Below are 55,514 nucleotides of genomic sequence, written 5' to 3'. Positions count from 1 at the left end.
CTGCACCTCGCGGAGCGTGGAGTGGTCGCTGTCGGCGCCGCCGTAGACGTGGATGCGGTCGCGGGTGCCGGCGACGACGACGGCGGCGAGGTTGGGGATGCGCTCGATGCAGTGCGGGTAACTGGCCACCGACGTCTCCCAGATGAGGTCGCCGCGGTCCAGCCGGTTGCCGTTGCCGGTGACGGCCACGATGCCGGCGCGGCCGTTGCCGGGCTGGCCGGCGGTCATCAGCGCGATCGTGCCGTAGCGGGTGGTCGCGCGGAAGCGGATCTCGAAGGGGTCGTCCCAGCCGTTCGTGGTGCCCGGGGTGAAGCTCCAGTTCGATGCCCCGGACCAGTCGCCGGTGCGGTCGAAGACCTGGAAGCTGTTGGTGGCCTGATCGGTCAGCGCGATGGGGTAGTCGGACACCGCCGCGCTCGCCTTCGACGCACCGAGGGTGACGGCGGCGGGCGCGGCGACCGCGCCGCCGAGGGCTCCGGTGAGCAGGCTGCGACGCTTCATCGTCCGGTCATCCGTTCGTCGGCTTGTCGGTGGGGACTCGGCCGCTTTCCGTTGTAATGCACGGGTAATGCACGCCGGTTGCGCCGCGGTTGCGGGGGTTGGGGGACGTACACCGACTTCATGATTCTGTCAGGGGCATGACTTCCCACGGCCATTCTACGCGCATAGTCTGAGCGCCGGCACGGCCGACTGCCGGCACTCCCGCGGCAGTTGGCGCACCCCCAGGCCGTGCGCCGCGACCCGGCGCACCTACCCGAGGAGTCCCCATGCGCCCCACCGCGAAGAAGGGTCTGGTCGCCGTCGGCGTCACCGCGGCGGCCCTCCTGGCAACCGCCGCCCCCGCCGAGGCCGTCCCCGCCGACAAGGCCCAGGTGCTCGCGAGCTTCACGCAGACCAGCGCGACGAGCTACAACACCTGGGCCTCGGCGGAGGCGAACCGCTCTGCTTGGGCCGCGTACGAGTTCAACTGGTCGACCGACTACTGCAGCAGCTCCCCCGACAACCCCTTCGGCTTCCCCTTCCAGAAGTCCTGTCAGCGCCACGACTTCGGCTACCGCAACTACAAGGAGATGGGCACCTTCGACGCCAACAAGTCCCGCCTCGACAGCGCCTTCTACGAGGACCTCAAGCGCGTCTGCAACCGCTACTCGGGCGCCACCAAGACCTCCTGCGACAGCACCGCCTGGGTCTACTACCAGGCCGTCCGCGCCTTCGGCTGACCCCGTCCCCACCCCATCCGGCCCCGGCGGTGCCCCCATGCCGCCGGGGCCGGAAGCCGTTGCCGGCCGCCCGTGGTCACCGGACGTCGAGGGGAAGCCCGGCGACGACGGCTTTGCCGCAGGTACGGCGGGGGACGACGGCCCAGGCGGCGGAGAGCGCATCGACGAGGAGGAGGCCACGGCCGCCGCAGGCGGCCATGCCGGGTGCGGTGAGGGAGGGGGTGCCGGGGCCGGGGTCGGAGACGGCGAGCCAGTAGTGGCCGTCGGCGGGCCAGAGGAGCAGCTCGATGAGGTGGTCCTCGGCGGGGCGGGCGCCGTGGCGTACGGCGTTGGTGACGAGTTCGGAGGCGAGGAGCTGGAGGTCGTCACCGAGGCGGGGGCGATGGGGGCGGGGCAGGGCGTCGAGGACGGCGCGGCGGGCACGGGGGACGGAGAGGGGGTGGGCGGGGAAGGTGCAGCGGACGGGGAGGGGCGGGATGCGCGGAGCGGGGGTGGAGGGGTGTGGGGGCATGGCGTACTCCTGGGCCGGGGTTGGTCGTTGACGTGCCGGTGGCATGCCTCCCTGGGCGCGAGCACGCCCACCCCAGGGAGAGCGGGCATGCTCGCGCGGTGCGCTTCCGGCGTTGCTGTGAGTACCTGGCGCGCAACTGAGAGTAGACGGAGGTGGGGCAGAATTGCTAGCGTCATGAAAAATTCTGCCCCGCGCATGGAGGAACAGCCATGGCTGCCAGGAACACGCCGACTGAGCGGCAGAAGCGCTTGGGGAGCGAGGTACGGAAGATCCGCACCTCGGCCGGCATGTCTGCCACGTACGCCGCCGGATTGCTGGGGGTCGACAGCGGAAAAATCTCCAACATGGAGTTCGGCCAGCGCACCATCACCCCGGAGCGGCTGCGCACCCTGGCCTGCAACTGCCACTGCACGGACGAGAAGTACGTCGAGGCCCTGGTCGCCATGGCCCAGCCGGGCGAGAAGGGCTGGTGGGAACGGTATCGTGGCAGCCTTCCCCACGGGCTCCTGGACATCGCGGAGTTGGAGGCACACGCCCGCCGGATGCGCATCGGAACGACCGTGCACGTCCCGGGCCTGCTGCAGACCTCGGACCACGCCCTCGCCGTCTTCCGCGAGGTCATGCCGCCCCTGCCCGACGACGAGATCGGCCTCCGGCTCGCCCACCGCGCCAAGCGCCAGCAGGTACTCCTCGGCACCGACCCGCCCGACTACGTCGCGGTGGTACACGAAGCAGCTCTGCGCATGCAGTTCGGCGGTCGGCTGGTCGCTCGCGCGCAGTTGCAGCACCTGCTCGACATGGCCGACCGGGAGAAGGTCACCGTCCGGGTGATCCCGTTCGATCGGGGGTCCTTTCCCGGCGCCGGTCAGAACATCCTCTACGCCGAGGAGGCGGTCCCTCAGCTCGACACCGTGCAGATCGACAACTTGCACGGCCCGGACTTCCTGCACGCGGACGGACAGCTCGCGAAGTACCGAGCACAACTCGACCGGCAGGAGGACGCGGCTCTGCCGCCGGATGAGTCCCGCGACTTCATCCACGAGATCGCACGCCAACTCTGAAACGAGGTAACCATGCCCCACCCCATCGACTGGGAAGACCCGTTCTGCGGCGAAGGAAATGCGTGCTTCCGCATAGGCACGGACGCGGAAGGCAACGCGCACATCGCCGTGGCGGGCAGCGAGGAGCACCGGGTCACCGACTCCGTGGAAGCCCTCCGTACGCTCATCCGCGACATCAAAGCCGGCAAGGCGGACCACCTGCTGTAACGGCGCCGACCCGGCGTCCGAGGGGGCGGCGTCGGGGTTACCGGCGTCGCTCGGGCACCCCCGGGCCACCCATCTCCTGATGATGCGGGCCTGCGCCCGGCGTCAAGGACGCTCCCTCCGCTTCGCTGCGGGAGCGTCGCTACGCGATGGGGCTTCGCCCCACCCTTGACACCGGACTCCGGCCCGAAAGACCGGCGGCTATGAGTGGCCCGGGGGGAGCGGCACCCCGTCGAAGGCCCTACGGATCGGTCCCCGGAGGACGGGGGCCGAGGCCACCGCGGCGAGACCACCCTGCTCGCGGACGAGCCGCGCACCGGCTCGGACCTGAGCCGGGGCGGCGGCAGGACCGAGGGCGGGGGCGGCAGGACCGGGGGCGTCGTCTTCGCCCGGACCCCATTCCCCCTCACACCCGGGACCATTCGCCCAGGGACCCATTTCCCCTCACGCCCACCCAAGGGTATGCGGCTGGTCTGACAGTGCGGTTGCGGCGGGGTTCTGAGCTGGTACGTCGTAGGGGTGGGGCCGGATACGGGGGGTACGGGGGTACGGGGCGGGCCGGGGAAGCCGGGGCCGGAGCCCTGGGGGACGGCAGTGCCTGCCGTGTCGGGGGGGCGAGTCGGGGTGGGCGGTGTCGGAGGGGAGCAGCCCGTACGGGGGTTTTGGAGCATCGGGTCCCACCTCGAACGGCAGCCGGCTCCCCGGAGGGCCCGGCTCGGGCCCCGGCGGCGATGACGCACAACACTCCGCGCCCGCCAGTGCCCAGAACCCGTGCACCCGGGGAAGCAAGGCCCAACACCTGCCGCACGACGTGCATCCGCCCGGTGATTTGCCCGCCGGGGCGTGCCCTCACCGCTGGGGCGGAGAATTCGGGTTGTCACTCGCGGTAACAGCCCTGGATGCGGGCCGAATCGCCCCCCGGGTGCCGACTTTCGCGCACCCAGCCGCACCCACGGGGCCACAGCCCACCCTCCAGCACCCGGCCCGCACGGAACGCACGCGGCCGAGACGAACTCGCGGTAACCCACCCCGAAAACCGCCCCAAATCGCCCACCGGCCCCGACTTTCGCCCACGCAGCCACGCCAACCACCGCCCAGGCCACCCCGATTGAACGCAATCGGGAGGAACTCGCAGTAACTCCTGCGGCAAACCGGTGCAAACCGCCCCCGCGGGCCGACTTTCGCCCATCAACACGCATGCGGCCGATTCCGAGGCCGGCCGCCGCCGTTCAGGGTGCCTAGTGCTGTGACCGGGATGGTTCACCGTGATCGGGAGGCGGCTCGCGGGACGAGCGCAGACGAAACGGCTGGTATTACTGGGGCATGCAGGAAGAGATTGCACGCTCCGCGATCGACACGTTCATCGCCGCGTTCAACGCCTCGGAAGACAGCTTCGTGACTGCCCTGCTCTCCCAGGCTCTCACCTCAGACGTGGTCTTCTGGGGGCCGTTGGGCCGCAGCGAAGGAATCGCGGCGGTCGAACGGTTCGTCCTGGACATCCGGCGCCACCCGGCGGGGACCGGCACGATGGTGCGCAGCTCGGCGGTGGACATGCCTGACGAGTGGGCCCGGTACCAGTGGGTCTTTACCATGCGGGACGGAGGTCCCCGCCTGGCGGGAACGGACGTCGTCCATCTGCGGCGGAGCCTCATCGACCAGGTCATCGTCTTTGCGGGGGAGATCGAACCGTCCGCCTCCTGAGTCATCCTCCGGGGGCTGCGGTTCGCGGTTGGTCAGGCTGGGGTGTTGAGGGGGCGTCCGCCTCGTACACGGACCGGCTCGGCCACCGGGTCTCCAGCGATCAGATCGGACATCGCCGCACATCCAACCGCCACGACCGCCAACCCGGTGAACCTATGCGGGCACAGCACTAGGCGGAGGAATTGGGCCGTAACTCGCGGTAACGCCGCCACCGAACTGGGGCAAATCACCCTCGCGGGCTGACTTTTGCCCGTCGGTGTGCACGCGGCCGTTCCGAGGCCCGGTGGCCGCCGTCCGCGGCTTCGGAGCGGAGGAATTGGGTCGTCACTCGTAGTAACACCCTCGGATACGGGCCGATCGGGCCCCGGAGCCCGAGTTTCGCCCCACGGCGCGCACCCACCGCCCGGTCGACTCCGAGCGGCGCCTACCCCGGCGCTGCAACTGGCCACCCGGCGCGGCTCCTCCGCGACACGGCAAGCCCAGCCTCCGGCTTCCGCCCACGCAGGCCGGGGGCATCGGCGATGAGGGAAGCCCGGATCCGTGGGTTCGCCCCCGTCTACAGGGGATGTCGGCGACCGGAGAAGCCCAGGTCCGTGGTTCGCCTCCGCCCGCCAGTACACATCCGCAGCAGAGCACAATCGTCTCCGGCCTCCGCCTCCGCCGGCCGGGGGCGTCCCCGCGACGGGGGCGCAGCCGTCTCCGGCTACCGCCCCGTCCGGCGGGGCAACGGCGACCGGGCCCGGCCCGCCTCCACCCCCGCCGTCCGCCGGGGCAACGGCGATCGGGGAAGGCCCGACGCCCGGTCGCCCGCCTCCCCGTCCGCAGGGCTCGGCATCCGTAGGCCCAGTCGGAGGGCGCCCGCTCCCTCCGGGCCACCCTTAGCTGCCGGTCCTTTACGGGCCGGAGTCCGGTGTCAAGGGTGGGGCGAAGCCCCATCGCGGAGCGACGTTCCCGGAGCGAAGCGGAGGGAGCGCCCTTGACACCGGACGCAGGCCCGCACGCTCGAAAGCGGGGTGGCCCGGGGGGAGCCTTAACGACGCCCTTTTCCCTTCGCCGCTGGCCCCGTAGACCGGCTCCCTCAACGGAGCGCCGCCCGCCCGGCACCGCCCCCCGGGTGCCGGTCTCCGCGCCCGGAGCGCCGCCCGCCCGGCACCGCCCCCCGGGTGCCGGTCTCCGCGCCCGGAGCGCCGCCCGCCCGGCGCCGCTCCCCCCGAACCGGGCCGCGCCACGCTCCCGTACCGCCCCAGCGCCGCCCCTTCCGTGGCCGCGCCGCAAACGCAGCCACCGCGGTCAGCACAGCACGGCGTTGTCAGAGGAGCGGCCTACCCTTGGGTGGGTGTGCGGGTGAAGCAGGGCTGCGGCAAGCAGGCCGGACGGACCTCCGCGGCCCCGCTGTCTTCGCCGTGCTCGCCGTGCTCGCCGTGCTCGCCGTGCTCGCCGTGCTCGCCGTGCTCGGCCCACTCTCAACCGGCGACCCGACCCGACCGGCCCCCTCCACGCGCCGCAGCACGGCGGAGAGACCGGTGATCCTCCGCCGCCTCGCCTCGCCGCCTCGCCGCGTCGCCGCGTCGCCGCCTTGCCGCCTCACCGCCTCGCCGCGTCCGCCGCCTCGCCGTCCCGGCGACCCGGCGACCCGCGCGCCGCGCTGCTCCCGCCTCGGAGCGGTTCCGGCCGGTAGTCGCGTAGCCGGCCGAAGTCGCCGACCCGCATATTCCGTTGACCCCGGGCCCGCCCCGGCGCAAGAGTGGTGCACCGGTCGGGGTCGGCGGCGTGCCTGGGGCGGTGTGCGGTGGCTGGTTCGGAGATGGCCCGTGGGCTGCGAGCCGAGGATTCCGCTTCCCCTGCGCCGCTGTGGTCGACGGACTTCCGGCTCTTCTTCACCGCCCGCACCACCTCCCTCCTCGGCGACGCCATGCTCCCGGTCGCCATCACCGCCGCCGTGCTCGGCGCGGGTTACGGCGCGAGCGGCGTGGGTTACGCCCTGGCCGCTCTCGTCGCGCCGTTCGCGGCGCTGATCATCTTCGGCGGCGTGCTCTCCGACCGCTTCGGCGCCCGGCGGCTGATGGTCGTCTCGGACGCGGCGCGGCTGGTCTTCCAGATTGCGCTCGCGCTGCTCTTCCTGATGGGTACGCCCCGGCTGTGGCAGATCCTTGTGCTGCTGGCCTTCGTCGGCGCGGGCAGCGCGCTCTTCCAGCCCGGCGTCGCCAGCATCACGCCGCGCGTCGCCCGGGACGTACAGAAGGCCAACGCCACCCTGCGCATCGCCGAGTCCGTCACCCTCGTCCTCGGCCCGTCGCTCGCCGGGCTGCTGCTGGCCGTCTCCTCGCCCGCCGTCGTCGTCGCCCTCGACGCCGTGACGTACGCGGTCAGCGGCGCCTGCCTCTTCGCGCTCCGCGCGGTCCCCATGGGTCCCGGGACCGCACGCGACGGCGCGCCGTCGTTCCGGGCCGACCTGGTCGAGGGCTGGCGGGAGTTCACCGCCCGCACCTGGCTGTGGAGCGTCATCGTCGTCTTCATGCTCTGGCAGCTCGCCGGCGCGGGCCCCACCACGACCCTCGGCAACAGCACGCTCGTCACCGACTACGGCGCCTCGACGTTCGGCCTGGTCATGTCCTCCCTCGGGGCGGGCAGCGTGGTGGGCGGGCTCGTCGCGATCCGGCTGCGCCCGCGGCACCCGCTGCGCGCCGGCGCGCTGTCGATGACGGTGTGGGCGCTGATGCCGCTGGGCGTCGGTCTCGGGCTCTCCGCACCGCTCGTCGCCCTCTGCTACGGGGTGAGCGGTATCGGCGCCGCCTTCTGGATTGTCATGTTCCATACCAGTGTGCAGACGCACGTCCCGCAGGACGTCCTCGGCCGGGTGCACGCGTACGACGCCGCCGGCTCGCTGGTGATGAAGCCCGTCGGCCAGGCGGCGGCCGGACCGCTGGCGGGGGTGGTGGGCACGGTGCCGCTGCTGTTCGTGTCCGCGACGATGGCGGTACTCACCTGCCTCCTGCTCCTGGCCATCCCGGCGGTACGGGGCCTGCGGCGCGTCGAACGCTAGCCGGGCGGGGCCGACCGCGGTACGAGGGGCGGTGGGGGGTTGTCGGTGGCGGTGCGTACGCTGGCGGCATGACCGGCAGCATCCGCACCGGACCGCGCAGCCGCCCCGCCGGGCGGTCGTTCGTGCTGCTGGTGCTCGCGGTGCTGGCGGGCGTGCTGGGCATGCACGCGCTGGGGCCCGGCGGCGCGCCGGCCGCGGAGCGGCCGACGGCCATGGCCCCGGGCCACGGGGCGCCGGCGGCGCAGGCGCCCGTGACGGCGCAGATGCCGATGCCGGTCTCCGGGACGCAGGAGGCTTCGGCGGGGCACGTCCCCGCGGGGCAGGCCCCCGCGGTGTTCGTACCCGCCGCGCAGACCCCCGCGGCCCACGCCCCCGGAAAACGGACTCCCGTCGCCACGCCCGCCGGTGACGCCTGCTCCCACACCGACGGGGGCTCCGGGCATCTCGCCCACGCCGACCGTACGTGTGCCGCCGCCGGCACGGCCTCCGCGTACGCGCCCCCCGCCCTCGCCGACGCCCTGCCCGGCGCTCCCGCTGCCGCCCCCGTGCCGATGGCCGGGCCCGCGGCGGGGGTGCCCGACCGGGCGCCGCCGGATCTGGCCGAGCTCCAACTCCTGCGGATATAGCAGCGGCCCGCACGGCATCCCCCGTACGACCCTCGTACGCCCTGTTCAGGGCCGGTGCCGTGCTGCCGCATGCCCGACATCCGTACGTTTCCGCGCGCCCCGACCGGCGTGCGCGAAGGAGTTGCACAGTCATGATCCGCACACGTTCCCTGTACCGCCGCGGCGCCGCGGTGGCGACCGCCGGCGCGGTCGCCCTCCTCCTCGCCGCCTGCGGCGGCACCGACGGCGAGTCGGGAGACCACGGCAAGCACGGCGGCGCTTCCGCGTCCGGCCCGGCCGCCTCCCAGGAGGACCGCAACGCCGCCGACGTCACCTTCGCCCAGGGGATGATCCCCCACCACCGGCAGGCCGTGGAGATGGCCGACCTCGCGCCCGACCGGGCCGCGTCCGACGAGGTGAAGAAGCTCGCCGCGGACATCAAGAAGGCCCAGGACCCGGAGATCGAGACCCTCTCCGGCTGGCTCACCTCCTGGGGCGAGGACGTCCCCGCGGAAGGCGAGATGGACCACTCCCTGCACGGCTCCGCCGGCGGCATGATGTCCGCCGAGGACATGAAGAGCCTGGAGAAGGCGAAGGGCGCCGCGTTCGACACCGCCTTCATGGAGATGATGATCGAGCACCACGAGGGTGCCGTCGCCATGGCCGAGACCGAGCTGGCGGACGGTTCGTACGCGCCGGCGAAGAAGATGGCCGGGCAGATCATCAGCTCCCAGGAGGCCGAGATCGACGCGATGAAGTCGATGCTCGACAAGGGCTGACCGCAGTGCGCGCGTAGGGCGGGCGCAGTGCCCGCCCTACGCGTACTGCAGCGCCCGCCGCCGGCCCGACACGATGGCCACCAGCGCGACGCTCAGCGTGAGGACGTACGCCGCGAACGCCCCGGCCGCCGGGGACCACGAGGAGATCGTCAGCAGCGTCACCGTGGCTCCGGTGCCGACGAGGACGGAGAAGAGGAGGTTCTCGGAGGCGGGGTCGCGCCACGCCTTCACGACGGTCGGCAGCGCCGCCGCCGCGTCGGCCGCCACGGCGAACACCACGGCCGGCGCCGCCTCGCCGAGCCCCAGCCACACCCCGAGCGCGGCGCAGGCGACGACCGCGCAGGCGAGGTCGAAGGCCCCGAGCCGCGCCACCCGAGCCCCCTCCGCCCGCGCGTCTAGCAGTTGCAGTCGCAGCAACTGCAACAGTCGCAGCAGTTGCCGCAACCGCCGTCGCAACCACCGCAGCCGCCGCAGTCGCAGCCGCCCTTCTCCTTGTGCTCCTCCCCCTTCTCGCCCTCCGTGCCCTGCCCCAGCGGTGCGAAGTCCGGTGGCGGGGGGCCGAACTGGTCGCCCGCGTGGGCGAAGGTGCGGCGCACCGCGCGCTCCAGTTCGCCGACCAGCAGGGCGCGGACCAGCCGGTCGTCGGTGAACTCCGCGTCCGCCAGGGCGAGTGCGACGCCGCGCGTCGCGTCGTCGCACAACTGCCGTACCCGGGCGGGCTCCGTGGCCGTCGCCGTGATCGGGTTCCACGCGCCCGTACGGCGGTCGTCCTCCGCGTCCTGCACCGCGTCCAGCAGGTGCGCGACCCGGCCGAAAAGCCGGCCGGCCTCGGCCAGCGCCGCCGCGTTCCCGGGCCGGCCCGCCAGCGTCGCGGTGTGGGCGAACGCCGCCGCCGTCGCCAGCTCCGTCGGCTCGGTCACCACCAGCACCGACGTGCCGGGCCCCGCCAGCGCCTCCACCTCCCGCTGCCGCTCCACCGCCTCGACGAGCACCCCGGTGTCGAACCCCAGCCCGGCGCCGCCGCGTTCCCCGGCCGCCTCCCAGCCGCCGGCCACCCGCCGCGCCGGGGCGGCCAGCACCGGGCGTGCCAGCGCGCCGTCGCCGTCGGCGACGTGGTCGCGGATCTTCGCCGAGGCCAGCAGCAGCGAGACCACCGCCGCCAGCCGCGCCCCGTCCCCGTGCGCCACCTCCGCCCGCCGCATCCGGCGCAGTGGGCACGGCCCTGCGGTGCGCCAGCCGCCGCCGGCCTTGCCCTCGGCCGGGGCGGCCTGCGCGTCGTACAGGACCGATATCAGCAGCCCGTCGTGGTTGGTGGCCGCCCGCGCGACCTGCCCGCCCTGGCCGCGCAGCGCCAGGCACAGCCCGCACAGGTGCCCCAGCCACTCCTTGGCGAGCCCTTTCGGCAGCCGGCAGCGGCACGGCCGAATGATGCCGAACATGCGTCTCCCCTCCCGCAGTTCATGTGTCCGGTGGAAGACGAGGCTACGCGCGGCACGGTTCACCGGCGGTGGCGCGCGGTAACGCGGCGCAGAGCGCCCCCGGCCCGCTCCAGCGTGCCCGGGGCACGTGGTCCGTACGGGACGGTCAGCGCTCTGCGGGCGCCTCCCACCACGTCAGATGCGCGGTGGCCTCGGCCACCGGTTCGATGATCTCCCAGGCTTCGGCGATCAGCCCGTCCTCGATCCGCCAGACGTCGACCACCGCGATCTCCGGCCCGCCGTCGGGGAGCCACCGCCGGGAGTGCATGACGACGTGGTCGCCGTCGGCCAGCAGGTGGTGGATCTCGACCCGCATGCCGGCGAGCGGGGTGAGCGCCGCGTGCACGGCGGCGAGCCACGCCGCCTTGTCCGAGGTGGTCGCGTCGGGCCGGTGGTGGACGAAGCCGTCGCTCAGCAGCGGCGCGAGGCGGTCGGTGCCGCCCGTCTCGATCAGCTCGGCGAGTGCCCGTCGTACGAGGGTCTTGTTGTCTGCGGTCATGCGACGCAGTTTTTCCGCGGTCGCGGCGGCTGTCGATGACATGGCATTTCATGGCGTACGACGCCACGGTGCGTACTCTCGGGAACCGTGCACACCATCGGTGACCTCCTGCGGCAGTGGCGGCACCGCCGGCGGCTCAGCCAGCTCGACCTCGCGCTCGCCGCCGACGTCTCGGCCCGCCACGTCAGCCTGATCGAGACGGGCAAGACCAACCCGAGCGCCGCCATGGTGCTCCGCCTCGCCGATCAGCTCGCCGTGCCGCTGCGCGAGCGCAACCGGCTGCTCCTCGCCGCCGGCTTCGCCCCCCGGTACCCGGAGCGGCCGCTCGACGACGAGGCGCTGGCGGCGGCCGGGGCCGCGGTCGCCCGGGTGCTGCGCGCCCACGAGCCGTACCCCGCGGTGGCCTTCGACCGCCGGTGGAACATCCTGCGGACCAACCGCGCGGTCGAGCCGTTCTTCGCCGGCGTCGACCCCGCCCTGCTCCGGCCGCCGGTCAACCTCGTCCGGCTGGGCCTGGACCCGCGCGGCTTCGCCCCGCTGGTGGTCAACCTCGACGACGTACGCACGGTGTTCCGCACCCGGATCCGCCGCCAGCTCGCCCTCGCCCCCGACCCCGGGCTCGACGCGCTCTACGAGGAGCTGCTGGCGCCCGGTGCCGCGGACCCGCCGGGCCCGACGGTCGCGTCCGACGTGGTGATCCCGATGATTCTCCGCGTGGACGGGCGGGAGCTGCGGCTGTTCTCCACGATCACCACGTTCGGTACGCCGATGGACATCACGCTGGCCGAGGTCGCGATCGAGTCCTACTACCCGGCGGACGCCGAGACCGCCGCCCACTTCGAGGCCCCCCGCACCTGACGGCGCCCGCCCGCATGTCGCAGCCCTGTACCGGATCCCGCGGAGCGACCGGCCGGGCACGGGCCGCTGCGCTAGCATCGCCGCAGGTGCCGCGGGTGACTTCGCGGCTGGTGGGGGGAGTTCCGGGGCCGTCCGTGACGAGTGCGCGGCGGAGCACGCTTCCCCGTGGTCTGCTGGGGGGTAGATGCATGCCGTTAGGGGCTCTGGGGGATCGTCACGGTGTCGCCGCACACCTCACGGACCTCGCCGAGGAACCCGGGCTCGCCTCCCGGCGTGACGAACTCACCACCCTCGCCCACGCGTTGCGCGGCATCGGCACCAGCGACCTGGAGCCGTGGACGGAGCTGGACCTCATCGCGGCCTACGGCCGCCCCGAGTCGGTGCACGAGGCGCTGCGCCCGCCGCCGCAGCCGCGCTACCTCGCCTGGGTGGAAGCGACCCTGGGCGCCCTGGTGTTCGTGCCGCTGCTGCTCACGTGGTTCGGTCTGACCAGGGCGTCCAGCGCGTACGACGCACTGACGCAGGCCGAGCCCAAGCAGGCGGAACGCCCCTTCCTGCAGCTCTGGCAGACCGGTTTCGAGGGACACCTCACCGGGTGGTTCACCTTCGGGCACGTGGTCGCCTCGGCCACGGCGGTCATCGCCTGCCTGCTGCTCCTCGCGCTGCTGCACGGCTGGGGCCGGGCCGCCGCCGACCGCGCGGAGGAGAAGGCGCGCCAGGACGGAGACCGCCTCCTCGCCCGGCTGCTGCCCGTGCTCACCCGGGCCCAGCTCCTGCTCAACGAGGAGCGGTTGGGCTCCCCGGCGCGCTTCGCCGCGGAGCTGGGCAAGTCCGCCGCCAACCTCAACCGGCTGACCAGCAAGGCCGTCTCGACGCAGGAGCGGCTGACGAAGGCGTCCGAGCAGGTCGGCGCGGCCGTACGCGGCGCGGAGCGCCGGCTGGCGGGCGTCGACGCCGCGGTGGCGCCGCTGGAGCAGGCGGCCGAGGGGGTCGCGAAGGCGGTGCTCGACAGCGGGGCGCGGATGAACGGCGCGCTCGGCGACGTACGTGCGGTCAACGGCGAGATCCGCGACCGGCTCGACCGGGCCGGCGAGCGGGTCGAGGACGCGGTCACCGTGCTGGCCGCGTCCCAGCGGTCGTTCACGACCAGCACCGAGGTGGCGGCCGACGTCACCGCGCAGACCCTGACGCGGCTCGGGGAGGTGGCGGAGCAGTCGGCGCTGGCGGTCACCGCGGCGCAGGACACGGCCCGCCGGATCGCCGAGCAGACCGACGCGCTGCACGCGATGGCTTCGAGCGTCGCGGAGCTGGCCACTTCGCTACGGGCCACGGCGGTACGGGCCACGCCCGAGCCCGTGGCCGACCTCGTGCCCGCGGTGCCGGGGCTGCGGCGACCCGGTCTGCCCGCCGACGAGCCCGCCGACCGGCCCGGGGCGGCCGGCCCGGCGGACGGGGGAGCGCCGTGAGGTCCGGGCGGCGCTCTGGCCGGCTGCACCCGTTGCACCTCGCCGGCTGGCTCTTCGCCGACGTCCTGCTGGTGCTCGCCCTCATCGCCATGGGCGACCAGGGCGATCCGGCGGCGGCCCGGCAGAGTGAGCCCGGCGCCTCCGCGTCGCCCGGCGCGGAATCGCCGAAGCCGTCGCCGCGCCCGTCGGGGCCGCGGGCGGTGGAGCGCAAGCCGGTGAAGGTCGCGGTCGAGGCCGACTCCTCGGACCGTACGCGCATCATCGAACAGCTTCGCAAGGCCACCGCGAAACACGAGGGCAGCCAGGCCGCCATCGTGCTCACCTTCGGCCACCACCAGGACGCCGGCGCCGGCGTCGCCTACGCCCGCCGTATCAACTCCCTGCTCGACGAGGCCCGTCCGCGGATGTTCCGCGGCGCGACCACCCGCGACTTCGTGCTGCTCAGGGGCGCCGGCGGGCGCGCCGACCTGGAGATCTACTTCTACACCTACTGACGCCGTCCCCACGCTGAACCGGAGGAACGCCCGTGCAGATCCTGCCCTTCTACCTGGTGTGCGACGAGTCGGGCTCGATGAGCGGCGCGCCCATCGAGGCCATCAACAACGCGCTGCCCGACCTGCACCAGGAGATCAGCACCAACCCCACGGTGGCCGACAAGACCCGCTTCGCCCTCATCGGCTTCTCCGACGACGCCAAGGTGCTCCAGCCGCTGGTGGACCTCAGCGAGCTGAGCGACCTGCCCGCGCTCGCCGCCGGGGGAGTCACGTCGTACGGGCAGGCGTTCCGGGTCCTCAAGGCGTGCATCGAGACGGACGTGACCGATCTGAAGGCCGAAGGCCACGAGGTCTACCGGCCGGTGGCGTTCTTCCTCTCCGACGGGGTGCCCACCGACGACGGGTGGGAGGAGACGCTGCGGGAGCTGACCGAGTCGCGCTACTGCCCCAAGATCATCGCGTTCGGCATCGGCGAGGCGGACACGGCCACGATCAGCCAGGTCGCGAACTTCCGCGCGTTCATGCAGCAGGACTCCGCCATCTCGCCGGCCGCCGCGCTGCGCGAGTTCGCCGCGAGCCTGACCCGTTCCATCGTGCGTTCGGCGAGCAGCATCTCCGCGGACGGCCGCGGCGACTTCACGCTCGCCGTGGACGACACGGTGCCCGGATTCCAGACGGTCGCGCTGGACAAGCTCTGACGCGGGGGACGGACTGTCACCATGGACCGTCAGACACCGCCGGACGGCGGTACGCCGCTCACGCAGGGCACGGGCAGCCACGGAGGCAGCGACGGACTGCTCGAAGGGCTCCCGCCCGAGATCCGGCGCGCCATCATCCAGCCCCGTGACCCCGCGCCCCCGCCCGAGGCCGCCCGGGGCGTGCCCGCGTACGTCGGGCGGCCGCCGAGTTACCCGCCGCGGCCCCTGGGCCTGCCCTCCGTACACGACGGGGACCCGCTGGCCGCCGTGCTGCCCGACAGCGTCGTCGACGGCGCCGAACTCGGGCCGCTGACCGTCAGGGCCGCATCCGTACGGGGCGACTCCCACCGGTGGCGCGGGGAGTGCCGGCAGGACGCGCTCGGCGTGACCCGGCTCGGCCCGGCGGCCGCCGGGGGCGGCGCGGGACCGCAGGACTTCGCCGGCAGCGACGGCCTGCTGCTGCTCGCGGTCGCCGACGGGGTCGGCTCCGCGCCGCTGTCGCACCGCGGGGCGCACGCCGTCGTCGCCTGCGCCGCCCGGCAACTCGACGGGGCCGCGGCCGAGTGGGCCGCCGCGCTGCGCACCGGGGACGGCGCCCGGTTCCAGGCCCTGGCCGACGAGGCGGTCGCCGCCGCCGCGGCGGAGCTGCGGGCGTCGATCGACGCGCCGGCGACGGCGTACGCCACCACGTTCCGCGCCCTTGTCGTCCCGCTCGACCCCGCGGTCCGGGTACGCGGCTTCCTCGGGGTCGGCGACGGCGGCCTGTTCCGGCTGCGCGACCGCGGCTGGTGGAACCTGGACCACCCCGCGACCGCCGCCGCGGGCAGCGGCGTCATCGACACCCGTACCGCGGCGCTCCCGGACGCGTACCAGCAGGTCAGCGCCCGCCTCCTGGAGCCGTCCGAGCCCGGGGACGTGCTGGTGCTGTGTACGGACGGGTTCTCCGGACCGCTCGCCGGGGAGAAGGAGTTCCGCGAGCACGTGGCGGAACAGTGGGGGCACACCGCCGGCGTACCGCAGCCCTCGGACTTCCTCTGGCACGCGCAGACCCGGCTGAAGTCGTACGACGACGACCGCACGATCATCTGTCTCTGGGAGGGCATCGGGTGACCGCCGACGACGGTACGGACGTGCCGCTGGCCTCCCTGGCCTCCGGCGGCAAGATCGGCGACGGCGGCCAGGGCGAGGTGCACGCGCTACGGGATGTCCCCGGCCTGCTGTACAAGAGCTACCGGGCGCCGCACGAGGTCGACGGCGAGGCGCTGGCCGCCCTCGTCGGCGTCCACCGTGCGCTGCCGCCCGAGGAGCGCGCGCAGCTGGACGCCCGCGCCGCGTGGCCGCTGTGCCGGGTGGTGGACGGTGGGCGCGCGGTCGGCTTCCTGATGCACCGGGCCCCCGCGACGATGACGTGGCAGACCCGGGGCGGCACCGTGAAGCTCACCGAGTTGCAGTTCCTGCTGCGCGAGCCGAAGCCGTCCTGGCAGAGCATCGTCCAGCCCGCGCCCGGCCAGCGCCGGGAACTCGCGCTGGCACTGGTCGAATCGGTCGAGCGGCTGCACGCGTGGGGGCTGGTGCTGGGCGACGTCTCGCAGGCCAACATCCTGTGGACCGTACGCCCCGAGCCCGCCGTCTACCTGCTGGACTGCGACGGTTTCCGGGTCGCCGGCCGCTCCCCCGTCCTGGCCCAGGCCGACACCCCCGACTGGGGCGACCCGCTGGCCCCGGCCGGCTCGGCCACGGTGGACAGCGACCGCTACAAGGCCGCCCTCGCCACCGGCCGCATCCTCGCCCGGGACGCGTACACCGCGCCGGGGCGGCGACTCGACCCGGTCCCCGGCGAGCTGGACGAGCGCCAGGAAGCGGCCGTACGCGACCGCTTCACCCAGGCCGCCGGCGCGTACGGTACCCGCCCCACCCTCGCCGAATGGCGCACGGCCCTCGTCGGCCGCGACGTCATCCGGCTCACCGCCGCCACCCCGGCCCCCCGCCCGCCGGTGAACCGCGCGATGCTCGACAGCACCCGGGACCGCGGCACGATCCCGCTGCGGCCACCGCGGGACTGAGCGGCGGCCGGCCGATCCCCGGCGCCCACCCCACGGACGCCTCCGTGCCGAGGAATCCCGGCGACTTCGCCGGGATCCGGAAGATGGAGGAGACCGTCCGGGCCGTCCAGGACACCGCCCTGCGGCAGATGGCCGTCTGGTCCGGCGTCGGCGTCCTGGTCCTGGCGCTGCTGGCCGGGGTCCTCGGCTGGTGGCTGGCGGGCCGGGCGCTGCGCCCCGTCGCGTCCATGACGGCGGCCGCGCGCCGCATCAGTGAGCAGAACCTGCACCAGCGGCTGGCCCTGACCGGTCCCGACGACGAACTCCACCGCCTCGCCGACACCTTCGACGCCATGCTCGACGGCCTGGAGCGCGCCTTCGAGACCCGGCGGCGCTTCGTCGCCAACGCCTCCCACGAACTCAAGACCCCTCTCGCCACCCAGCGCGCCAGCCTCCAGGTCGCCCTCGCCGACCCGCTGCCCGACCACCTCGCGGAGGTACGCGCCGACCTGCTCGCCACCAACCGCGAGGCGGAGCACCTGGTCGACGCCCTCCTGCTGCTCGCCCGCGGCGACCGCGGCCTGGACGAGACCGAGCAGGTGGACCTGGCCGCCACCACGCGCCTGGTCACCGCGGAACTCGCCGCCGCGGCGGCGGAGCGGCGAGTCGGCCTCACCGCCGAGGCGGAAGACGCCACGCCCGTGCGAGGAGACCGCATCCTGCTGCGGCACCTCATGACCAACGTCGTCCGCAACGCGGTCCAGTACAACCACCCGGGCGGCCGGGTCCGCGTACGCATCGAGGGCCGCACGGTGACGGTGGTCAACACCGGCCCACCGGTCCCCGCCGACAAGATCCCGGCCCTCTTCGAACCCTTCCGCCGCCTCACCCCCGACCGCACGGCCCCCACCCCGGGCAACGGCCTGGGCCTCCCCGTCGCCGCCTCCATAGCCGAGGCGCACGCGGCAGCCCTGACCGCCACCCCGGGCCCGCAAGGCGGCCTGACCGTCACCCTCCGCTTCCCGCCGGCGCCCTGATCCGGACGGCCGCGGCCTTCGGATGTCCTGTGTTAGGCTGAAGAAGTTGCAGTTGTGGTTCCCATTTACTTTGTGTGCGCCTGCTGGCTTTGACCTCGGGCGCATTTGTGTTTTTCGGTGCTTGCTCCGGATCGGGAATTCATCGCGGCGACGCGGGATCATGCACACGTATGGTCCGGGTATGCCCCCCAAGAAGGAGATACAAGCCATGGCAAACGGAACCGTGAAGTGGTTCAACAGCGAAAAGGGCTTCGGCTTCATCGCCCAGGACGGCGGCGGCGCCGACGTCTTCGCCCACCACTCCAACATCAACGCTCAGGGCTTCCGCGAGCTGGTCGAGGGCCAGCAGGTGGAGTTCGACGTCGTTCAGGGCCAGAAGGGCCTGCAGGCGGAGAACATCCGCATCGTCTGATCCGGCGTGTCGCGGCGAAAGCCGCAAAGGAAGGGGCCGTGCCGCGGGGGCACGGCCCCTTCCTTTGCATTGCGCGGTCCTCGGACCGCTTACCTGCGCGCGTTCAGAGTTTTTCCATGTGATCGTACGGAGCGGTGACCCGGACTTGGCGCGAGCCGAAGTCGACGAGCATCGCGACGCCTTCCTCGGCGGCGACGATCGTGCCCAGGCCGTACCGGTCGTGGGTGACCCGGTCGCCGGGCGCGAAGCTCTTGACAGTGGGGACGGCAGGCGCGTCGAAGGGGCTGGTGGGCAGATGGCGCCGGGGCGCGGATGCTTTCTTCATGGGAAACCCAGTATGGGCCGCCGAGGCCGCCCGCGTGCCCTTCGTACGTGATCCGTCTGCATCCGCACCGCGCGCACGTCCCTCCGGAATACATGACCAGTCATGTTGTTGAGGGGGTACGCGCCCACGCGGACGCGCAGAGCGAGAAGGAGAGGATCATGCAGTTCGGGATCTTCAGCGTCGGCGACATCGCACCCGACCCGACGACCGGCCGCACCTACAGCGAGGCCGAGCGGATCGACAACATCGTCCGGGTCGCGAAGCGGGCCGACGAGGTGGGGCTCGACGTGTTCGCGCTGGGCGAGCACCACAATCCCCCCTTCATCCCCTCGTCGCCGCCGACCCTCCTGGCGTACGTCGCCGCGCAGACGCAGCGCATCGTGCTCAGCACCTCGGTCACGCTGATGACCACCAACGACCCGGTGAAGATCGCCGAGGACTACGCCATGCTCCAGCACGTCGCCAAGGGGCGGCTGGACCTGATGGTCGGGCGCGGCAACACCGTGCCGGTCTATCCGTGGTTCGGGAAGGACATCCGCGAGGGCGTCGCGCTGGCGCTGGAGAACTACAACCTGCTGCACCGGCTGTGGCGCGAGGACGTCGTCGACTGGGAGGGGAAGTTCCGTACGCCGCTGCAGGGGTTCACCGCCACGCCCCGGCCGCTGGACGACGTGCCGCCGTTCGTCTGGCACGGCTCCATCCGCTCGCCGGAGATCGCCGAGCAGGCCGCGTACTACGGGAACGGGTTCTTCGCCAACCACATCCTGGCGCCGAACTTCCACTTCAAGCGGCTCGTCGACCTCTACCGGCAGCGGTACGCGCACTACGGGCACGGCACCGCCGAGCAGGCCATCGTGGGCCTCGGCGGGATGTCCTTCATCGCCGAGCGGTCGCAGGACGCGGTGGAGCGCTTCCGCCCGTACTTCGAGAACTACCCGATGTTCCGCGGGTCCCGGCTTGAGGACCACATGGCGGCCACCCCGCTGACCGTGGGCAGCCCGCAGCAGGTCATCGACAAGGTCCTCACCTTCCAGGAGGGCTTCGGCGACTACCAGCGGCAGCTTTTCGCCCTCGACGGCCTGGCGCTGCCGGTCGAGACGGCCCTGGAGCAGGTCGAGCTGCTGGGCACCGAGGTCGTGCCGGTCCTGCGCAAGGAGCTTCGGTCGCGCCGGGCGGCGGGGGTGCCGGACGCGCCGACGCACGCCTCGCTCGTCACCGCCAAGTACGGGGACGCGGAACCGCGTCAGCCACGGCCGAACCCCAACCGCGGCGACAACCTGTCCGGCACCCTGCCGTACCAGGACAGCGACCCCGCCCGCCGGGCCGAGTTCCCCGTGGTGCGCTGATGGCCACCACCACGCAGATCGCGGTCGCGGCCTGGGAGTCGTTGCTGCGGGCCCAGGCCACGATCGCCCGCGAGTTCGAGTACACCGGCGACTGGGGCGACGTGCTCCCCCGCGAGTACGCCGTCCTGCACGCCCTGTCCGGCTCCGACGACGGGCGCCGGATCACCGAACTGATGGAGGACGCACTGCTGACCCAGGCCGGCGTCTCGCGCCTGGTGGCCAGGCTGGAGAACCGGGGGTACGTCGAACGCCGCGACGACCCCGCCGACGCCCGCGCCTGCCGCATCGCGCTCACCGCCGAGGGCCGCGAGACGTACCGCACCCTGGGCACCGCCCACGCGCGGCAGGTGCGCGAGGTGATGACGCGGGCCCTGGACCGGCAGCAGATGGAAACCCTGCGGGAGCTGACGGAGGCCCTGATCGCCGCCGCCCCCCGCCCCGCCCCCACCCCCGCCCGACCGCAGCGAAGGAGGCCGGCATGAGCACGGAGCGGAAGATCGTCGTCGTCAACGCCGGTGTCAGCGAGGAGTCGTCGACCCGCCGGCTGGCCGGCCGGATCGCGCAGCAGAGCATCGACACCCTGGGCGCCGCCGGGATCACGGCCACCGTGACGATGCTCGACCTCGGGCCGCTGGCCACCGAGATCGCGCGCTCGCTCGTCTCCGGCTTCCCCACCGAGCCGGTGGGCGAGGCGATCTCCCGGCTGGCGGACGCCGACGCGGTGATCGCGGCCACGCCCGTCTACAAGGCGGGGATCAGCGGCCTGTTCAAGTCGTTCGCCGACCTGATCGACAACGACCTGCTCATCGCCGTGCCGGTGATCCTCGCGGCCACCGGCGGCACCGCCCGGCACGCGATGGTCACCGACGACCAGCTCCGCCCCCTCTTCGCCTTCCTGCGCGCCCTGCCGGTGCCCACGTCGCTGTACGCGGCCCCGGAGGACTGGGGCTCCCCGGAGCTGGGCAAGCGGATCGGCCGGGCGGCCGGCGAACTGGCCGTCCTGCTGCGTACCGACGCGCCCCGCCGGATGGCCGAGGACAACTGGACCGGGTACCGGCACCGGTTCGCCGGCCAGGCAAGCCGCGCCGAACAGAGCGCGGCGGACGTCGACTTCACCACCGACCTGATGCGCCTGGCCACCGGCGGCTCGGCGTCCTGACCCCGAGGCCGTCCGCGCCCTCGTGGCCGAGCGCGGCCCGACGTGCCGGGGCACCCGCCCCGGCACGTCCGGGTACCGCACCACGCCCCAGACGGCCATGGCACCCGGCACGGTCAGGGCCGTCAGCCGGCCGGGGCGCCCTCCTGCCCCGTCCGGTGCGCCGTCTCGACGATCTCCTTGATCCGCCCCATGTTGATCTCCGACATCTCGTTGAGATGGTCGGTCATCGTCGCGTTGTCGTACGGGGCGCCGTCCTTCATGTCGAACTCCTGCACCCAGCGCATCTCGGTGCCCTCGCCGGTCACGCGGTAGGTCCAGTGCAGCTTCATGTAGACGAAGGGGCCGGTTTCGATCCGGTACGCCTTGACCGTGAGGGAGTCCCGGTCGGGGACGCGGTGGGACACCCACTCCCACACGCGTCCGTTCGCGTCCGGGCGGGTCTTGATCCGGAAGTCGATGCCGTCGTCCGTGCTGCGGAGGATCTCCGTCTCGGCGTAGCCGGCGAAGAGGTCGGGCCACGACTCGATGTCGTTGGTCATGCTCCACACGAGGTCGACCGGGGCGTCGATCACGATGGCGTGTTCGGTGCGCGCTCCCATGTCAGGCTTCCCTTCCGGAGACTGCTTCGTTGATGAGCCGGAGAGTGCCTCCGGGGGTCCGCATGTCGCTCTCCGCGACCTCGACGCCGAGGGTCTGCTTGATGCGGGCGGACAGTTCCAGCAGGGCGAGCGAGTCGTAGCCGAGTTCCTCGAAGGCCATGTCGGCGATGTCGCCGCTCAGATCGGCCACGTCGGATTCTCCGGCGCAGTCTCTGATGAGTGAGACGAGGTGCGAGAGGGTGAATTCGGACACGCGTGTCCTCCTTGGGGCAGTGCGCGTCGGCGCGCGTGTGTGGTGTGTCCGGTACGGGCGGGGCCGCGGTCAGCCGTAGCGGCTGAGGATCATCGCCGAGTTGAAGCCGCCGGCGCCGCGCGCGACGACCAGCGCGTTGCGCACGGCCGTCTCGCGGGGCGCGCCCCGCACCAGGTCGATGCCGAGGCCGGAGGCGGGGGAACGGGTGCCGGCGGTCGGCGGGATGACCGAGTCGCGTATGGACAGCAGGGCGGTGGCCACGTCCAGGGCCGCGCCGCCCGCGTAGAGCCGGCCGGTCAGTGTCTTGGGCGCGGTGACGGGGACGGCCGACGGGCCGAAGACCCGCACCAGGGCCTCCGCTTCCGCCCGGTCCGCCGCCGGTACGCCGAGGGCGTCGGCGAAGACCACGTCGACGTCCGCCGGGTCCAGCCGCGCCTCGTCCAGGGCCCCCCGGATCGCCGCCGCCAGCGCGGGCGGCCGGCCCGAGCCGGGGCGGGGGTCGAAGGTCGAGGCGTGTCCGGCGATCCGCCCGTAGATCCGGGCGGCGTTCCGGCGCAGCGCCGTGTCCTCCCGCTCGACCACCAGGAGCGCCCCGCCCTCGCCGGCCGCGTAGCCCGCGGCGTCGGCGTCGAAGGGCAGATAGGCCCGTTCCGGGTCGGGGCAGGTGCTGAGCAGTCCGGTCGGGAGCTGGACGACCAGGCCCCACGGGCACAGCGGGGCGTCGAAGCCGCCCGTCAGCGCGGCGCGGAGCGTGCCCGTACGCAGCAGGCGCGCGGTGTGGGCCGCCGCGTCGAGGGCGCCGGCCTGTTCGGAGACGAAGACCGAGCTGTGTCCCCGCAGGCCGTGGCGGATGGAGATCTGGCCGGTGTTGACCGCGTAGAACCAGGCGAACGACTGGTAGGTGCTGACCCGTTCGGGGCCGGTCCCCCAGAGTTTCTGCAGCTCCCGCTGACCGAACTCGAAACCGCCGCACGCGCCGGCCGTCAGGACGCCCAGGTCGTACTCGCCGAGGCCGGACGCACCGAGGTCGGCCAGCCCGGCATCGGCCAGCGCCCAGTCGGCGGCGGCCAGGGCGTAGCGCGTCATGCGGTCGGTCTGCGGCAGCAGGCGCTGGGACAACAGGGCGTCGGCGTCGAAGGCGAGCACCTCGCCGCCGACGTGCACGGGGTACGCGCGCGCGTCGAAGCGCTGGAGGAGGCCGATGCCGCTGGCGCCGGCGAGGGTCGCCGCCCAGTACTCGGCGGTACCGATGCCGTTGGGCGCGACGACCCCGACACCGGTCACGACGGCGCCGGTCGCCGCGCCGCCGGTCCCCCCGGCACCGGTCACCGCGATGCCGGCGGCCACGGTCACGACGCCGCCTTCGCCGGCGGCCGGGCGAGCACCGCCGCGCTCTGGAAGCCGCCGAAGCCGCTGCCGACGCTGAGCACGGCGTCCACCCGCTGCTCCCGCGCCACGTTGGGCACGTAGTCCAGGTCGCACTCGGGGTCGGGCTCGGCGTAGTTCGCGGTGGGCGGGATCACGCCGTATTCGATGGCCAGCGCGCAGGCGGCCAGCTCCAGCGAGCCGATCGCGCCGAGCGAGTGCCCGATCATCGACTTGATGGAGCTGACCGGCACCTCGTACGCGCGCCGCCCCAGGCTCCGCTTGAACGCGGCGGTCTCGTGCCGGTCGTTCTGCCGGGTGCCGGAGCCGTGCGCGTTGATGTAGTCGAGGTCGTCGCCGGTGCAGCGCGCCTGCCGCAGGGCGGCCCGGATCGCCTCGGCCATCTCCCGGCCGTCCCGTGTCAGGCCCGTCATGTGGTAGGCGTTCGACCGCGTCGCGAAGCCGCGGACCTCGGCGTACACGCGGGCCCGGCGGCGGTACGCCGCCGTCAGCTCCTCCATGACGAACACCGCCGCCCCTTCGCCCAGGACGAAGCCGTCGCGGTTGCGGTCGAAGGGCCGGGACGCGTGCGCCGGGTCGTCGTTGTTGGGCGAGGTCGCCTTGATCGCGTCGAAGCAGGCCACGGTGATGGGGGAGATGGGGGCGTCGGTCGCGCCGCAGACGACGACGTCCGCCCGCCCGGTGCGGATGAGGTCGGCCCCGTAGCCCACGGCGTCGAGGCCCGAGGTGCAGCCCGTGGAGACCACGGTGACCGGGCCCTCCGCCCCCGTCTCCCAGGCGACGTCCCGGCCGATGGAGGACGGGATGAAGTAGTCGAAGATCTGCTCCGCGGTCCGTGTGTGGTCGACCAGCCAGTGCGCGCCGTTGTCGCTGACCCGCTGGTAGTCCAGGTCGAGACTGGTGGTGCAGCCGACGGCGGTGCCGATGCTGACGGCGATCCGTGCGGGGTCCGTCCGGGCCGGGTCGAGCCCGCTGCTGCGCACCGCCTCCCGGGTCGCGGCGAGCGCGAGCTGCGTCGCCCTGTCGTACGTCGCCGCCTGCTCGGGCGACAGCCCTTCGGCCGAGGGGTCGAAGTCGATCTCCGCGGCCACGCGGGACCGGAACGGAGCGGGGTCGATCAGGGTCATCGTCCGCGTCGCGGTGCGCCCGGAGACCAGCAGCCGCCAGAACGCCTCCGTTCCCACCCCGCCCGGGGCCCGTACGCCGATGCCGGTGATCACCGGGCGTTTCTCCGCGTGCTCGCCCATGTCAGCCGCCCACGCGCGGCGGTACGCACCCGGGGTCCGCCACGGGTTCGGTGTCCACGTGGCCGAGTTCGGGCCGGGGCGCGAGGGGAGCGATGTGGAAGACGGCCCTCATCACCCCGGCTCCGCGGTTCTCGATGCGGTTGCGCTCCCCCCGGGTGATGAGCAGTGCCTCGTCCGAACCCACGGGCACCTCCTCGCCGTTGACCCTGACGACGGCGGAACCCTCGGTCACGTAGAGGAACTTGTCGGAGAACGGATGGTAGTGCTCCGTGATGAATTCCCCGGGGGCCAATTCGAGATGACCCATGAACCCGGAGGTCGCGCCCACGGAAGCGGGCGTGAGCACCGCCCGTATGGCGCCGCCCTGTCGACGGTTCGGCGCGACGTCGGCCAGGGCGACCCTGGCGGCCCATGTCTTATTCTTTGCCACGACTTTGTCCTGCCTTTGCGAACTCGTGGAAAAGCCGAACTCGGCCCGGTGGTAGCGGAGTTGAACGGGCATTCCGCCACGCCAGGTGATTTCTCCACCGCGTCCGGCCGAAAACGACGACACACTTCGGGCCACTCAAGTGGGTGTAGTTTTACGATCAGTCCGACCAGCGGCCGGCGTGGCCATGGCGGCGGCCGTGACCAAGCCCGGCGTATTCCGGCAGCATCCGCCCCCCGCGGTCGGGGACGGCGTGCGGTGGTGTGGACGGCGCATTCGGCGGTCGTGCACTCCTCGCCGTTTTTCAGCGGGCGGCGCGGCCGTGCGCGGAATTCGGCGTCAGGGGTGGGTGGCGGTGCCGATGACGTGGGCGACGCGGGGGGCGAGTGCCGAGAAGGCGAAGCCGAAGCGCTCGACGTCGCCGAGGGTGAAGCCGGCGGTACGGATGGCGGCCTCGGTGTCGCGGTTGAGGCGGCAGCCCCCGGCGGCCCGGCGCCACAGCGGGGTGCCGGCGTCCTCCAGCGCGGCGAACAGCCGGCGCCGGGAGCGCACGTGCTCGTAGAACCGCAGTTCGCCGCCGGGCCGCAGCACGCGGGCGGCCTCGGCGAGCGCCGCGGGCACGTCGGGCACCGAGCACAGCACCAGCGAGAAGACCACGGCGTCGAACTCGCCGTCCGCACCCGGCAGTTCCCCGGCGTGCCCGGCGGCCACCCGCACCGGCACGGGCGCGGAGGCGGCGGCCCGCTCGGCGGCGGCGCGCAGGGTGTCCTCGGGCTCGACGGCGACGACCTCGGTGACGGTGCCGGGATAGTGCGGCAGGTTGCGCCCCTGTCCGGCGCCGATCTCCATGACCCGGCCGGTCAGTCCGGCGAGCAGCCGCTGCCGGTGCTCGGCCCCGCCGCGGCGGTCGGCGGCGGGGGCCATCTTCAGGTACTGGCGGGCGAACCGGGGATGCTGGAGGTCCGGCGGCTGACTCACGCGTGCCCCCTCCGGCACGGTCGGGCTTCGGGCAGGGGGGAAACTACTACGCCGACGTCGTGGAGCGCCAGGGAATCCCGTGCGCGACCGGCAGCCTGCGGCTTGCCGGGAATGACGTCGGTTCCGGACTCACCCGAGTCGTGCGAGGTGAATGCGGGCGCCAATGGTAGTTTCGGCGGGACCGTCGTGCTCCCGAGGGGATGGCGATTGCCGTGAGTTTCGGCGAAATCCTTCCACTGGCTTTCGTGATGATCGCGGGTCCGCAGATCGTCACCTCCTTCTTCCTGGCGACGAGCGGGCGCTGGGCGGCGAATTCGATCGCTTATCTCGGCGGCGCCGCGATCTCCGTCACCACGACGGTCACCGTCGCCTATTTCGTCGCCAAGGGGGTCGACCACTCCGCGGGTGGCCACAAGGCGGCCGTCGACCGCGGCATCGACGGGATCGTGCTCGTGCTGATGCTGTTCCTGATCGTGCGCGTCTACCTCAACCGGGGAAAGTCGGAGCCGCCGAAGTGGATGAGCAGGCTCCAGACGGCGGAGCCGAAGTTCGCCCTTCTGATCGGGCTCGCGCTGATGGGCGTCTTCCCGACGGACATCGCCAGCTCGGTCGCGGCGGGATTCCACGTCGAACGCAGCGGCGACCCCTGGTGGCAGTGCCTTCCCTTCGTGGCGCTGACCCTGCTGCTCCTGGCGATTCCGGCGCTGTGCGTCGTGTTTCTCGGGAGACGGGCCGGTGCCGTCCTGCCGAAAATCCGCGACTGGATGAATTCCCACTCCTGGGTGATCAGCGAGATCGTCCTGGTGTTCTTCGCCGCGATCGCGATCAAGGGCCTCATCGAGGGCTAGTCCACGGGATACGGCACGTACGTACGCCGGTCGGGGTCGATCGCCAGCCGGCTCCCGGCCGGGGGCCGGGCGCGCTGGGCGCAGTCGCGGCGCTCGCAGATGCGGCAGCCCAGGCCGATCGGGGTGGCGGCGCGGGGGTCTTCCAGGGCCACGCCCCCGGCGTAGACGAGCCGGTGGGCGTGCCGGATCTCGCAGCCGAGCGCGACGGCGAACTCCGCCCGCGGGGCGTGGTGTCCGTAGCCGCCGCGGGTGACCGTGCGCGCGATCCAGAAGTAGCGCTTGCCGTCGGGCATCTCCGCCACCTGGGGCAGGATGCGCCCGGGTGCGGAGAACGCCTCGTACACCGTCCACAGCGGGCAGGTGCCGCCGAGCCGGGAGAAGTGGAAGTCGGTCGCGGACTGCCGCTTGGAGATGTTGCCGGCCCGGTCGACCCGCAGGAAGGAGAACGGCACCCCGCGGCGGCCGGTGCGCTGCAGGGTGCTCAGCCGGTGGCAGACGGTCTCGAATCCCACACCGAAGCGGGCGGAGAGCAGTTCGATGTCGTAGCGCCCCTCCTCGGCCGCGGCGTGGAAGGCGGCGTACGGCATGAGGAGCGCGCCGGCGAAGTAGTTCGCCAGTCCGATACGGGCCAGCGCCGCCGACTCGGGGGAGGTCAGCTCCGCGGCGCCGCCGGCGAGCGCGTCGAGCAGCGGGCCGTGCTCCAGCAGGGCGAGCTGGGTGGCGAGCTGGAAGGCGCGCTGGCCGTCGCTGAGCCACGGGGAGAGGAACAGCAGCCCGTTCGCGGCGTCGAAGCGGCGGGCGTCCGCGGCCCGGCCCGGGGCCGCGTCGACGACCCTGACGCCGTGGCGCCCGGCGAGGCGTCCGGCCAGGCGGGCGGCGAGCGGCCCCGCCGCCTCGCCGGAACCGGACCGTGCGGCGGCGGCGGTGTGTTCGGCCTCGGTGTCCAGGGCCGCGAAGTGGTTGTGATGGGCGTAGAAGAAGTCCCGGACCTCGTCGTGCGGCTCCCCGGGCGGGAGTACGGCGCCGCCGCCGGGGCCCGGCGCGGCGAGGGCGGCGGCCCGCTCCGCGGCGTCGCGGTAGCGGCGGTGCAGGGCGACCAGGGCGCGGGCCACCTCGGGGTGGTCGCGGGCGGCCTCGGTGATCTCCTCGGCCGTGGGCAGCGGCGCCCCGCACGCCTCGTCGGCGAGGGCGGCCCGCAGGTCGGTGGCGAGCCGGTCCTGTTCGGCCTGGGAGAAGAACTCCGCGTCGACGCCGAAGACTTCCGCGATCCGCAGCAGCACCGGCACGGTCAGCGGGCGCCGGCCCTGCTCGATCTGGTTGGCGTAGCTGGTGGAGATGCCGAGCGCGCGGGCCATGTCGACCTGGTTCATGCCGCGCTCGCGGCGCAGGCGGCGCAGCTTGGCGTGCGCGTAGACCTTTCCGGTGGCAGGGCGACCGGGCATGCCCGTATCTCCTCGTCGGCGCGGTTCACCTCCGTGCAATCCGCAAGTTTCGCAGGTTCACCTCGCCGGACCGTACGGATTCCACAGCTTCCGGCGATGTCCCGGCGGGCGCGGGCCGGGCAGGATCGGCCATGTCGGCAACTGCGCACCGAGCCACCGCGAGGAGTCCCGTGAGCGAGCAGCGCGTACAGGGCCACATGGGCGCGGACGGGCAGCCGGGCGCGTGGAGACCGGCCACGGCGGATTCCGTACGGGCCGACGCCGCGCCACCCGCGGGCCGTTGCGGCACCCGCCACGGCTGCCGCCCCGCGCTCTCGTGACGACCGGCCGGCTCGCCGCACCCGCGACCGGCACGGGGAACCGGTCGCGGCCCCGCGCCGTGCTCCCCGCCCTGTGCGCCACCCAGATCACGAGCTGGGGCATCGTCTCCTACGCCTTCCCCGTCCTCAACCCGGCCATCACCGCCGACACCGGCTGGTCCCCGACCGCGACCACCGCCGCCTTCTCCGCCGCACTCCTGGTCTCCGCCCTCGCCGGGATCCCCCTCGGGCGCGTCCTGGACCGCCGCGGCCCGCGCGCCGTCATGACCGGCGGTTCCGCCCTGGGCGTCACCGCCCTCGCCGCCCTCGCCGCCGCCCCCAACCAGGCGGCGTTCACCGCCGCTTGGCTGCTCGCCGGGATCGCCATGGCCGCGACGTTCTACCAGCCGGCCTTCGCCGCCGTCACCCGCTGGTGGGGCGAGGACCGTGTGCGCGCGCTGACCGTCGTCACCCTGGCCGGCGGTCTGGCGTCCACCGTCTTCGCCCCGCTGACGGCCGCCCTGGCCGCGCACTTCTCCTGGCGCACCACGTACGCCGTCCTGGCCGCCGTCCTCGCCCTCGTCACCCTCCCCGCCCACGCCCTCGCCCTGCGCGCCCCCTGGCCGGCCGCACCTCCGCCACCCCCGCGGCTCCCGGGCGGCGGCAGCCGGTCCGTGGCCCGTACCCGCCCGTTCGTCACCCTCGCCGCCGCCCTGATGCTGAACGGCTTCGCCATGTTCGGCGTCGTCATCGCCCTGGTGCCGCTCCTCGCCGAGCGCGGTGCCGGCCCCACCGCCGCGGCCTGGGCCCTCGGCCTCGGCGGCGCCGGCCAGACCCTCGGCCGCACCCTGTACGCCACCCTCGCCCGCCGCACCGGCACCACCGCCCGCACGTTCCTCCTCATGGCCGCGGGCGGCGCCACCACGGCCGCGCTCGCGCTGGTCCCCGGCCCGTACCCGCTGCTCGTGGCACTCGCCGTCGCCGCCGGCACGGTCCGCGGCAACGTCACCCTGCTCCAGGCCACCGCCGTCACCGACCGCTGGGGCACCACCGACTACGCCCTCCTCACCGCCCTGCTCACCGCCCCCGCCATCACCGCCTCCGCCCTGGCCCCGGTCGCCGTCACCGCACTGGCCGCGCCCCTGGGCGGCTACCCCCACGTCTTCCTCCTCCTGGCCGCCTGCTCCCTGACCGCCGCCCTCCTCACCCTCACCACCCGCGACCGCACCCCGCCCCGGCGCTGACCCAAGGGGCCCTGGGCGCCGCGGAGCCGGGCGGCCCGGTCACGGCCGAGAGAGCGTCCGTCCGCCGGCCCCGATTTGCTCTACCTGATGTAGAGCAACCTGTCGGATTCCTGCTACGGTGCCGCCCACGGTTGCTCTACGACTCGTAGAGCAAATCCTGTCCGCGCCCGTCCCTCGGCTCCGCCCACGGAAGGCCCCGCCTCATGCTCGTCCGCATCGCCCGCGCCTGTCACCGCCGGCGCTGGACCACCCTCCTCGGCTGGCTGCTGGCCGCGCTGACCCTCGCGTCGGTCGGCGGCATGGCCGGCACGGACTTCGACTCCGAGTACGACCTGCCCGACGCCGACTCCCAGCGCGCGTACGACGTACTGGAGCGGCACTTTCCCGAACAGGCCGCGGGCACGGGCGACATCGTGCTGCACGCCGACGCCGGCCTGGACGCGCCCGGCGTACGGCAGCGGGCGCGGGACGTGCTCGCGGCGGCGCGCACGGCCGACCCGGTGGTGGCCGGCGTCGTCGCCTTCGACGACGCCACCCGCGGCGGGCTCGTCAGCGACGACGGCACCACCGCGACGGCGCGGATCGTCTTCACCGTCGGCCGCACCGAGGTGCCGGACGAGGCCGCCGAGGAGATCGAGCGGCGGCTGACCGGCATGTCCGGCGGCGGTCTGCGCGTCGAGTTGTCCGGGACCATGTTCGCCCCGAAGCCGAGCACCGGGCTGAGCGAGGGCGTCGGGCTGGCGGCCGCGCTGGTCATCCTGCTCGCGGCCTTCGGGTCGCTGGCGATGGCCGGGCTGCCCGTCCTGGCCGCCCTGGCCGGGCTGTTGACCGCCATGGGGCTGGTCATGCTGCTGAGCAAGGCCATGAACGTGCCGGACTTCAGCATGTCGGTGGCCGTGATGATCGTCCTCGGCGTCGCCGTGGACTACGCGCTGTTCATCGCCGCCCGCTACCGCCGGGCCCGCCGCGACGGCCACGACCCGGAACCGGCGGTCGCGCTGGCCGCCGGAACCTCGGGGGCGGCGGTGCTCTTCGCCGGGACCACGGTGATCGTGTCGCTGGGCGGGATGTTCTTCATGGGGGTGCCCTTCGTGTACGGGCTGGCCGTGTCGTGCATGGTCGGCGTCGCTGCGACGCTCGGGCTGGCGCTCACGCTGGTGCCGGCCCTGCTGGGCATCGCCGACCGGTGGCTGACACCGCGCGGGCGCCTGGAGCGCCGGGGCGCCGGGGCGCGGGGGGCCGGTTCGTACGCACAGGTCCCCGCTTCGTACGAACTGGCCCCCGGTCCGTACGAGAAGCTCCTGCGCCGTCGTCCCCTCGCGGTGGTCGTCGGCGCCACCGCGCTGCTGCTGGTCCTCTGCGCGCCGCTGGCAGCGATGCGGCTGGGCTCCGCGGACGCCGGCAACGCCCCCGCCTCGGACACCACCCGCCGGGCCCACGATCTGAAGCAGGAGGCGTTCGGTCCCGGCGCCACCGCCCCGCTGATGGTGGTGGCCGACCTGCGCGGCGCCTCTCCCGGCGACACCGCCGGCCTGGTCGAGCGGCTGCGCCGCGCGCCCGGCGTCGCCCACGTCAGTCCGCCGGCGACCAGCCCGGACGGCCGGGCCCAGGTCCTCACCGTCGTCCCGCGCACCGACGCGCAGGACGAGGCCACGCCCCGCCTCGTACGCGACCTGCGTGAGACGGCGCTGCCGGAGGCCGCGGCCGGTACCCCGATGCGCCTGCACGTGGGCGGGGTGGCCGCCACGTTCCAGGACCTCACCGACCGGATGGCCGACCGGCTGGCCGTCTTCGTCCTGGCCGTCGTCGTCATCTCCGCGCTGGTGCTCGCGCTGATGTTCCGCTCGCCGGTCGTGTCGGTGCAGGCGGTGGTCCTCACCCTGCTGTCCCTGGGGGTGTCCTACGGGCTGCTGGTCGCGGTCTTCCAGTGGGGCTGGGCGGCGGGCCTCCTCGGCACGGGCGCCACCGGGCCGTTGGAGAGCTACATGCCGATGACGCTGATGGCGCTGCTGTTCGGACTCGGCATGGACTACCAGGTGTTCGTCCTCGCCCGGATCCGCGAAGCCCGCCTGGGCGGGGCACAGGCCCGCGACGCGGTCGCGGAGGGACTACGGGACTCGCGCCGCGTGGTGCTGGCCGCAGCGCTGATCATGGCCGCGGTCTTCGCCGGCTTCGCGCTCTCTCCCGACCGCATCATGAAGCAGTTCGGACTCGGCCTCGCCGGGGGCGTCCTGGTCGCCGCGGCGGCCGTACTGGTCGTGACCCCCGCGCTGCTCACGTACCTCGGCGACCGCGCCTGGCCCGGCACGTCCCGGCTCCCCGGCGCGCGGCCGGAGACCGCTGCCCGGACCGGCGAGCCCACCCGGACGTAGGCGCGCCGCCTGCCTCCGCACCCCGCGCTCCACCGCACCGCCAGGGCCGGGCACCACCGGCGTCCCTTACGATGAACGTGTGTTCATGAACGAGTGTTCATCGTGGGAGGTGTCATGACGGATGTCGAAGTACGCCGGCTGACCAAGGTCTACGGCGACCGGCGTGCCGTGGACGAGGTGTCGTTCAGGGCCCCGGCGGGCCAGGTCACCGGCTTCCTCGGACCCAACGGCGCGGGCAAGACGACGACGCTGCGGATGGTCCTCGGGCTCGTGCACCCCACCGCGGGCGAGGCGTTCATCGGCGGGTGCCCGTACCGGGAGCTGGTCCGTCCGCGCCGGTCGGTCGGCGCGTTGCTGGAGGCCACCGGCTTCCACGCCGGGCGCAGTGGTCGCGCCCACCTGCGTGTCCTCGCCCGCATCTGCGGGGTGGACGGGTCGCGCGTGGACGAGGTGCTGGAGCTGGTGGAGCTCGGTGATGCCGCCGGCCGCCGGGTCGGTGGCTACTCGCTGGGGATGCGCCAGCGGCTCGGTCTGGCCGCGGCCATGCTCGGCGATCCGGAGGTCCTGGTGCTCGACGAGCCGGCCAACGGCCTGGATCCGGCGGGTATGGCGTGGCTGCGCGCGCTCCTGCGTGCGCTGGCGGCCGAGGGCCGCACCGTGCTGGTCTCCAGCCACGTGCTCAGCGAGGTCGCGCAGACGGTCGACCACGTCGTGATCATCAGCCGGGGACGTACCCGCTTCGACGGCGCACTGGCCGAGTTGGGCAGCCGGTCGGTGTCCGTACGTACGCCCCAGGCGGCGCGGCTGCGCGACCTGCTGAGCGCGCGGGGGCACGAGGCGCTCGCCGTCGGCGAGTCGGTGCTCGACGTCCGCGGCGTGAGCGCCGAGGAGATCGGCCGGATCGCGGCCGGCGCCGGGGTGGTCCTGTCCGGGCTGAGCGCGGGCGGGGCCTCGCTGGAGGAAGCGTTCCTGAGATTGACCGAGTCCGAGTCCGAGTCCAAGCGCGAGTCCGGGACCGTGACCGGTCGCGCAGGCGCCGGCGCCCGATGAAGGAGACCGCCCCCATGGCCGCTCTGTTCAGCGCGGAGCTGCTGAAGCTCCGTACCGTACGCAGCACATGGCTGCTGCTCCTGTCCGCTCAGGTGTTCACGCTCGCCGGTGCGCTCGGGCCGGTCGTCTCGGGCGACGACGTGAGCGACCCCGGAACCTGGAGCCGGTCCGCCGCGCACGCCGGGCTGGCGGCCATGTTCGCGCTGGTTCTCGGCATCTTCGCCGTGGCCGGCGAGCACCGGCACAAGACGATCATCGAGACCTATCTGGCCGTGCCGCTGCGCGACCGTGTCGTTGCGGCCAAAGTGGTCGCCTACACCGCGGCAGGTCTGGTGTTCGGCGTCGCCGCCGCGGCAACCGGCTTCGTCACCACGGCCGTCGCCGTCAAGGCCAAGGGCGGCGCCTTCGACGCCGCCGATACCGAGCTGTGGCGCACCCTGGCCGGCAGCGTCGCCTGGAACGCCGCGTTCGCCGCGATCGGCGTCGGCGTCGGTGCCCTGGTGCGCAACCTGGCCGGGGCCGTCGCCGCGGCGCTGGCCTGGATCGCCGTGGTGGAGGGCGTCGTCGCGGTGCTCCTCGGCGACGACCTGGCGCGCTGGCTGCCGCTGGCCGGCGGGCAGGCGCTGGCCGGCATGGGCGGCGGCGGGCTGTCGCAGGCGGGCGCCGGGGTGCTGCTGGCGGGGTACGCGGCGCTGATCGGCGTGCTCGCCGCCTGGACTACGCTCAGGCGTGATGTCGCCTAGACGAGCCGCGATCCTGCGGAAAGAAGGTGGCGATCAGACGCTGCGCGAGCACCTGGTCGCCACCGCCGTACGCCTCATCTCCCAGCGCGGCACCGCCGGGCTGACCGTGCGCGACATCGCACGCGAGGCCGGGGTGGCGGACGGAGTGCTGTACAACCACTTCGCGGGCAAGGAGGAGTTGCTCGCGACGGCCCTGCGCGCCCACGTCCACGAGGTGATGGCCGCGGCCGGCGAGCCGCCGACGCCGGGGGAGGGCACGGTCGAGGAGAACCTGCGCGCCTTCATCGACCGCGGCCTCGCCGTGCTCACCCGCATCCTGCCTGCCTTCGCCGGTCTCCTCGCCCAGCCGAAGGTCCTCGTCCTCTTCCACGGCTCCGGCTTCCACCCCGAAGGCGGGGGAGGGCTGCGCGCCGTACTGACCGACTACCTCCGCGCCGAGCAGGAGTTGGGCCGTATCGCCGCGGACGCAGGACCGGAGGCCGCGGCCACCATGATCATGGGCGCGTGCCACGAGCTGATCCTCCCGCGGGTCTTCGCCCCCCGCCCGCAGGAGCCGCTGATCGTCCGCCCGGGGTTCACGGGCGACCTGGTCACCACGGTGCTCCGCGGCATCGCCCCCGCGCCCGAGCGCTGAAGCCGTACGGCGCGGCCGTCACGCCCCGGACGTGCTCACAGCGGGAGGGCGAACAGGCTCACCGGAGTGGACAGCGCGGTCGCGGCGACGGCCAGGACCGCGGTACGGGCGAAGGCCGTGGTCTTCGGCGGCGGTGCCAGCAGCCGGGCGGTGCGGGCGGTGACGGCGGTGTCGGCGGCGGCGAAGCCGCCGGCGGGGGGCGGGACGGTGCCGCCCGCGGCGGTGAACCGGGCCAGGGCGTCGGTCAGGTCGCGGCGCGGCAGGCGGCGGCAGCAGGCGTCGTCCGCGCACATCTCCAGCAACAGCCGGACCGCCGCCACGGCTTCGCGCAGCAGCGGGCTGCGCGGCAGCAGGCGTCGCCAGGCCAGCAGCGGGAGCAGGACGAGGTCGTGGCGCTGGCGCAGGTGGGCGCGCTCGTGGGCGACGACTGCGGCGAGGTGCCGCGGGCCGAGGAGGCACAGGGCGCCGGTGCTGAGCACGACGAGCCCGGGGCGGCCGGGCAGGCAGTACGCCGCCGGGACGGGGTGGTCGAGTACCTCGACGCCGGGCAGCGCCTCCCGGGAGCGGGCCACGAGCGTCAGCAGGTGCCGGTGGCGGCGCCGGTGCCGGGCGAGGTCCCGGCAGACCCGCCCCAGGGTCCAGCAGCGGGCGGCGAGATAGGCGGCGCCGAGCGCCAGGGCGGCCGGGGCGAGCGGTCCCGTGGGGACGCCGTCGACGCTGGCGACGTGCAGCAGGCCGGGCACCAGGCCCTGGTTGGCGGGCGCGAAGACCGCGGCGAAGACCAGCCCGAGCAGGGACAGTTCCAGCGTGAGGCCGAGGATCTGCCAGGTGAGGAGCGCGGTGCGCGGCATCCGCGTCACCCAGCGGGCGCGGGCCAGCGGCCGCACGGCCGCCAGACAGCAGGCCAGCATGACGGCGAAGTGCAGCAGATGGCTCATCGGCGGCGCTTGTCCTCGTCGTCGGGCCGGTGGTGCTCATCGGATGCGCGGGCGAGCGCGTCGCGCAGGACGTCGGCCTCCGGGTCGGACACGGAGCGGGCGAAGTGCGCCAGGACGGCGTCGCGGTCCCCGGCCTGGGCGAGGACGTCCATCATCAGGCTGGTGACGTAGGACTCCCGGCTGGCGGCCGGGGTGTAGTGCCAGGACCGGCCGATACGCTCCCGCTGGGCGGTCCCCTTGTGCGCCAGCCGGTCCAGGACCGTGATCACCGTGGTGTACGCCAGCGCGCGGTCAGGCAGCGCGTCGAGCACGTCCTTGGCGGTGCGAGGACGCCCGGCGTCCCACAGCACGTCCATGACGGCGCGCTCCAACTCCCCAGAACGCCGCACGCGCCAGCTCCCTCCACCGCAACCGCGCCACCGCGGCACTCTACCCCACGTAGAACAACGACCGGGATCCCCAGGGCGGGGGTCCGGCCCTGTGGGCCTGCCGTCAGTGTCCTGCCGGCGGCAGGCCGGCCTGCGCCCTGGTGCCGTCGACCGCCTCCGGCACGGTGACCCGGCCGGGGGGATTGTTGCGGCGGGCAGCCGCGGCGATCCCACGCGATGCCTTCCCGCATGGCGCCCCGGTGGGCGACTGGGTAACCTCTGCCGCGACCTTGACGGGCGGTGAACTGGGCTTGGAGCGGGGGGACGTTGGTGGAGCAGACGCAGCCGGAGCGGATCATCGGTGGGCGCTACCGGCTTGTCGGGCAGCTCGGCGTCGGCGGGTTCGGCAGGGTGTGGAAGGCGCATGACGAGGCGCTGGGCGTTCATGTCGCGGTCAAGGAGGTGTGGCTGCCGCACCAGGCGGGCTCGGACGCTGAGCATCACGAACGGGTGGTCCGCGCGGCCCGTGAGGCCCGTAACGCGGCCCGCCTGCGTGACCATCCGCACGTCGTCGCGGTCCACGATGTGGTCATCGAGGACGGCGCACCCTGGATCGTGATGCGCCTGGTCGACGGGCGCTCTCTGGAGGAGCGGCTGCGCGCGGACGGGCGGTTGCCCGCTCCGCTCGTGGCCGAGACGGCCACCGCCCTGCTGAAGGCATTGAAGGCCGCCCACGCGGCCGGGATCGTGCACCGTGATCTGAAGCCCGCGAACGTGATGCTCACCGACGACGACCAGATCCTCCTCACCGACTTCGGCATCGCCGTCCACGAGACCGACACCCGCCTCACCACCACGGGAGGGGTCATCGGCTCCGCCGAGTACATGGCCCCGGAACGCCTCAACGGCCTTCAGGACCAGGCTGCCGGTGACCTGTTCTCCCTCGGCGTCACCTTGTACGAGGCGATCGAGGGCGTTTCCCCGTTCCGCAGGGAAACGCCCACGGCCACCCTCGCCGCCGTGGCCCTCCACGATCCGCCGCCGATGCACCACGCCGACCCCGTCCTCGCCTCGCTCGTCACCGCCCTCCTGGCCAAGAAGCCCGAGGACCGCCCGACCGTGGACAGCACCCTGGCCGTGCTCCGCGCCCGTACACCCACGATCACGGCGCCGCCGCCCGGGCCCCCGCCCGCGAGCGGCACACCGGTCGTGCCTCCGGCAGCGGTGGCTGCGTCGCTGCCCCGCATCTCGCGTATCGGGCGTCTGATCACGGGGAGCTGGTTCCTGCTGGCCGGGATCGGCCTGATCACCTTCGGCTGCTTCATGTTCAGCACCGAGGGAGGCTGGGAGGGCGCCTATCCCATCAGCGCGGGCACCGCCGCCCTGGTCGCGGTGTTCTTCGGGCTGGCCGCGATGTTCTACCGGTGGAACCATCCGGGCAGACCGCCCTTCCGGATCGTGGGCGGACTCTTCTTTCCCGTCTTCCTCCCGCTGGCTGTGATGTGGGCGGTGTGGAACGCGATCCTGCTCGCGTTGTGACGTACGCCGGCCGGCCGGACCGGCGCGTACGCGCGGGGAGTCCGGCCGCCGGCCGGCCGCCGGGGGCCCGACCGGGCGGTGCCCGGGTGGGGTGTCAGCGGGTGGGGGTACGGCGGGCTCGGAAGGCGGCGGCCTTGACGCGGCTTTGGCAGGCGGTGGAGCAGAACTGGCGGGCGGCGTTGCGGGAGTTGTCGACGTAGACGCGGTCGCAGCGCGGGGCCCGGCAGACGCCGAGGCGGCCGGCGAGGTCGCTGCCGACGGCGAGCGCGAGGGCGGTGGCGCAGCCGGCGCTCCAGCCGACGGCGAGGGTGTCGTCGCTGCCGTGGAAGTGGACCTGCCAGGGCTCGCCCGGCACGCGGTCGAGCTGGGGGCGGGCGCCGGAGGCGCGCAGGAGGGAGTTGAGCAGGCCGGCGGCGGTGTCGAGGTGCTGTTCCTCCACGGCTTCGAAGACGGCCCGTAGCTGCTGCGCGGTGCGCGCCAGGTGAGCGGCCGCCGCGGGTTCGGCCCCGGCCTCGCCCGGGAGTGCGGCGGCGACGGCCGGCGGCAGGTCGCCGCCCTGGGGTGCGGTGTACGGGCGACCGCGGGCGGAGCCGTCCGTGAGCGAGTTCACCAAGGCGGCGGACACGTCCAGCAACGTCGCTACGTGACTGTCGAACATCACTTGACCGGTCACTCCCTCGGGCCTAGTTTCGTCACTGACATTATCGGATTCGTCAGTGACGGGCGGTGGGTCGTGCGAGGTCTGCCGGGCGGGCAGCGGCTGCCGCGTACGGTCTGGATCCTCATCGCCGCCCGCGCGGTGAACCGCCTCGGGGCCTTCTCGCTGCCGTTCCTCGCCGTGCTGATCACCACGCGGTACGACGCCGCACCCGCGACCGCAGGGCTGGTCGTCGCCGTCTTCGGGCTCGCCACGATCCCCTCGCGGCTGGCCGGTGGCCGGCTGGCCGACCGGATCGGGCGGCGCCGGACGATGGTCGTCGGTCTGGTGGGCTGCGCCGTGGCGCAGGCGGGGGTCGCCGCCGCAGCGAACCTGACCGCCGTGGTGGGGTTCGCGGTGGTGCTCGGGCTGGCCTTCGAGTTGTACGAGCCGCCGAGCCAGGCGATGATCGCCGACACCGTCGGCCAGGCCGCGCGGGTGCGCGCGTACAGCCTGCTCAACGCGGCGCTCGCCGTGAGCGGCCTGGCCGCCGGAGCGCTCGCCGCCGGGCTCGGCCGGTGGGATCTGCGCTGGCTGTTCGTCGCCGACGCCGCCACCTGCCTGCTGTGCGCGCTCGTCGTACACCGCGCCCTGCCCGCCGACCGGCCGAAAGCGGGCGGACGGGGGGACGGCCGCGCCGTGGCCGCGCCGTGGCGTGACCGCACGCTCCTCGCGATGCTGTGCACAGGCACGCTGTTCGCCCTGGTCTACCTGCAGATCACCCTCATGCTCCCCCTCGCCCTGGCCCACCGCGGACTGGAGCCCGCCGACGCCGGTCTGCTGCTCGCCGTCTCGGCACTGGCCATCGTCGCCGGCCAGCCGCTGCTACGCCTGCAGCGGCCGTCGGTGCGGTCCGCTCCCGTCGCCTTCGCGCTGGGCGGCACCCTGCTGGCCGCAGGCCTCGCCGGGTACGCCGTGGCCGACAGCCTGGGCGCCCACATCGTCGCGACCGTCGTGTGGAGCCTGGGGGACCTGCTGCTGGTCGGCCGCGCCCTCGCCGTCGTCGCGGACCTGGCCCCACCCGGCGGCACCGGCCGCTACCTGGCCGCCTACGGCACCGCCTGGGGCATCGCCGCAGTGGCCGCACCGCTGTCGGGCACCCAACTCCTCGACCACGCGGGGGTCACCGGCATGTGGTCCGTCATGGCCGGCCTGTGCGTGGTCCTGGCCGTCGTCCAGCCCGCCGTCGTGCAGGCAGCGACCGGTCCGCGCGCGTGCTGCCGGCCGGGGCGTCGCGGCTGTGCCGGGTGAGGCGCTGTCCTCCCGGGGAGTCGTAGCCCCCTCCCTCCCCTGGGGAGGGCCTGCTCGTCCGCCGCGACCGCGGTCCGCATCTTCCGCGCGATCGCCGGCCGGCCCACTGCACATTCCGCGAGGGCTGCGGTTTCACGTGCTGCGCCCCGGGGCGATGTCGGCGATGAGGGTCTCGATGCGGGTGCGGATCTCGTCGCGGATGGGGCGTACGGCGGTGACGCCCTGGCCGGCGGGGTCGTCGAGCTTCCAGTCGAGGTAGGTCTTGCCGGGGAAGACCGGACAGGCGTCGCCGCAGCCCATGGTGATGACGACGTCGGACGCCTGCACCGCGTCGACGGTGAGGACCTTGGGCTGCTCGTGGCCGAGGTCGATGCCGACCTCGCGCATGGCCTCCACGACCGCGGGATTGACGGTGCCGGCGGGGGCGGAACCGGCGGAGCGGACCTCGACACGGTCGCCGGCGAGGTGGGTGAGCCAGGCGGCGGCCATCTGGGAGCGGCCGGCGTTGTGGACGCAGACGAACAGGACGGAGGGCTTGGGGGGCATCACGGTCTCGTCTCTCGTGGGTGCGACGACGGCGGGGGTCGCATCAGCTCACCGCGGAACCAGCCGGTACGGAGACCGTCCGGAGGGCCGCCGCCCTGGGACCACTTCGCCGCGGATCAGGTGCCGTAGGTGCGCAGTGTCCGGCCCATGGCGGCGAGGACCGACGGCTCGACGCGGTAGAAGACCCACGTGCCACGGCGCTCGGAGGTGAGCAGGCCGGCCTCCTTGAGCTTCTTCAGGTGGTGGCTCACGGTGGGCTGCGAGACGCCGACGTCGGAGATGTCGCACACGCATGCCTCGCCGCCCTCGTGCGAGGCGACCAGGGAGAACAGCCGCAGCCGCACCGGGTCGGACAGCGCCTTGAACATGGCGGCTGTCCGCACCGCCTCCTCGGCCGTCAGTGGCCGCTCGGTCAGCGGCGGGCAGCATGGGGCCACCGCCTCGGGGGCGTCGGGCTCCAGCACCGGCAGCACGGTCTTGGGGTTCGACATACGTCTATGTTCACACAGGTCGAATCAGGTGCGCCCGACCGCGACAGAGGTGCCCCCGAATCAATTCGATAAATGTCTATGTTGACGTTCATCGAATCAAATGGAATGCTGGCGGCACAAGCATCGATGGAGATCGAATCAGAGAGATCGAGGGAACCAGCCGCCATGGACACTGCGAAGGATCTGCCCGTAGCCGTGATCGGAGCAGGGCCGATCGGACTGGCCGCCGCCGCCCACCTCCTCGACCGCGGCATCGAACCGCTCGTGCTGGAGACGGGACCGACCGCCGCCACCGCCGTACGCGGATGGGCGCACGTGCGGCTGTTCTCCACCTGGGCCGAGCTGACCGATCCCGCCGCCGAGAAGCTCCTCGCCCCCACCGGCTGGACCAAGCCCGGCGAGTCCGCGTACCCGACCGGCGGCGACTGGGCGGAAGCGTACCTCCAGCCCCTCGCCGACGCCCTCGGCGACCGCGTCCGCTACGGCACCACGGTCACCGGCGTCGCCCGCGCCGACCGCGACCGCGTCGTCGACACCGACCGCGATGCCCAGCACTTCACCGTCCACGCCGTACGAGACGACGGCACCGAGGAGCGCTTCCCCGTACGCGCCGTCATCGACGCCTCCGGCACCTGGTCGACTCCCGGCCCGCTGGGCGCCAACGGCCTGCCCGCACTCGGTGAGCGCGTCGCCGCCGACCGCATCACGTACCGCATCCCCGACCTGACCGACCCGGCCGTACGCGCCCGCTACGCGGGCAGGACCACCGCCGTCGTCGGCTCCGGCGCCTCCGCCTTCACCGCCCTGGCCGCACTCGCCGGCCTCGCCGACGAGGCCCCCGGCACACACACCCTGTGGATACTGCGCCGCGGCATCGGCACGCACACCTACGGCGGCGGCGAAGCCGACCAGCTCCCCGCCCGCGGTGCCCTCGGCCTCGCCGCCAAGGCCGCCGTCGACGACGGCAACGCCACCGCCCTGACCGGCTTCCGCACCGCCGCCGTCGAACGCGACGGTGACCACCTCGTCCTCGTCGCGGAAGACGGCCGCCGCAGCGACCCCGTAGCCGAGGTCATCGCCCTGACCGGCCTGCGCCCCGACCTCACGTTCCTGGACGAACTGCGCCTCGCACTCGACGAACGCCTCCAGGCGCCCGTCGCACTGGCCCCGCTGATCGACCCCAACGTCCACTCCTGCGGCACCGTCTACCCCCACGGCGCCGCCGAACTGGCCCACCCCGAGGCGGGCGTCTACCTCACCGGCATAAAATCCTACGGCCGCGCCCCCACCTTCCTCGCCCTGACCGGCTTCGAACAGGTCCGCTCGATCGCCGCCTCCCTCGCCGGCGACCACGAAGCGGCCGCCCGCGTCGAGTTGACCCTCCCCGAAACCGGCGTCTGCGGCGGCACCGGCCTCGCCGCCGGCGCAGACACGGCCCCGGCCGAAGCCGCGCAGACCGACGGCTGCTGCGCAGTCCCCGCCCCGGGACTCCTCCGGATCGGCACCACCACCGGGGCCTGCTGCTGACCTCCGCCCCACGACGACCGCGGATGGAACGAGACCAGAACCGGGACCGTGCGCCCGTCCATCCCTGCATGTCACGCCGGGTGCAGACCGCTTGCCGGCGCTTGTGGCGGTTCACCTCCGCCGGGCTTGCCACAGGGCTGTCCCTGTCGGTGGTCCGTGGCACAGTGGCGGCCATGACGGTCGACGAGTTGCTGCGCCGGTTGACGACGGTCCGGCGCGCACCGACGGGAAACGGGCGGGCACCTCACAAGCCCTTGCTGCTGCTCTGGCTCCTCGGCCGGCTCTCCGCAACCGGCAGCAGTGCGGTCACGTACGACGAGGCCGCCGAGCCGGTGAGCCGTCTGATCAACGACTTCGGCCCGGCGGTCGCCAGCCCCGCCCGTGCCCGTGACCGCGCCGCAATGCCGTTCGTGCACCTGGAGCGGGATCTGTGGGACCTGCGTGATCTCCACGGCGAGCCCATCGGCCCCGGGGAGCACGAGAGCGGCGCCCTACTGCGCCGCCGCCGGGCCCATGGCCGGCTGCGACCCGAGGTCGAGGAGATCCTCGCGGACCCCCGGTCCAGGGCGGCGTCCGCACGGGTACTGCTCGACCGGCACTTCACACCGGCACTCGAAGGGGCGATCTGCACAGCGGCCGGTCTGGACCTCACCGAACTCGAACTCGCCGCGTACGAAATGGCGGCCGCACGACGCCGCACCCGCCGTGCGGGCTTCACCGAGGAGGTGCTGCGGGCCTACGCGTACGCCTGCGCGATGTGCGGCTTCGACGGCGCGCTCGGACGTAACCCGGTGGGACTGGAGGCAGCGCACGTGCGCTGGCACAGCCATGAAGGACCGGACGAGGTCAGCAACGGCGTCGCACTGTGCTCGCTGCACCACACCCTCTTCGACCTGGGCGTCCTCGGCCTCACCTCGGAGCTGCGCATCAAGGTGTCCGAGCTGTACGTGGCCCGTAGCCAGGCCGGTCTCGCCGTCGACAACCTTCATGACCGGCCGCTGAGTACGCCACGTCCGGGTCAGCCCACCCTTGAGGCCGTTCATCTCCGCTGGCACGGCCTTGAGGTCTTCAAGGGCGATATCGGCACGGCGGCGTGAACCGTGCCGGGTTGCGGAGGGCCTGTGGCAGCCCACCTCCGGCGGGACGCTCAACTTCCGCCACGGGCACGGCCGACAGGCCCGTACCGCGTCGCCGCGTCGGCCGCTGTCAGTCCGTCTTTCGTCCGACGCCTGCGCAGACCCACTGGCGTTCGGCACCGGACGGAGCGGTCGTGTCCGGTGCCTTGGACCACGGCGAGACGGGTGCCAGGTCGGGGCGCCACAGCGACACGGTGGTCAGGCCCGGGTCGAGCAGGTCGAAGCCGTCGAAGAGCCGCCCGATCTCCGCGTAGCTGCGCAGCGTGAGCGGAGAGTGGGCTTTCTTGTAGACGTCGGCGGCCTTCTGGACCCGGCCGTCGGTGTCGAACTCGGAGGTCGAGTGCGAGATGACCAGATGGCTGCCGGGTGCCATCGCGGCGCGCAGTCGCGCCACGATCCCGGGCGGGTCCGCCTCGTCGTCGACGAAGTGCAGCATCGCCAACATGACCACGGCGACCGGCTTGTCGAGGTCGATGACATCACGCAGCTCGGGATCGGCCAGGATGTCCTCGGGGTGCCGGGCGTCGCCCTGGGTGACGGCCACCAGGGGCGACCTGCCGAGTAACGCCCGTCCGTGGCTGACGACGACCGGGTCGATGTCGACGTAGGCCACGCGCGAGTCCGGGGCGACGTTCTGGGCGATCTGGTGCAGGTTCTGGTGCCCGCCGCCCTCGACCGGCATACCCGCGCCGATGTCGATGAACTGCCGGATTCCGGACTCGGCCAGGCACCGTACCGCGCGCCGCAGGAACGCGCGGTTCTCCCGCGCCATGAGGGGTGCGTCGGGAACGTGCCGCCGGACTTCCTCCATGACCGCCCGGTCGTGGGCGAAGTTGTCCTTGCCACCGAGGAAGTAGTCGTAGATGCGTGGGACGGCCGGGGTCCGGAGCTGGAGGGGGTTCTCCTCCTCGCGTCCTCTCCCCTTCGACGACGGCTTGTTCATCGAGCTCTCCCGCCATGCCCCTGCCGCGCTGCAGAATCCGTGGAACCATGCGAGCGTAGCGACCGGCCGACGCAGTCACCCCGGCTACGGCCGGTTTCGGCTGACAACGTTGCCGGGACGTGACCCGAGGAGGGAGTGGCATGCCGGACGACGGCATCGACAGGATTCCCGGCCCGCCCACGGGCGGTGACGGCGTCAAGGCGATCGTGGCGGCGGGAGGGCTGCACAACTATCAGCTCAAGCTGCACGCCGAGTTCGGTCCGGTGGTGCGCTTCCCCTTACCCGGTGCGGACATGGCGGTGTCGGTCGCCGATCCGGTGCTGCTGGAGGCCACCGCGGAGATCGACAAGCGGCCGGAGAAGCTGTTCGAGTTCCTGGAGCCCCTCCAGGAGTCGGGCAACGTGCAGACGCTCCCGGCAGACGAACACGTGCCGTGGCGGCGGGTGATGCTCTCCGTCCTGGCCGGACGGCCTTCGCACGAAGCGCACTTCGCGCAGTTCACCGCGCTGACGGCGTCGATGGCCGACAGGTGGGCGGAGAACGCCGCGCGGGGCCCCGTAGAGCTGCAGAAGGACCTCAGCGAGCTGTCGCTGCGGATGGTCTGTGAATACTCGCTGGGCAACGGTCTGGAGTCCGAGGAGGCCGCCGGGCGGGTCGTGTCGGCGTTCGAGGACGTGCTCACCGACTACCTGGCGCGGCTGTACCAGGTGGACGTGGGCGGCACGGAGGAGGAGCGCAGCGTACGCTCCGAAGAGGCCCTGACCTATCTGCGCGCGACCGTCGACGAGGTGCTCACCGCGCACCGCGAACGCGGCACGACCGAGCACGCCGACCGGAGCGACCTGGTCGCGGCTCTGGTCAGGGCGGGCGAGTCGCCGGCGCGGATACGCGACACGGTGCTGATGACCATGATGGCCGCCCACCACACCACCGGTGTCGCCATCTCCTGGACGCTCTACCTGCTGGCCCGGCACCCGGAGGTGGCCGAGCAGGCCACCGAGGAGGTCGACCGGGTCCTCGGTGACCGCGGCGCACCCGACTACGGCGACCTCAGGCCGCTTTCGTACCTGGACATGGTGCTCCGGGAGGCCATGCGGCTGTACCCGCCGGGACCGTACGGGGCCCGGGAGGCCACCGAGGACCTCAAGCTCGGCGAATACAGCGTTCCCGCGGGCACGACCATCTTCTATCCCTTCTGGGCCGTGCACATGAACCCCGAGCACTGGCCCGACCCGGAGGTGTTCGACCCGGACCGCTTCACACCGGAGGCGTCCGCCCAGCGGCACCGGTTCGCGTACATCCCGTTCGGGCTCGGGCCCCGCAGTTGTGAAGGCGCCGCTCTCGCGATGGTCGAGGCCAAACTCGTGCTGGCGATGCTGCTGAAGCGCTTCCGGTTCCAGATGGCGCTGGGTCAGACGGTCACGCCTGTCGAACGCTTCGTCCTGTGGGCCGCCGAGGACATCCACATGAACCTCACCCCCCGGTAACCCGCCCGCCCCCCGAAGGCCGGAGCGCGACGGGGCCCCGCACGGGCATGCCGCTGCGGGGCCTCGTTTCGCCTGGTCAGGTGGTGCTGCTGTCCGGGGTGGTCCGGCTCCGTTCCGACTTGCGGGTTCGAACCTGCCGGCGACTGCGGTGAACGTCGATAGACGGGGATGAACGAGACCAGAACGGAGACCAGGAACGTCCAGGCCAGTCCATGACGGGCGGGCCTGGCCCCCGGTGGCTACGCCGGGTTCACGAAGGCGCCGACGGCCGAGGCGTCCAACAGCCGGCCGTTGCACCAGTCGGCCAGCAACAGATCGAACTCGCGCATCGCCTGCTCGATGCCGGGCGCCGACGCCGTCGCGGCATCGGGGGAGAGCGCGAGACACAGCACCGTGATCCGGTCACCGTGTGCCTGGCCGTACACGGTGAGCGGATCGGAGGCGATCGCGAACGAGTCGACCACGCGGCCCGGGGCATCACGGAAGCGGACGCCCGCGTACGGCCACCTGGCGACGGGCAACAGCTCCGACAGCCGCCGCCGCGAAACCTCGGCGGAGATGGCGGCGGCCGGGGTCCGGCGAAGGTGAATCCTGTCGAAGACGCGCACCGGCGACGCACCATCGCCGATCACCCGCGAATGCTGCTGGAAGATCTCATGGATCGCGCGCATCTCGGCCTCGACCTGCCCCGCGAGCTGACGGGAGACCATCTCGGCCTGCCGCCAGTCGTCCTCGTGGATCACGAAGTGCTCCCCCGGACCGGTCGACTCCTCAGTCGCCGGCAGCGGGTCGAAGATCGTCGGCAGGGAGTACTGCATCTCCTGCGGGTCCCTCGTCCGGACCCGCCTCAGGGTCAGCACGAGGCTGCCGCTCCGAAGGAACTGCGCGGCGGTCGGCGGCTCGGCCCGGACCACGGCCCACGGCTCTCCTCCGAGGTCAAGGCGCGTTTCATGCGCGAACGAGTCGGGAAGCTGGCCGGGCGCGAGCTCGGTCCTCGCGAACTCCTCCTCTGTCTCGGCGTCCACGAACACGACCTGCACCGACTCCGTGTGCGCCATGTCCCTACCCCCACATCGATCGCCGTTCCCGTCGCGTTGCCCGCAGCCGTCGGGCCCGTGGACAGTATCGGTACAGCGGTCCCCGCGTGCGCGGTGAGCACGCCCCCGGCTGGCTGGACGATCCGTATGCCCGCGCCGAGTTCCCTGCCCCGTCCGCCACGGACATCACGATGCCGCACACCGACACGTGCCCGCAGACTGACCGGGACTACGGAGTCCGGATGTCCCAGAGCCGGATCACCCGGTCCTAACGGCCGCCGGCCAGGATGCGTCCGTCGGGGGCGAACGCCAGGCAGAGGATGGGCCCTTGGTGGCCCTTGGTGCGCGCCAATGGCGAGGCGCTGGTCGCCGGTGGCCGTGTCCCAGAGGCAGATGAGCGCCGCGGGGAAGCTCCCAGCGCGGCTCCCCGTGGCGAGGTCCCACATCCGCGGCGTACCGCTGTCGCCCCCTCCGACGATGTCGCGGCCGTCCGGGCTGAACGCCAGCGAACCGACCCACCCGCCGTGCCCCTTCAGCACCAGGCCGGGGTCGCCGGTGTGCACGTCCCAGAGCCGGATGGCCCTGTCGCTGCCGCCAGTGGCGAGGGTGCGGCCGTCAGGGCTGAACGCCACGGAGGCTACGGACGCGGCCCATCCGGGGTACTTCGGGGCCAGGTGCTGCTCGCCGGTGTCCGCGTCCCGCAGAACGATGTCCTTTCCGTTCCGGGTCGCGAGGATCCGGCCGTCCGGGGCGTAGGCGGCACCGGTCGAGCGGGAGTCCTTCATGCGCAGCGCGGTACGCGGTTCGCCGCTGCGCGGATCCCACAGGCGCACGCACTTGTCCCAGCCGCCGCTGGCGAGGGTGCGGCCGTCAGGGCTGAACACAAGGTTCCCCACCGCGTCGCGGTGACCGGACAGGGTGAGGTGGTGCTCGCCGCGCAGCGCCTGTGCACGAAGGGTGCGCGGCGCGTCCGGCCCGGCCGGCGCGTCGGATGCGGTGGACCGGGGGGTGGACGGCGGCCGAGGCGCGTCCCGTAAGCCGAGTCCCGCCAGCTCGCGGGCCAGGGCGTGGGCGTCCGGGCGTCGGGCAGGGTCCTTGGCCAGCAGCGACAGGACCAGGTCTGCAAGGTCTCCGGGCAGGCCGGGTCGCAGCTCGCGAGGCGGCGGCGGGGGCTGTTCCAGATGCTGCCGCATCAGGGCGAACACCGTCGCCTCGGTGAACGGCGGTCGGCCGGTGAGCAGTTCGTACAGGACACAGCCCAGGGCATACAGATCGGCGCGGGTGTCGACCTCCGTCCCGCGCCACTGCTCGGGCGACATGTAGCGGGGTGCCCAGCACGGCTCCGGACACGGTCAGCAAGGTCGAGGCGTCGGCGGGACGGGCGATGCCGAAGTCGCAGATCTTCACCCGGTCGCCCGGCTGTACGAACAGGTTTCCCGGCTTGAGGTCCGGTGGACGACGCCGCAGCCGTGTACGGCGTCCAGGGCGACGGCGGTCTGCCGAGCCACGTCCACGGCCTGCTCCCCCTTCACGGCTGATGCCTCGTAGCTGTGTTCCGCCGGCAAGGCCCGTATGCGCTCCGGGTCCGCGCGGTCCCGCGGGGCGGCGGGCCCCGGGGGATGAGGTTGATACGTTGCGCTTGCGCCCGGCCACGGCGCAACGGCTCCTCGGGCAGGCCGGTGGTCTGCTGGAAGGCGTGGTTCTCCGCGTGCAGGGCGGCAAGGCAGCAAATGAGACCAGGACGGAGACCAAGCCGTCTCCGAGCAACGCCGAAGCCCTGCAGCGGCATGCCGCTGCGGGGCTCGTTTCGCCTGGTCAGGCGGGGTGCGGAGGATACGAGATTCGAACTCGTGAGGGTGTGAACCCAACACGCTTTCCCATTCTTCGGCCGACCGTTCCTGAGAGTACGGCAACGTCTTGACCTGGGGCGTAGCTGGGGCGGGCGGTCGTTCCGGACGGCGCCGGACTGGAGTGACTGAGACCAGAACTGAGACCAGAACTGAGATCAGAGAGTCGGTCATACTCTCTTGACGACGATCGTGTCCGGCACCAGCTTCTCCAGGTCGTCCACGTCCGAAGTGAAGACGGTGACCTGCCCCTTCTGCTGTCGCGCGATGACGGCGAGCACCGCGTCGATGGCGTACTTGTGACCGTTCAGCTTGGCGTCGGCGAGGAGCCTGCGGGCCTGGCGGGCCTCGTCCTTTCCGATGTCGGCGACTTTGAGTCGCGAAAGGACCCAGTCCCAGCGCTGCTCGGTGGTTCGGCCGTCGTACGCCTCGACCAGCGTCATCGGAGACGTCACCACCTCGGCTTCACCCCGGACTGCGAGGTCGAGCCAGGCGATCATCTTTCGGTCGCCGCGCACGGCCAGGGACAGGGCCTCGCAGTCGAGCACGAAGATGCGCAGCGGCCGCTGCCGGTGCTCAGCGGCCCGCTTCCTCACGCGGCCTCTCCGGCGTCGTGCTCCGCGGTGGCGCGGCGCCGCTCGTGCTCGGCGTCGAGCTCTTCCAACTCCGCGAGGGCCGCCGCGCGCTCGTCCTCGGTGACGGGACCGTGTTCTTCCTGCAGCCAGTCGACCAGTTCCCCGAGGCGGTCCCGCTCTCGCTTGAAGCGCAGTGCCTCGGCGACGTACGCCGACAAACCCCGCTCCGCGGCCTCCGTGCGGATCTCGTCGAGGAGATCCTCGGGAATGGTCACGGTCACCTTCTTTGTCGCCATACGAGAGACCATACTCCTGGTGTCGTACTCCTTACCAGCGAGGCGTAAGGCGGGCGCCCCGGTGATCAGGCGATAGTGGCGGGGCGTGGGCTGCCGTGGAAGACCTGGCTGGTATGCCAGGAGCGGTGTGCTTCCGCGACGGGGCGGGCGCCGGGTTGACGTCCGGTGAGCGGGCGGCCCGCGAGCGCTATGACGTGCTCCCAGCCCGGCCGGCACCGCACCAATGCTGCCGTCGTAGCCGCACTGGTACTCGTAGGCCGTCAGGACCTGCTCACGCATCTGCGGGTCCCGCTGCCTTCGGACGGTCGACGAGAGTTGTCCGGCCTCCGAGGGCTGCCCGGTCCGTGGTCTGTGCGTACCTCCCACACTCCATCGCTCACCAGGTGGTGGAACGGGTAGGCGGGAGTCGCCCTATTGGACGGACCGTACTCGTCCAGCAGGCGTTTGAGATCCTCCTCCACCGCGCTGTACCGCAGTTCGCCGTCGGCTTCCCACTGGAACTGGGCGCGGGCGGCAGGAGCAGCAGCGGTTTGTGTGGTGCGCGAGTCCCCGTTCCTGGTCCATTGCCGCAGTTTCGCGGTGCGCTCAGCCAGTCCGTGAGCGGCGATCATAGTGGTTCGTCGCGGGTACCTCGCCGGGACTGAGGCGAGAGCTACGCGGGTATGACGCCATGGATGCGGGAGAGAGTGAAGACCCGTTCGTCATCGCGCAGATGGCACCAGGCGTACAGGTGGGGCGGGTCGAGATCGAGCTCGCAGAGGGTGCGTACGGTGCGGCTGCCCGAGGCGGCGACGTACTCGATGGTGACGGCCCGGCCCTCGTCGATGGCGTGCGCCAGCTGACGTACGTCGGTGAGGGAGAGCAAACGCGCGTGCCCGGCGACGATCTCCTCGGTGTCCGTACCGAACGGGACGCCGTTCCCGGGGTCGGGTTCCGGTGGGGTTGCCGGGGCACCCTTCAGCCGGATGGCAAGCGCACCCAGGCCAACGGTCGCCGGGGTCCGGGCCACGGGGACACCAGCGGACCGGCGGCGCGGTGTGCCGCCGGTCTTGCGCGGGGGCGGTACCGGTGCCACGGCCCGGCGGCGCCGGGCCTGGTCGACGCGCACGGTTCCGTCGGCGCCCTCGGCGACGGGGGCGTAACCCGCGGCCCGCAGCGCGGCGATGGTCTCCTCAAGCGGGGTCCGGCTGACGAGCACGGTCGGCGCCAACAGCCGCAGGCCGAGGGTGGTGAGCTTTCGATGGGCGGCGAGCTCCGTGAGGAGGGTGGGCTCCTCGCCGTGGATCACGCAGGCCGCGGAGGTGACGCGCATCCGGCCGTGGCTGCGCGCGGTGTCGTGGATCAGGTACGACAGTGGCTGCGGGAGGGCGCCGACAGCAACGGCGGCCAGGTCGGCCTCGATGGCATCGGCCGTGCGGCCGGCGTCCAAGGCGCGGCGGACGGTGCCCGGGCCGAACCGCCACACCGATGCCGTGCCTCCGGCTTCCCGGTCTGCGACGGTGTCAAGGAGCGCGGCCAGGCGGGCGGTCGGTGTGCCGGTGACGATGGCGGTGAGGTCGGCGCCGAAGCGGGCTCCCTCGGTGGCCGCTGGCAGCAGCCGCGCACAGGCCGCGGCCGGTGCTTCAGCGTCGGCGTCATCGTGCCGCAGTGCGGCACCGATGGAGGACAGGGCGCCGCGGGCGATCACGCCGAGCACTTCCGCTTCGTGACTCACGGTGGCGAACGGTGCGGTGTCCTGGGGCAGTTCATCAGCGAACGGCCGATGCCAGCCCACCAGCACCCCCAGTTCCGCGGGATTCTTCGCCCCCTGCCCCGTCGGGAGCCGCGCCGCGCCGGTGAGAAGGCCCTCCCGGGCCTGCACACAGCCCCGGCACGGCGGTGCCCCGGCGAGTACGGGAAGCGCTTTGCCGTCCGCGTCGCGGGCCTGGGCCGGGGTGAGCGGCAGCCGCCACCACGCCGTGAGCAGCGTGGCGAGCTGCTTCGCGGGCTCTTGCTCCGCCCAGACGTCGTAGTCGGCTGTCGCCGCGACCCGGTCGCCGTCCCTGGCCAGCAGCCCGGCAGCGTACGCCGTCTCCAGGACCAGGCGTACGACGATGTCGTCGCACCGTGCCGCCTTGCCGACCCGCGACAGTTCACGCGCTCCGACCCCGCCGGACTTCAACAAAGCCGGCGGGGACGTGGAGCACACCGCCAGAACCTGAGCGGCGTGGGCAGCGAACGTCGTCGCCGAGGCCGCCGCCTCCCGTTCCACCTCCGCCGAGGTGACGGCCACGGTCCGTACGAGGGGCGGGGCCGGCTGGAACGGGGCGTGCCAGCCGGCCCCGCGTAGCGTGAGCGCCACCTCGGCCGGCATGCGGGTGGGTCCGTATCCGTACCGGCTCTGGACTAGCAGCCCCCGTTCCAGGGCCCAGCGCACACCCGCCCCGGAGTCGGCACCAGGGCCCCCGAGGATGACGAACTCCTCCGTTGACCACGGCACTTCAGACTGGTGACCGGCTCGCTGCTGCAGCAGTTTCCGTGTAGCCGCCGGCGCCGAGGAGACCACCGCGGCAACCCGTTCCGGATCACCGTGGTGCGTCAGCAGGGCAGTCAGCCGCTGCTTCTTGCCGGTACCGGGCGAAGGGACGCCCAGAGCCACCAGCATGCGGCGCAGTTCCTCCGAGGTCGTGTCCGACAGGAGCAGGGCGAGCGGTGCGTCAAGACCCAATGGCCGCTCCCACGCCTGCCGCAACGGCGCCGCCATGCGCAACAGTCCCTTGTCGTCCGGCCAGACCAACGCGCGATCGGCCAACGACTCCAGGGCCGCGTCAAGGCCGCGAGCCCTCTCCGCTCCGGTCGCGTCCAGCAGACCGGCCAGAGCGGCACGGGGCACGGACCCCAGCGCCGCCAGCGCCTCGGCCGCCTGCAACTGCGGCAGCGAGAGGCCGGCCAGCGCCGGAGCCACCGACCCCGGGCGCTGAAGACGATCCGCCAACTCACCGAACGATCGCGGCTCCGGCGGACACACGGCGTCAGAGCGAGCCGCTAGAACCCTCTCAAGTCGGTTGTTCTCCAGACCACTCAGCCACCCGGCCAGAGTGGATCCGCTGTGCTTGCCGATCGGGGCACCTCACATCGACGAGACCGGCGTCTCAGGAACCGGAACGGGCCTGTTGTACAGGCCCAGCATGGCGCATCGTGAGGGCCGCTCGGATCCGCTTCTGAGTGAAAGGGGTGTCCTGCGGCTCGCCCCTCGGCAGCACAGCCGAGAAATGTCTCTTATGTAGGAAATAAGTGAGGCCAAAACCGAGACCAAGGCATGCCGAGAACCCCGGCCGTCGAGCGGTCCGGGGACCTCGTTTCGCCTGTTCAGGCGGCTGCGGAGGATACGAGATTCGAACTGGTGAGGGTGTGAACCCAACACGCTTTCCAAATGTTCGTCCGGCTGTCCGGGGCGGGACGGGGACGTCCTGACCTGCGGCGGAGCGTGCGGGCGGTCGCTGCCCGGACCGCAGCGGACGGAGGCGAATGCAACGAGAACTGCAACCACAGATGCCCAGCCCTGCTCACACCTTGCGCCAGGCGGTGAGTAGTTCGTCGGGGCCGTAGGCCGCCTGAAGACCGGGACATCTGATCCCGTTGCGGGAGATCGCCACGAGCGGTACTGGCTCGTCGGTGATCGCGGCCCGGTGCTTCTGCAGTGCTGCCAGGTCGTGGTTGTCGAACGCGGAGTTCTCCAGCCACTTGACCGAGCCGAGGAAGAGCAACTGCTTGGCCACCGGCCGCCGGTCGGCACCCACCACGTCGATCTCCACGTCGTTGTTGCGGGTCCAGTACCCGCCGATCGCCGGGGCGGCGGGCAGGAGCCCGTCCGGCAGGAGGCGGGCGAGGGATTCCCGGACGAGGGGCTCGATCGCGCGACCCCGCCAGCTCGTCCACTGCTCCTTGATCCGGCTCAGCGTGAGATCTCCGCGCATTCGCTCGATCTCCGCCATGTGCAGGTCCAGAAACGCGAGCCAGAAGCGCAGGTAGGGGTCGGCCACCCGGTAGCGGCGCTCCTTCGACGGCCTCAGCGAGAGCGGCAGCTCGGCGGCCACGACCCTCTTCTCGGTCAGGACGTCAGTGGCTCGGGTGAGAGTGGTGTGGGCGATGCCGCCGGCTGCGCGAGCGATGTTGGTGAAGGTTCTCTCCCCGGATCCGATCGCCCGCAGGACTTCCCTGCTCATCGCCTGCGGAGGGAACTCCGCGGCCAGTGACCGTTCAGCGGAGACCAGCAGCGCCGAGATGGGGTTGTCCAGCGAGTCGCGGAGGAACTCCCAGACATCCGTTCCGGCCTGCCACTCGGCGCAGATCAGAGGTAGACCTCCCGTGATCAGAGCAGCGTCGAACGCGGCCGCCGGAGACAGGCCGAGCATTTCGCCGATCTCGGCCGGGTTCAAAGGCCCCACGATCATTTCCCGGCCCCGCTGGTGAAAGGGGCGGTCGTAGCTGTTCAGCGCCTCCATCATCGACAGATCGGACCCGACCAGGAGGAGAAGCACCGGCTTGCGGCTGAGCAGCCGGTCCCATGCCCGCTGGAGCATGCCCTCGAAGGCGTCGATGCGGTCCATCAGATACGGAACCTCGTCGATGACGACGACGCTGGGCGTGTCGTCGGGCAGGATCTCCGCAAGCAGCCTGAGTGCCCCGTTCCACTGCTCCGGGGTCTCCTCCGAGAACAGTTCCCGCTCCGGCAGGGTGGATCTGGCGACGGCGTCGAGCAACTCCGTCAACTCGTTCTCCGCCGCGCCGCCCGCCGCGGTGAAGAAGAGGTGCGGCGTCTCGGTCCGCCGGATGAACTCTTCGACGAGGCTGGACTTGCCGACCCGCCTCCGTCCGCGCATGAGGATGCACTGACCAGGTCTCGCTGACCCGGCGGCCTCGTGAACTGTCTGCAAGGCGTTGCCGAGCACATTCAGCTCGCGTTCCCGCCCGATGAAACGACGCATGTAGACTCCCGATGGAGATGGTATCCCTATCGATACTATCTCCATCGATACCATTCCCTTCGCGCAGGCATGAGGCTCATGATGCTGTGGATACGGAAGAGGGTGACAGTAGGTCGCGTACGCGGCGACGATGGGTGACTTCCGCGTAGCCTTGAGCAGCCGGTCTGCCAGCAGGTGGAGGCCGGCCGTCGGCGGACTTGTCCGCGGCGCGAGGGTGACGGTGCTTCGGGGTCGCGGTGCCGCCGACCTTCCTTCGCTGGGCGGGACAGCAGCGGCCACCCTGTGCGACAGGCGCTTTTCGATACGCATCTCGCGGCGCGCAGTGAGGCGAGCCACGCTGTGGGTGGACTGCCTCTGATCAGGACCGTCGGGGCGAGCTGCCGCAGGGGAGCTTGGCTGGCGCCCCTGACCCAGCCCGATGCGACGAACGGGCAGCGGAAGATCTGCCATGCCGAAGAGCCGAACCGCAATCACTCAGGTTGAACGGGCTGGTACTGGATCTTCTTGAGCTTGCGTTTGATCACTCGGGTCAGGTGCGCCAGGTGGGCGGCGGCGAAGTCGGCCGGGGCCCGTTTGAGCAGGCTCCGGGTGCCCTCCTGCGGATTGATCTCGGGCGCGTGGCTGGGCAGATGGGCGGTGGTCAGTCAGTCCTTGTGCTTCTCGGTGAAGTCGAACATCTCCTGCTGCAGGTGCACGTTCACGTTGTCCCACAGCCACACCACGGGGGTGTCTAGCTGCAGGTGCGTCACGACGATCAAGTCCCGGTAGTCGGTCCAGGCGATGGACTTCTGCTCGCTCCTGCGGCCGTGGTGGACGAGCAGCTTGAAGAACAGCCGGGCCTGCGGTCCGGGCATGAAGCAGACCACCCCGGCGATGTTGACCCGGCCCCGGCTGCGGCCGGCCACCCGGACCTGCGGGCGCTGCCCCGCGGCGCCCGGGGTCCGGCGCCTCGGTGGCCTCAGTGACTGGCCGGTCTCGTCCGCGAAGCAGAGGTGGGAGCCCGGGTGGTGCACGGCACTTTTACCCGCGGCCACACCTCGGCCTTCCACACCTCGATGGCCTCCTCGTCGCGCTCCAGGGCGCGGCGCACCGGCACCTGCAGCCGTGTCGCCTCAGCAGCTTCCACACCCCCTGCAGCGTGTAGCCGACGTGGAACAACCTCCCGATCAGCAGCTTCACCCGCTTCAGCGCCCAGCCCTGGTGCTCGTCATCGAAGCCGTGCGCCAGCGGCCCCCGCTTCAACTCGATCTCCAGGCGCTGCCACCCTCCCGCCGCACGGCCTCTCCCTTCTCATGCTCCCGCGGCGTCAGTCCACCGCCCTGCGCGTACCGCATACAGCGGTCGTACCGCAGGGATCAAGCACCGTCAGCCCCACCCGACAACGCCAGTTCAACCTGAGCACCCGTGTC

56 protein-coding genes and 1 pseudogene (1 of these 57 running past the window's edge) are annotated in these 55,514 nt (G+C 72.7%); 30 read left to right on the top strand and 27 right to left on the bottom strand.

Annotated elements, in window-relative coordinates:
- On the bottom strand, nt 1-501 hold the 5' portion of the coding sequence (locus ABGA99_RS23005; RefSeq protein ID WP_347583335.1) for a DUF6528 family protein. Its footprint begins 453 nt before the window's first position; 501 of the gene's 954 nt are visible here — the first part of the coding sequence; the start codon lies at nt 499-501; its stop codon lies beyond the left edge, outside the window.
- 266 nt (nt 502-767) lie between these two features.
- On the opposite strand from ABGA99_RS23005, the gene ABGA99_RS23000 reads away from it, so the two are divergent.
- The gene (locus ABGA99_RS23000) at nt 768-1,220 is read left to right on the top strand and encodes a phospholipase (RefSeq protein ID WP_347580890.1); all 453 of its coding nucleotides are present in this window, start codon (nt 768-770) and stop codon (nt 1,218-1,220) included.
- Nucleotides 1,221-1,296: 76 nt separating this feature from the next.
- Here the strand turns inward: ABGA99_RS23000 and ABGA99_RS22995 are convergent, their stop codons facing one another.
- The gene (locus ABGA99_RS22995; protein ID WP_347580889.1) at nt 1,297-1,731 is read right to left on the bottom strand and encodes an ATP-binding protein; all 435 of its coding nucleotides are present in this window, start codon (nt 1,729-1,731) and stop codon (nt 1,297-1,299) included.
- Nucleotides 1,732-1,940: 209 nt separating this feature from the next.
- Between ABGA99_RS22995 and ABGA99_RS22990 the strand changes: the two genes are divergently transcribed.
- From ABGA99_RS22990 to ABGA99_RS22965, 6 genes are all read left to right on the top strand, one after another.
- Nucleotides 1,941-2,792 (top strand): helix-turn-helix transcriptional regulator, encoded by an 852-nt coding sequence (locus ABGA99_RS22990; protein WP_347583334.1) that lies wholly within the window; start codon nt 1,941-1,943, stop codon nt 2,790-2,792.
- A gap of 12 nt (nt 2,793-2,804) precedes the next feature.
- Nucleotides 2,805-2,999 carry a hypothetical protein gene (locus ABGA99_RS22985; RefSeq protein WP_347580887.1) on the top strand — a complete coding sequence of 65 codons (195 nt, stop codon included), beginning with the start codon at nt 2,805-2,807 and terminating at the stop codon, nt 2,997-2,999.
- A gap of 1,320 nt (nt 3,000-4,319) precedes the next feature.
- A complete protein-coding gene (locus ABGA99_RS22980) occupies nt 4,320-4,697 on the top strand; it encodes a nuclear transport factor 2 family protein (protein WP_347581388.1) in 378 nt (125 codons plus the stop codon).
- 1,789 nt (nt 4,698-6,486) lie between these two features.
- Complete coding sequence (locus tag ABGA99_RS22975; RefSeq protein WP_347583333.1) at nt 6,487-7,740, top strand: MFS transporter; 1,254 nt, start codon at nt 6,487-6,489, stop codon at nt 7,738-7,740.
- A 68-nt stretch (nt 7,741-7,808) separates the two neighbouring features.
- The gene (locus tag ABGA99_RS22970; RefSeq protein WP_347583332.1) at nt 7,809-8,366 is read left to right on the top strand and encodes a DUF6153 family protein; all 558 of its coding nucleotides are present in this window, start codon (nt 7,809-7,811) and stop codon (nt 8,364-8,366) included.
- Between the two features lie 131 nt (nt 8,367-8,497).
- Entirely contained in the window at nt 8,498-9,124 is a 627-nt protein-coding gene (locus ABGA99_RS22965; RefSeq protein WP_347583331.1) for a DUF305 domain-containing protein, read from the top strand.
- 36 nt (nt 9,125-9,160) lie between these two features.
- On the opposite strand, the gene ABGA99_RS22960 is transcribed toward ABGA99_RS22965, so the two are convergent.
- The 3 genes from ABGA99_RS22960 to ABGA99_RS22950 form a co-directional block, all read right to left on the bottom strand.
- Nucleotides 9,161-9,496: a hypothetical protein gene (locus ABGA99_RS22960; RefSeq protein WP_347583330.1), complete on the bottom strand. Its 336-nt coding sequence runs from the start codon at nt 9,494-9,496 to the stop codon at nt 9,161-9,163.
- A 23-nt stretch (nt 9,497-9,519) separates the two neighbouring features.
- The gene (locus ABGA99_RS22955) at nt 9,520-10,563 is read right to left on the bottom strand and encodes a DUF5685 family protein (RefSeq protein ID WP_347583329.1); all 1,044 of its coding nucleotides are present in this window, start codon (nt 10,561-10,563) and stop codon (nt 9,520-9,522) included.
- A 145-nt stretch (nt 10,564-10,708) separates the two neighbouring features.
- Nucleotides 10,709-11,101, bottom strand: a complete 393-nt coding sequence (locus ABGA99_RS22950; protein WP_347581382.1) for a nuclear transport factor 2 family protein — start codon at nt 11,099-11,101, stop codon at nt 10,709-10,711.
- An 87-nt stretch (nt 11,102-11,188) separates the two neighbouring features.
- Between ABGA99_RS22950 and ABGA99_RS22945 the strand changes: the two genes are divergently transcribed.
- The 8 genes from ABGA99_RS22945 (at nt 11,189) to ABGA99_RS22910 (ending at nt 18,108) form a co-directional block, all read left to right on the top strand.
- Nucleotides 11,189-11,959, top strand: a complete 771-nt coding sequence (locus ABGA99_RS22945; protein ID WP_347581381.1) for a helix-turn-helix transcriptional regulator — start codon at nt 11,189-11,191, stop codon at nt 11,957-11,959.
- A 188-nt stretch (nt 11,960-12,147) separates the two neighbouring features.
- On the top strand, nt 12,148-13,425 hold the full coding sequence (locus ABGA99_RS22940; protein ID WP_347581380.1) for a methyl-accepting chemotaxis protein: 1,278 nt from the start codon (nt 12,148-12,150) through the stop codon (nt 13,423-13,425).
- Entirely contained in the window at nt 13,422-13,919 is a 498-nt protein-coding gene (locus ABGA99_RS22935) for a hypothetical protein (RefSeq protein WP_347581379.1), read from the top strand. The genes ABGA99_RS22940 and ABGA99_RS22935 overlap by 4 nt, the downstream gene beginning before the upstream one ends.
- A gap of 32 nt (nt 13,920-13,951) precedes the next feature.
- Nucleotides 13,952-14,617 (top strand): VWA domain-containing protein, encoded by a 666-nt coding sequence (locus ABGA99_RS22930; protein ID WP_347581378.1) that lies wholly within the window; start codon nt 13,952-13,954, stop codon nt 14,615-14,617.
- Between the two features lie 21 nt (nt 14,618-14,638).
- The gene (locus ABGA99_RS22925) at nt 14,639-15,727 is read left to right on the top strand and encodes a protein phosphatase 2C domain-containing protein (RefSeq protein WP_347581377.1); all 1,089 of its coding nucleotides are present in this window, start codon (nt 14,639-14,641) and stop codon (nt 15,725-15,727) included.
- Nucleotides 15,724-16,680, top strand: coding sequence for a hypothetical protein (locus ABGA99_RS22920; RefSeq protein WP_347581376.1), 957 nt, complete (start codon nt 15,724-15,726; stop codon nt 16,678-16,680). The genes ABGA99_RS22925 and ABGA99_RS22920 overlap by 4 nt, the downstream gene beginning before the upstream one ends.
- Nucleotides 16,681-16,724: 44 nt before the next feature.
- A complete protein-coding gene (locus ABGA99_RS22915) occupies nt 16,725-17,696 on the top strand; it encodes a HAMP domain-containing sensor histidine kinase (protein ID WP_347583328.1) in 972 nt (323 codons plus the stop codon).
- Between the two features lie 208 nt (nt 17,697-17,904).
- Nucleotides 17,905-18,108, top strand: a complete 204-nt coding sequence (locus tag ABGA99_RS22910; RefSeq protein ID WP_347581374.1) for a cold-shock protein — start codon at nt 17,905-17,907, stop codon at nt 18,106-18,108.
- A 103-nt stretch (nt 18,109-18,211) separates the two neighbouring features.
- On the opposite strand, the gene ABGA99_RS22905 is transcribed toward ABGA99_RS22910, so the two are convergent.
- Nucleotides 18,212-18,433 carry a hypothetical protein gene (locus ABGA99_RS22905; RefSeq protein ID WP_347581373.1) on the bottom strand — a complete coding sequence of 74 codons (222 nt, stop codon included), beginning with the start codon at nt 18,431-18,433 and terminating at the stop codon, nt 18,212-18,214.
- A gap of 158 nt (nt 18,434-18,591) precedes the next feature.
- On the opposite strand from ABGA99_RS22905, the gene ABGA99_RS22900 reads away from it, so the two are divergent.
- Genes ABGA99_RS22900 through ABGA99_RS22890 form a run of 3 tightly spaced genes read left to right on the top strand, consistent with a single transcriptional unit; the run spans nt 18,592 to nt 20,938 of the window.
- Nucleotides 18,592-19,779: a CE1758 family FMN-dependent luciferase-like monooxygenase gene (locus ABGA99_RS22900; protein ID WP_347581372.1), complete on the top strand. Its 1,188-nt coding sequence runs from the start codon at nt 18,592-18,594 to the stop codon at nt 19,777-19,779.
- Nucleotides 19,779-20,261, top strand: coding sequence for a MarR family winged helix-turn-helix transcriptional regulator (locus tag ABGA99_RS22895; protein WP_347583327.1), 483 nt, complete (start codon nt 19,779-19,781; stop codon nt 20,259-20,261). Before ABGA99_RS22900 ends, ABGA99_RS22895 begins: the two co-directional genes overlap by 1 nt.
- The gene (locus ABGA99_RS22890) at nt 20,258-20,938 is read left to right on the top strand and encodes a CE1759 family FMN reductase (protein WP_347581370.1); all 681 of its coding nucleotides are present in this window, start codon (nt 20,258-20,260) and stop codon (nt 20,936-20,938) included. Before ABGA99_RS22895 ends, ABGA99_RS22890 begins: the two co-directional genes overlap by 4 nt.
- Nucleotides 20,939-21,060: 122 nt before the next feature.
- On the opposite strand, the gene ABGA99_RS22885 is transcribed toward ABGA99_RS22890, so the two are convergent.
- The 6 genes from ABGA99_RS22885 to ABGA99_RS22860 form a co-directional block, all read right to left on the bottom strand.
- Entirely contained in the window at nt 21,061-21,537 is a 477-nt protein-coding gene (locus ABGA99_RS22885) for an SRPBCC family protein (protein WP_347581369.1), read from the bottom strand.
- Nucleotide 21,538: 1 nt separating this feature from the next.
- Nucleotides 21,539-21,790, bottom strand: coding sequence for an acyl carrier protein (locus tag ABGA99_RS22880; RefSeq protein ID WP_347581368.1), 252 nt, complete (start codon nt 21,788-21,790; stop codon nt 21,539-21,541).
- Between the two features lie 69 nt (nt 21,791-21,859).
- Entirely contained in the window at nt 21,860-23,143 is a 1,284-nt protein-coding gene (locus ABGA99_RS22875; RefSeq protein WP_347581367.1) for a ketosynthase chain-length factor, read from the bottom strand.
- Nucleotides 23,140-24,423, bottom strand: a complete 1,284-nt coding sequence (locus ABGA99_RS22870; protein ID WP_347581366.1) for a beta-ketoacyl-[acyl-carrier-protein] synthase family protein — start codon at nt 24,421-24,423, stop codon at nt 23,140-23,142. The genes ABGA99_RS22875 and ABGA99_RS22870 overlap by 4 nt, the downstream gene beginning before the upstream one ends.
- Nucleotide 24,424: 1 nt before the next feature.
- Entirely contained in the window at nt 24,425-24,853 is a 429-nt protein-coding gene (locus tag ABGA99_RS22865; protein ID WP_347581365.1) for a cupin domain-containing protein, read from the bottom strand.
- A 336-nt stretch (nt 24,854-25,189) separates the two neighbouring features.
- Entirely contained in the window at nt 25,190-25,828 is a 639-nt protein-coding gene (locus ABGA99_RS22860; protein ID WP_347583326.1) for a class I SAM-dependent methyltransferase, read from the bottom strand.
- A 200-nt stretch (nt 25,829-26,028) separates the two neighbouring features.
- Between ABGA99_RS22860 and ABGA99_RS22855 the strand changes: the two genes are divergently transcribed.
- Nucleotides 26,029-26,676, top strand: a complete 648-nt coding sequence (locus tag ABGA99_RS22855) for a GAP family protein (protein WP_347581364.1) — start codon at nt 26,029-26,031, stop codon at nt 26,674-26,676.
- Here the strand turns inward: ABGA99_RS22855 and ABGA99_RS22850 are convergent.
- Nucleotides 26,673-28,118 carry a short-chain fatty acyl-CoA regulator family protein gene (locus ABGA99_RS22850; protein WP_347581363.1) on the bottom strand — a complete coding sequence of 482 codons (1,446 nt, stop codon included), beginning with the start codon at nt 28,116-28,118 and terminating at the stop codon, nt 26,673-26,675. The two genes, ABGA99_RS22855 and ABGA99_RS22850, sit on opposite strands and share 4 nt — an antisense overlap.
- 170 nt (nt 28,119-28,288) lie before the next feature.
- Between ABGA99_RS22850 and ABGA99_RS22845 the strand changes: the two genes are divergently transcribed.
- The 6 genes from ABGA99_RS22845 to ABGA99_RS22820 all read left to right on the top strand — a co-directional run bounded on the left by ABGA99_RS22845 (nt 28,289) and on the right by ABGA99_RS22820 (nt 34,460).
- Nucleotides 28,289-28,438, top strand: coding sequence for a hypothetical protein (locus ABGA99_RS22845; protein ID WP_347583325.1), 150 nt, complete (start codon nt 28,289-28,291; stop codon nt 28,436-28,438).
- The gene (locus tag ABGA99_RS22840; protein WP_347583324.1) at nt 28,435-29,661 is read left to right on the top strand and encodes an MFS transporter; all 1,227 of its coding nucleotides are present in this window, start codon (nt 28,435-28,437) and stop codon (nt 29,659-29,661) included. Before ABGA99_RS22845 ends, ABGA99_RS22840 begins: the two co-directional genes overlap by 4 nt.
- Before the next feature lie 203 nt (nt 29,662-29,864).
- Nucleotides 29,865-32,033, top strand: a complete 2,169-nt coding sequence (locus ABGA99_RS22835) for an MMPL family transporter (RefSeq protein WP_347583323.1) — start codon at nt 29,865-29,867, stop codon at nt 32,031-32,033.
- 114 nt (nt 32,034-32,147) lie between these two features.
- Entirely contained in the window at nt 32,148-33,083 is a 936-nt protein-coding gene (locus ABGA99_RS22830; protein WP_347583322.1) for an ATP-binding cassette domain-containing protein, read from the top strand.
- Between the two features lie 14 nt (nt 33,084-33,097).
- Entirely contained in the window at nt 33,098-33,826 is a 729-nt protein-coding gene (locus ABGA99_RS22825) for an ABC transporter permease subunit (protein ID WP_347583321.1), read from the top strand.
- A complete protein-coding gene (locus tag ABGA99_RS22820; protein ID WP_347583320.1) occupies nt 33,816-34,460 on the top strand; it encodes a helix-turn-helix domain-containing protein in 645 nt (214 codons plus the stop codon). The genes ABGA99_RS22825 and ABGA99_RS22820 overlap by 11 nt, the downstream gene beginning before the upstream one ends.
- Before the next feature lie 35 nt (nt 34,461-34,495).
- Here the strand turns inward: ABGA99_RS22820 and ABGA99_RS22815 are convergent, their stop codons facing one another.
- Both ABGA99_RS22815 and ABGA99_RS22810 read right to left on the bottom strand, forming a co-directional pair.
- On the bottom strand, nt 34,496-35,398 hold the full coding sequence (locus tag ABGA99_RS22815; protein ID WP_347581356.1) for a M56 family metallopeptidase: 903 nt from the start codon (nt 35,396-35,398) through the stop codon (nt 34,496-34,498).
- Nucleotides 35,395-35,787: a BlaI/MecI/CopY family transcriptional regulator gene (locus ABGA99_RS22810; protein WP_347581355.1), complete on the bottom strand. Its 393-nt coding sequence runs from the start codon at nt 35,785-35,787 to the stop codon at nt 35,395-35,397. Before ABGA99_RS22810 ends, ABGA99_RS22815 begins: the two co-directional genes overlap by 4 nt.
- A 309-nt stretch (nt 35,788-36,096) precedes the next feature.
- On the opposite strand from ABGA99_RS22810, the gene ABGA99_RS22805 reads away from it, so the two are divergent.
- Nucleotides 36,097-37,305, top strand: a complete 1,209-nt coding sequence (locus ABGA99_RS22805; protein ID WP_347583319.1) for a serine/threonine-protein kinase — start codon at nt 36,097-36,099, stop codon at nt 37,303-37,305.
- A 94-nt stretch (nt 37,306-37,399) separates the two neighbouring features.
- Here the strand turns inward: ABGA99_RS22805 and ABGA99_RS22800 are convergent, their stop codons facing one another.
- Complete coding sequence (locus ABGA99_RS22800) at nt 37,400-37,963, bottom strand: CGNR zinc finger domain-containing protein (protein WP_347583318.1); 564 nt, start codon at nt 37,961-37,963, stop codon at nt 37,400-37,402.
- A gap of 75 nt (nt 37,964-38,038) precedes the next feature.
- On the opposite strand from ABGA99_RS22800, the gene ABGA99_RS22795 reads away from it, so the two are divergent.
- Nucleotides 38,039-39,253: an MFS transporter gene (locus tag ABGA99_RS22795; protein ID WP_347583317.1), complete on the top strand. Its 1,215-nt coding sequence runs from the start codon at nt 38,039-38,041 to the stop codon at nt 39,251-39,253.
- 132 nt (nt 39,254-39,385) lie between these two features.
- Here ABGA99_RS22795 and ABGA99_RS22790 read toward each other — a convergent pair whose 3' ends face one another.
- The gene (locus ABGA99_RS22790; protein ID WP_347583316.1) at nt 39,386-39,799 is read right to left on the bottom strand and encodes an arsenate reductase ArsC; all 414 of its coding nucleotides are present in this window, start codon (nt 39,797-39,799) and stop codon (nt 39,386-39,388) included.
- Nucleotides 39,800-39,915: 116 nt separating this feature from the next.
- Nucleotides 39,916-40,290 (bottom strand): metalloregulator ArsR/SmtB family transcription factor, encoded by a 375-nt coding sequence (locus ABGA99_RS22785; RefSeq protein ID WP_347581350.1) that lies wholly within the window; start codon nt 40,288-40,290, stop codon nt 39,916-39,918.
- A gap of 165 nt (nt 40,291-40,455) precedes the next feature.
- Between ABGA99_RS22785 and ABGA99_RS22780 the strand changes: the two genes are divergently transcribed.
- Both ABGA99_RS22780 and ABGA99_RS22775 read left to right on the top strand, forming a co-directional pair.
- The gene (locus ABGA99_RS22780; RefSeq protein WP_347583315.1) at nt 40,456-41,817 is read left to right on the top strand and encodes an NAD(P)-binding domain-containing protein; all 1,362 of its coding nucleotides are present in this window, start codon (nt 40,456-40,458) and stop codon (nt 41,815-41,817) included.
- 173 nt (nt 41,818-41,990) lie between these two features.
- Nucleotides 41,991-42,914 carry a phosphorothioated DNA-binding restriction endonuclease gene (locus tag ABGA99_RS22775; RefSeq protein WP_347583314.1) on the top strand — a complete coding sequence of 308 codons (924 nt, stop codon included), beginning with the start codon at nt 41,991-41,993 and terminating at the stop codon, nt 42,912-42,914.
- Between the two features lie 109 nt (nt 42,915-43,023).
- Here the strand turns inward: ABGA99_RS22775 and ABGA99_RS22770 are convergent, their stop codons facing one another.
- Nucleotides 43,024-43,896 (bottom strand): SAM-dependent methyltransferase, encoded by an 873-nt coding sequence (locus ABGA99_RS22770; protein ID WP_347583313.1) that lies wholly within the window; start codon nt 43,894-43,896, stop codon nt 43,024-43,026.
- 140 nt (nt 43,897-44,036) lie between these two features.
- Between ABGA99_RS22770 and ABGA99_RS22765 the strand changes: the two genes are divergently transcribed.
- Nucleotides 44,037-45,383: a cytochrome P450 gene (locus ABGA99_RS22765; protein WP_347583312.1), complete on the top strand. Its 1,347-nt coding sequence runs from the start codon at nt 44,037-44,039 to the stop codon at nt 45,381-45,383.
- A 239-nt stretch (nt 45,384-45,622) separates the two neighbouring features.
- Here ABGA99_RS22765 and ABGA99_RS22760 read toward each other — a convergent pair whose 3' ends face one another.
- From ABGA99_RS22760 to ABGA99_RS22725, 8 genes and pseudogenes are all read right to left on the bottom strand, one after another.
- A complete protein-coding gene (locus ABGA99_RS22760) occupies nt 45,623-46,441 on the bottom strand; it encodes a hypothetical protein (RefSeq protein ID WP_347583311.1) in 819 nt (272 codons plus the stop codon).
- Between the two features lie 1,996 nt (nt 46,442-48,437).
- The gene (locus ABGA99_RS22755) at nt 48,438-48,863 is read right to left on the bottom strand and encodes a PIN domain-containing protein (protein ID WP_347583310.1); all 426 of its coding nucleotides are present in this window, start codon (nt 48,861-48,863) and stop codon (nt 48,438-48,440) included.
- A complete protein-coding gene (locus tag ABGA99_RS22750) occupies nt 48,860-49,138 on the bottom strand; it encodes a CopG family transcriptional regulator (RefSeq protein ID WP_347581343.1) in 279 nt (92 codons plus the stop codon). Before ABGA99_RS22750 ends, ABGA99_RS22755 begins: the two co-directional genes overlap by 4 nt.
- 65 nt (nt 49,139-49,203) lie before the next feature.
- Nucleotides 49,204-49,749, bottom strand: a pseudogene (locus ABGA99_RS22745) (hypothetical protein).
- Between the two features lie 41 nt (nt 49,750-49,790).
- Nucleotides 49,791-52,112 (bottom strand): helicase-associated domain-containing protein, encoded by a 2,322-nt coding sequence (locus tag ABGA99_RS22740; RefSeq protein WP_347583309.1) that lies wholly within the window; start codon nt 52,110-52,112, stop codon nt 49,791-49,793.
- A 571-nt stretch (nt 52,113-52,683) separates the two neighbouring features.
- Nucleotides 52,684-54,105, bottom strand: coding sequence for a DUF234 domain-containing protein (locus ABGA99_RS22735; protein ID WP_347581389.1), 1,422 nt, complete (start codon nt 54,103-54,105; stop codon nt 52,684-52,686).
- A 644-nt stretch (nt 54,106-54,749) separates the two neighbouring features.
- Entirely contained in the window at nt 54,750-55,118 is a 369-nt protein-coding gene (locus tag ABGA99_RS22730; RefSeq protein ID WP_347583308.1) for a hypothetical protein, read from the bottom strand.
- A gap of 7 nt (nt 55,119-55,125) precedes the next feature.
- Nucleotides 55,126-55,284, bottom strand: a complete 159-nt coding sequence (locus tag ABGA99_RS22725) for a winged helix-turn-helix domain-containing protein (RefSeq protein ID WP_347581878.1) — start codon at nt 55,282-55,284, stop codon at nt 55,126-55,128.
- Nucleotides 55,285-55,514 lie beyond the last annotated feature (230 nt).

It is taken from the genome of Streptomyces sp. B5E4, assembly GCF_039871555.1.
Taxonomy (GTDB): domain Bacteria; phylum Actinomycetota; class Actinomycetes; order Streptomycetales; family Streptomycetaceae; genus Streptomyces.
This window is presented reverse-complemented; position numbering and strand designations above follow the sequence as displayed.

Excerpts from the sequence above, each read along its gene's own strand:
- ABGA99_RS23000 (WP_347580890.1), top strand. The coding sequence starts at position 768 with ATGCGCCCCACCGCGAAGAAGGGTCTGGTCGCCGTCGGCGTCACCGCG.
- ABGA99_RS22995 (WP_347580889.1), bottom strand. The coding sequence starts at position 1,731 with ATGCCCCCACACCCCTCCACCCCCGCTCCGCGCATCCCGCCCCTCCCC.
- ABGA99_RS22990 (WP_347583334.1), top strand. The coding sequence starts at position 1,941 with ATGGCTGCCAGGAACACGCCGACTGAGCGGCAGAAGCGCTTGGGGAGC.
- ABGA99_RS22985 (WP_347580887.1), top strand. The coding sequence starts at position 2,805 with ATGCCCCACCCCATCGACTGGGAAGACCCGTTCTGCGGCGAAGGAAAT.
- ABGA99_RS22980 (WP_347581388.1), top strand. The coding sequence starts at position 4,320 with ATGCAGGAAGAGATTGCACGCTCCGCGATCGACACGTTCATCGCCGCG.
- ABGA99_RS22970 (WP_347583332.1), top strand. The coding sequence starts at position 7,809 with ATGACCGGCAGCATCCGCACCGGACCGCGCAGCCGCCCCGCCGGGCGG.
- ABGA99_RS22965 (WP_347583331.1), top strand. The coding sequence starts at position 8,498 with ATGATCCGCACACGTTCCCTGTACCGCCGCGGCGCCGCGGTGGCGACC.
- ABGA99_RS22955 (WP_347583329.1), bottom strand. The coding sequence starts at position 10,563 with ATGTTCGGCATCATTCGGCCGTGCCGCTGCCGGCTGCCGAAAGGGCTC.
- ABGA99_RS22950 (WP_347581382.1), bottom strand. The coding sequence starts at position 11,101 with ATGACCGCAGACAACAAGACCCTCGTACGACGGGCACTCGCCGAGCTG.
- ABGA99_RS22940 (WP_347581380.1), top strand. The coding sequence starts at position 12,148 with ATGCCGTTAGGGGCTCTGGGGGATCGTCACGGTGTCGCCGCACACCTC.
- ABGA99_RS22925 (WP_347581377.1), top strand. The coding sequence starts at position 14,639 with ATGGACCGTCAGACACCGCCGGACGGCGGTACGCCGCTCACGCAGGGC.
- ABGA99_RS22910 (WP_347581374.1), top strand. The coding sequence starts at position 17,905 with ATGGCAAACGGAACCGTGAAGTGGTTCAACAGCGAAAAGGGCTTCGGC.
- ABGA99_RS22905 (WP_347581373.1), bottom strand. The coding sequence starts at position 18,433 with ATGAAGAAAGCATCCGCGCCCCGGCGCCATCTGCCCACCAGCCCCTTC.
- ABGA99_RS22900 (WP_347581372.1), top strand. The coding sequence starts at position 18,592 with ATGCAGTTCGGGATCTTCAGCGTCGGCGACATCGCACCCGACCCGACG.
- ABGA99_RS22895 (WP_347583327.1), top strand. The coding sequence starts at position 19,779 with ATGGCCACCACCACGCAGATCGCGGTCGCGGCCTGGGAGTCGTTGCTG.
- ABGA99_RS22890 (WP_347581370.1), top strand. The coding sequence starts at position 20,258 with ATGAGCACGGAGCGGAAGATCGTCGTCGTCAACGCCGGTGTCAGCGAG.
- ABGA99_RS22885 (WP_347581369.1), bottom strand. The coding sequence starts at position 21,537 with ATGGGAGCGCGCACCGAACACGCCATCGTGATCGACGCCCCGGTCGAC.
- ABGA99_RS22870 (WP_347581366.1), bottom strand. The coding sequence starts at position 24,423 with ATGGGCGAGCACGCGGAGAAACGCCCGGTGATCACCGGCATCGGCGTA.
- ABGA99_RS22855 (WP_347581364.1), top strand. The coding sequence starts at position 26,029 with ATGGCGATTGCCGTGAGTTTCGGCGAAATCCTTCCACTGGCTTTCGTG.
- ABGA99_RS22850 (WP_347581363.1), bottom strand. The coding sequence starts at position 28,118 with ATGCCCGGTCGCCCTGCCACCGGAAAGGTCTACGCGCACGCCAAGCTG.
- ABGA99_RS22835 (WP_347583323.1), top strand. The coding sequence starts at position 29,865 with ATGCTCGTCCGCATCGCCCGCGCCTGTCACCGCCGGCGCTGGACCACC.
- ABGA99_RS22830 (WP_347583322.1), top strand. The coding sequence starts at position 32,148 with ATGACGGATGTCGAAGTACGCCGGCTGACCAAGGTCTACGGCGACCGG.
- ABGA99_RS22825 (WP_347583321.1), top strand. The coding sequence starts at position 33,098 with ATGGCCGCTCTGTTCAGCGCGGAGCTGCTGAAGCTCCGTACCGTACGC.
- ABGA99_RS22820 (WP_347583320.1), top strand. The coding sequence starts at position 33,816 with ATGTCGCCTAGACGAGCCGCGATCCTGCGGAAAGAAGGTGGCGATCAG.
- ABGA99_RS22815 (WP_347581356.1), bottom strand. The coding sequence starts at position 35,398 with ATGAGCCATCTGCTGCACTTCGCCGTCATGCTGGCCTGCTGTCTGGCG.
- ABGA99_RS22800 (WP_347583318.1), bottom strand. The coding sequence starts at position 37,963 with ATGTTCGACAGTCACGTAGCGACGTTGCTGGACGTGTCCGCCGCCTTG.
- ABGA99_RS22790 (WP_347583316.1), bottom strand. The coding sequence starts at position 39,799 with ATGCCCCCCAAGCCCTCCGTCCTGTTCGTCTGCGTCCACAACGCCGGC.
- ABGA99_RS22785 (WP_347581350.1), bottom strand. The coding sequence starts at position 40,290 with ATGTCGAACCCCAAGACCGTGCTGCCGGTGCTGGAGCCCGACGCCCCC.
- ABGA99_RS22780 (WP_347583315.1), top strand. The coding sequence starts at position 40,456 with ATGGACACTGCGAAGGATCTGCCCGTAGCCGTGATCGGAGCAGGGCCG.
- ABGA99_RS22775 (WP_347583314.1), top strand. The coding sequence starts at position 41,991 with ATGACGGTCGACGAGTTGCTGCGCCGGTTGACGACGGTCCGGCGCGCA.
- ABGA99_RS22770 (WP_347583313.1), bottom strand. The coding sequence starts at position 43,896 with ATGAACAAGCCGTCGTCGAAGGGGAGAGGACGCGAGGAGGAGAACCCC.
- ABGA99_RS22765 (WP_347583312.1), top strand. The coding sequence starts at position 44,037 with ATGCCGGACGACGGCATCGACAGGATTCCCGGCCCGCCCACGGGCGGT.
- ABGA99_RS22760 (WP_347583311.1), bottom strand. The coding sequence starts at position 46,441 with ATGGCGCACACGGAGTCGGTGCAGGTCGTGTTCGTGGACGCCGAGACA.
- ABGA99_RS22750 (WP_347581343.1), bottom strand. The coding sequence starts at position 49,138 with ATGGCGACAAAGAAGGTGACCGTGACCATTCCCGAGGATCTCCTCGAC.
- ABGA99_RS22735 (WP_347581389.1), bottom strand. The coding sequence starts at position 54,105 with ATGCGTCGTTTCATCGGGCGGGAACGCGAGCTGAATGTGCTCGGCAAC.